General features: G+C 57.6%; 57 protein-coding genes, 1 tRNA gene and 1 pseudogene (2 of these 59 cut by a window edge). 25 read left to right on the top strand and 34 right to left on the bottom strand.

The window, feature by feature from the left end; genetic code table 11:
• Positions 1–632: the 5' portion of an FAD-dependent monooxygenase gene (locus tag V6L79_RS24770; protein ID WP_405046600.1), read on the bottom strand. It extends 184 nt beyond the left edge of the window; only the first 632 of its 816 coding nucleotides appear in the window; the start codon lies at positions 630–632; its stop codon lies beyond the left edge, outside the window.
• A 139-nt stretch (positions 633–771) separates the two neighbouring features.
• Between V6L79_RS24770 and V6L79_RS17945 the strand changes: the two genes are divergently transcribed.
• Positions 772–1,551, top strand: a complete 780-nt coding sequence (locus tag V6L79_RS17945) for a DNA-binding transcriptional regulator (protein ID WP_261738683.1) — start codon at positions 772–774, stop codon at positions 1,549–1,551.
• Positions 1,552–1,724: 173 nt separating this feature from the next.
• Here V6L79_RS17945 and V6L79_RS17940 read toward each other — a convergent pair whose 3' ends face one another.
• Complete coding sequence (locus V6L79_RS17940; protein ID WP_261738682.1) at positions 1,725–2,594, bottom strand: LysR family transcriptional regulator; 870 nt, start codon at positions 2,592–2,594, stop codon at positions 1,725–1,727.
• 165 nt (positions 2,595–2,759) lie between these two features.
• Between V6L79_RS17940 and V6L79_RS17935 the strand changes: the two genes are divergently transcribed.
• From V6L79_RS17935 to V6L79_RS17905, 7 genes are all read left to right on the top strand, one after another.
• Entirely contained in the window at positions 2,760–3,797 is a 1,038-nt protein-coding gene (locus V6L79_RS17935) for an amino acid ABC transporter substrate-binding protein (RefSeq protein ID WP_338579283.1), read from the top strand.
• A gap of 13 nt (positions 3,798–3,810) precedes the next feature.
• The gene (locus tag V6L79_RS17930; protein WP_261738680.1) at positions 3,811–4,965 is read left to right on the top strand and encodes an amino acid ABC transporter permease; all 1,155 of its coding nucleotides are present in this window, start codon (positions 3,811–3,813) and stop codon (positions 4,963–4,965) included.
• 2 nt (positions 4,966–4,967) lie between these two features.
• Complete coding sequence (locus V6L79_RS17925; RefSeq protein WP_261738679.1) at positions 4,968–6,065, top strand: amino acid ABC transporter permease; 1,098 nt, start codon at positions 4,968–4,970, stop codon at positions 6,063–6,065.
• Complete coding sequence (locus V6L79_RS17920; RefSeq protein WP_338579282.1) at positions 6,062–6,838, top strand: amino acid ABC transporter ATP-binding protein; 777 nt, start codon at positions 6,062–6,064, stop codon at positions 6,836–6,838. Before V6L79_RS17925 ends, V6L79_RS17920 begins: the two co-directional genes overlap by 4 nt.
• Entirely contained in the window at positions 6,835–7,794 is a 960-nt protein-coding gene (locus V6L79_RS17915) for an isoaspartyl peptidase/L-asparaginase (RefSeq protein WP_338579281.1), read from the top strand. Before V6L79_RS17920 ends, V6L79_RS17915 begins: the two co-directional genes overlap by 4 nt.
• Positions 7,795–7,859: 65 nt before the next feature.
• Positions 7,860–8,165 carry an NIPSNAP family protein gene (locus tag V6L79_RS17910; RefSeq protein WP_338579280.1) on the top strand — a complete coding sequence of 102 codons (306 nt, stop codon included), beginning with the start codon at positions 7,860–7,862 and terminating at the stop codon, positions 8,163–8,165.
• A 781-nt stretch (positions 8,166–8,946) separates the two neighbouring features.
• Positions 8,947–9,357, top strand: coding sequence for an SRPBCC family protein (locus tag V6L79_RS17905; protein WP_321833687.1), 411 nt, complete (start codon positions 8,947–8,949; stop codon positions 9,355–9,357).
• A 379-nt stretch (positions 9,358–9,736) separates the two neighbouring features.
• On the opposite strand, the gene V6L79_RS17900 is transcribed toward V6L79_RS17905, so the two are convergent.
• Positions 9,737–11,320: an aldehyde dehydrogenase (NADP(+)) gene (locus tag V6L79_RS17900; protein ID WP_338579279.1), complete on the bottom strand. Its 1,584-nt coding sequence runs from the start codon at positions 11,318–11,320 to the stop codon at positions 9,737–9,739.
• 45 nt (positions 11,321–11,365) lie between these two features.
• Positions 11,366–12,715 carry a glucarate dehydratase gene (gene gudD, locus V6L79_RS17895; RefSeq protein WP_338579278.1) on the bottom strand — a complete coding sequence of 450 codons (1,350 nt, stop codon included), beginning with the start codon at positions 12,713–12,715 and terminating at the stop codon, positions 11,366–11,368.
• 565 nt (positions 12,716–13,280) lie between these two features.
• Here gudD and V6L79_RS17890 point away from each other — a divergent pair.
• Together V6L79_RS17890 and V6L79_RS17885 are read left to right on the top strand one after the other, a co-directional pair.
• Complete coding sequence (locus V6L79_RS17890) at positions 13,281–13,634, top strand: hypothetical protein (protein ID WP_261738668.1); 354 nt, start codon at positions 13,281–13,283, stop codon at positions 13,632–13,634.
• Positions 13,635–13,664: 30 nt separating this feature from the next.
• Positions 13,665–16,028, top strand: coding sequence for a DNA polymerase II (locus tag V6L79_RS17885; protein WP_338579277.1), 2,364 nt, complete (start codon positions 13,665–13,667; stop codon positions 16,026–16,028).
• Here the strand turns inward: V6L79_RS17885 and V6L79_RS17880 are convergent.
• From V6L79_RS17880 to V6L79_RS17870, 3 genes and pseudogenes are all read right to left on the bottom strand, one after another.
• On the bottom strand, positions 16,025–16,303 hold the full coding sequence (locus V6L79_RS17880) for a hypothetical protein (RefSeq protein ID WP_261738666.1): 279 nt from the start codon (positions 16,301–16,303) through the stop codon (positions 16,025–16,027). The two genes, V6L79_RS17885 and V6L79_RS17880, sit on opposite strands and share 4 nt — an antisense overlap.
• A gap of 137 nt (positions 16,304–16,440) precedes the next feature.
• Positions 16,441–16,809 carry a transcriptional regulator gene (locus V6L79_RS17875; protein ID WP_338579276.1) on the bottom strand — a complete coding sequence of 123 codons (369 nt, stop codon included), beginning with the start codon at positions 16,807–16,809 and terminating at the stop codon, positions 16,441–16,443.
• A pseudogene (locus V6L79_RS17870) lies at positions 16,806–16,949 on the bottom strand (type II toxin-antitoxin system HigB family toxin); the annotation flags it as partial. The gene V6L79_RS17875 and the pseudogene V6L79_RS17870, both read right to left, overlap by 4 nt.
• A 215-nt stretch (positions 16,950–17,164) precedes the next feature.
• On the opposite strand from V6L79_RS17870, the gene crcB (V6L79_RS17865) reads away from it, so the two are divergent.
• Both crcB (V6L79_RS17865) and crcB (V6L79_RS17860) read left to right on the top strand, forming a co-directional pair.
• Positions 17,165–17,545, top strand: a complete 381-nt coding sequence (gene crcB / locus V6L79_RS17865) for a fluoride efflux transporter CrcB (protein ID WP_261738664.1) — start codon at positions 17,165–17,167, stop codon at positions 17,543–17,545.
• Positions 17,546–17,561: 16 nt separating this feature from the next.
• The gene (crcB, locus tag V6L79_RS17860) at positions 17,562–17,960 is read left to right on the top strand and encodes a fluoride efflux transporter CrcB (RefSeq protein WP_261738663.1); all 399 of its coding nucleotides are present in this window, start codon (positions 17,562–17,564) and stop codon (positions 17,958–17,960) included.
• A gap of 88 nt (positions 17,961–18,048) precedes the next feature.
• Here crcB (V6L79_RS17860) and kch read toward each other — a convergent pair whose 3' ends face one another.
• From kch to V6L79_RS17805, 11 genes are all read right to left on the bottom strand, one after another.
• On the bottom strand, positions 18,049–19,224 hold the full coding sequence (gene kch / locus V6L79_RS17855; protein ID WP_261738662.1) for a voltage-gated potassium channel protein: 1,176 nt from the start codon (positions 19,222–19,224) through the stop codon (positions 18,049–18,051).
• A 90-nt stretch (positions 19,225–19,314) separates the two neighbouring features.
• On the bottom strand, positions 19,315–20,373 hold the full coding sequence (locus V6L79_RS17850) for a HoxN/HupN/NixA family nickel/cobalt transporter (RefSeq protein ID WP_321833656.1): 1,059 nt from the start codon (positions 20,371–20,373) through the stop codon (positions 19,315–19,317).
• A gap of 28 nt (positions 20,374–20,401) precedes the next feature.
• Positions 20,402–21,382 (bottom strand): urea transporter, encoded by a 981-nt coding sequence (gene yut, locus V6L79_RS17845; protein WP_261738660.1) that lies wholly within the window; start codon positions 21,380–21,382, stop codon positions 20,402–20,404.
• 195 nt (positions 21,383–21,577) lie between these two features.
• A complete protein-coding gene (locus tag V6L79_RS17840) occupies positions 21,578–22,540 on the bottom strand; it encodes an urease accessory protein UreD (RefSeq protein ID WP_321836873.1) in 963 nt (320 codons plus the stop codon).
• On the bottom strand, positions 22,537–23,184 hold the full coding sequence (gene ureG, locus V6L79_RS17835) for an urease accessory protein UreG (RefSeq protein WP_048360971.1): 648 nt from the start codon (positions 23,182–23,184) through the stop codon (positions 22,537–22,539). The genes V6L79_RS17840 and ureG overlap by 4 nt, the downstream gene beginning before the upstream one ends.
• Positions 23,185–23,251: 67 nt before the next feature.
• The gene (locus tag V6L79_RS17830; RefSeq protein ID WP_261738658.1) at positions 23,252–23,938 is read right to left on the bottom strand and encodes an urease accessory protein UreF; all 687 of its coding nucleotides are present in this window, start codon (positions 23,936–23,938) and stop codon (positions 23,252–23,254) included.
• Between the two features lie 21 nt (positions 23,939–23,959).
• The gene (gene ureE / locus V6L79_RS17825; RefSeq protein ID WP_261738657.1) at positions 23,960–24,631 is read right to left on the bottom strand and encodes an urease accessory protein UreE; all 672 of its coding nucleotides are present in this window, start codon (positions 24,629–24,631) and stop codon (positions 23,960–23,962) included.
• Positions 24,632–24,714: 83 nt separating this feature from the next.
• Entirely contained in the window at positions 24,715–26,433 is a 1,719-nt protein-coding gene (locus V6L79_RS17820; RefSeq protein ID WP_261738656.1) for an urease subunit alpha, read from the bottom strand.
• 74 nt (positions 26,434–26,507) lie between these two features.
• Complete coding sequence (ureB, locus tag V6L79_RS17815; RefSeq protein WP_315968114.1) at positions 26,508–27,038, bottom strand: urease subunit beta; 531 nt, start codon at positions 27,036–27,038, stop codon at positions 26,508–26,510.
• A 54-nt stretch (positions 27,039–27,092) separates the two neighbouring features.
• A complete protein-coding gene (locus V6L79_RS17810; protein WP_261738655.1) occupies positions 27,093–27,395 on the bottom strand; it encodes an urease subunit gamma in 303 nt (100 codons plus the stop codon).
• A 501-nt stretch (positions 27,396–27,896) separates the two neighbouring features.
• Positions 27,897–28,997 carry an FUSC family protein gene (locus V6L79_RS17805; RefSeq protein ID WP_261738654.1) on the bottom strand — a complete coding sequence of 367 codons (1,101 nt, stop codon included), beginning with the start codon at positions 28,995–28,997 and terminating at the stop codon, positions 27,897–27,899.
• 305 nt (positions 28,998–29,302) lie between these two features.
• On the opposite strand from V6L79_RS17805, the gene V6L79_RS17800 reads away from it, so the two are divergent.
• The 5 genes from V6L79_RS17800 to V6L79_RS17780 all read left to right on the top strand — a co-directional run bounded on the left by V6L79_RS17800 (position 29,303) and on the right by V6L79_RS17780 (position 35,961).
• A complete protein-coding gene (locus tag V6L79_RS17800; protein WP_261742450.1) occupies positions 29,303–30,208 on the top strand; it encodes a LysR family transcriptional regulator in 906 nt (301 codons plus the stop codon).
• A gap of 207 nt (positions 30,209–30,415) precedes the next feature.
• Positions 30,416–31,957: an MFS transporter gene (locus V6L79_RS17795; RefSeq protein ID WP_261738653.1), complete on the top strand. Its 1,542-nt coding sequence runs from the start codon at positions 30,416–30,418 to the stop codon at positions 31,955–31,957.
• Positions 31,954–33,018, top strand: coding sequence for an HlyD family secretion protein (locus tag V6L79_RS17790; protein ID WP_261738652.1), 1,065 nt, complete (start codon positions 31,954–31,956; stop codon positions 33,016–33,018). The genes V6L79_RS17795 and V6L79_RS17790 overlap by 4 nt, the downstream gene beginning before the upstream one ends.
• On the top strand, positions 33,015–34,445 hold the full coding sequence (locus V6L79_RS17785; RefSeq protein WP_261738651.1) for an efflux transporter outer membrane subunit: 1,431 nt from the start codon (positions 33,015–33,017) through the stop codon (positions 34,443–34,445). Before V6L79_RS17790 ends, V6L79_RS17785 begins: the two co-directional genes overlap by 4 nt.
• A gap of 196 nt (positions 34,446–34,641) precedes the next feature.
• Positions 34,642–35,961, top strand: coding sequence for an MFS transporter (locus V6L79_RS17780; RefSeq protein WP_338579275.1), 1,320 nt, complete (start codon positions 34,642–34,644; stop codon positions 35,959–35,961).
• A gap of 77 nt (positions 35,962–36,038) precedes the next feature.
• Here V6L79_RS17780 and V6L79_RS17775 read toward each other — a convergent pair whose 3' ends face one another.
• Entirely contained in the window at positions 36,039–37,190 is a 1,152-nt protein-coding gene (locus tag V6L79_RS17775) for an MFS transporter (RefSeq protein WP_338579274.1), read from the bottom strand.
• A gap of 147 nt (positions 37,191–37,337) precedes the next feature.
• Between V6L79_RS17775 and V6L79_RS17770 the strand changes: the two genes are divergently transcribed.
• On the top strand, positions 37,338–37,760 hold the full coding sequence (locus tag V6L79_RS17770) for a RidA family protein (RefSeq protein ID WP_261738648.1): 423 nt from the start codon (positions 37,338–37,340) through the stop codon (positions 37,758–37,760).
• Between the two features lie 176 nt (positions 37,761–37,936).
• On the opposite strand, the gene uvrB is transcribed toward V6L79_RS17770, so the two are convergent.
• Positions 37,937–39,952: an excinuclease ABC subunit UvrB gene (uvrB, locus tag V6L79_RS17765; protein WP_261738647.1), complete on the bottom strand. Its 2,016-nt coding sequence runs from the start codon at positions 39,950–39,952 to the stop codon at positions 37,937–37,939.
• A gap of 323 nt (positions 39,953–40,275) precedes the next feature.
• Between uvrB and V6L79_RS17760 the strand changes: the two genes are divergently transcribed.
• The gene (locus V6L79_RS17760; protein WP_338579272.1) at positions 40,276–41,472 is read left to right on the top strand and encodes an amino acid aminotransferase; all 1,197 of its coding nucleotides are present in this window, start codon (positions 40,276–40,278) and stop codon (positions 41,470–41,472) included.
• A 65-nt stretch (positions 41,473–41,537) separates the two neighbouring features.
• Positions 41,538–41,613 (top strand) — tRNA-Asn (locus V6L79_RS17755).
• 148 nt (positions 41,614–41,761) lie between these two features.
• On the opposite strand, the gene V6L79_RS17750 is transcribed toward V6L79_RS17755, so the two are convergent.
• The 3 genes from V6L79_RS17750 to aroE form a co-directional block, all read right to left on the bottom strand.
• On the bottom strand, positions 41,762–42,136 hold the full coding sequence (locus tag V6L79_RS17750) for a DUF1640 domain-containing protein (RefSeq protein WP_321833628.1): 375 nt from the start codon (positions 42,134–42,136) through the stop codon (positions 41,762–41,764).
• 184 nt (positions 42,137–42,320) lie between these two features.
• Positions 42,321–43,763 carry an MFS transporter gene (locus tag V6L79_RS17745; RefSeq protein WP_261738644.1) on the bottom strand — a complete coding sequence of 481 codons (1,443 nt, stop codon included), beginning with the start codon at positions 43,761–43,763 and terminating at the stop codon, positions 42,321–42,323.
• Between the two features lie 60 nt (positions 43,764–43,823).
• On the bottom strand, positions 43,824–44,639 hold the full coding sequence (gene aroE / locus V6L79_RS17740) for a shikimate dehydrogenase (protein ID WP_338579271.1): 816 nt from the start codon (positions 44,637–44,639) through the stop codon (positions 43,824–43,826).
• On the opposite strand from aroE, the gene V6L79_RS17735 reads away from it, so the two are divergent.
• Entirely contained in the window at positions 44,638–44,829 is a 192-nt protein-coding gene (locus tag V6L79_RS17735) for a hypothetical protein (RefSeq protein ID WP_338579270.1), read from the top strand. The two genes, aroE and V6L79_RS17735, sit on opposite strands and share 2 nt — an antisense overlap.
• 27 nt (positions 44,830–44,856) lie before the next feature.
• A complete protein-coding gene (locus tag V6L79_RS17730; RefSeq protein WP_261738641.1) occupies positions 44,857–45,552 on the top strand; it encodes an HAD-IA family hydrolase in 696 nt (231 codons plus the stop codon).
• A gap of 93 nt (positions 45,553–45,645) precedes the next feature.
• Here the strand turns inward: V6L79_RS17730 and V6L79_RS17725 are convergent, their stop codons facing one another.
• Together V6L79_RS17725 and V6L79_RS17720 are read right to left on the bottom strand one after the other, a co-directional pair.
• The gene (locus tag V6L79_RS17725) at positions 45,646–46,527 is read right to left on the bottom strand and encodes a dihydrodipicolinate synthase family protein (RefSeq protein ID WP_338579269.1); all 882 of its coding nucleotides are present in this window, start codon (positions 46,525–46,527) and stop codon (positions 45,646–45,648) included.
• Between the two features lie 26 nt (positions 46,528–46,553).
• Complete coding sequence (locus tag V6L79_RS17720; protein WP_261738639.1) at positions 46,554–47,336, bottom strand: aldolase; 783 nt, start codon at positions 47,334–47,336, stop codon at positions 46,554–46,556.
• 160 nt (positions 47,337–47,496) lie between these two features.
• Between V6L79_RS17720 and V6L79_RS17715 the strand changes: the two genes are divergently transcribed.
• Complete coding sequence (locus V6L79_RS17715) at positions 47,497–48,039, top strand: helix-turn-helix domain-containing protein (RefSeq protein WP_261738638.1); 543 nt, start codon at positions 47,497–47,499, stop codon at positions 48,037–48,039.
• Positions 48,040–48,081: 42 nt separating this feature from the next.
• On the opposite strand, the gene V6L79_RS17710 is transcribed toward V6L79_RS17715, so the two are convergent.
• Positions 48,082–48,552, bottom strand: a complete 471-nt coding sequence (locus V6L79_RS17710) for an FAD/FMN-containing dehydrogenase (protein ID WP_261738637.1) — start codon at positions 48,550–48,552, stop codon at positions 48,082–48,084.
• Between the two features lie 150 nt (positions 48,553–48,702).
• On the opposite strand from V6L79_RS17710, the gene yghX reads away from it, so the two are divergent.
• On the top strand, positions 48,703–49,587 hold the full coding sequence (gene yghX / locus V6L79_RS17705) for a YghX family hydrolase (RefSeq protein ID WP_261738636.1): 885 nt from the start codon (positions 48,703–48,705) through the stop codon (positions 49,585–49,587).
• Between the two features lie 4 nt (positions 49,588–49,591).
• On the opposite strand, the gene V6L79_RS17700 is transcribed toward yghX, so the two are convergent.
• Both V6L79_RS17700 and V6L79_RS17695 read right to left on the bottom strand, forming a co-directional pair.
• A complete protein-coding gene (locus V6L79_RS17700; protein ID WP_261738635.1) occupies positions 49,592–49,774 on the bottom strand; it encodes a DUF1289 domain-containing protein in 183 nt (60 codons plus the stop codon).
• 3 nt (positions 49,775–49,777) lie between these two features.
• Complete coding sequence (locus V6L79_RS17695) at positions 49,778–50,149, bottom strand: hypothetical protein (RefSeq protein WP_261738634.1); 372 nt, start codon at positions 50,147–50,149, stop codon at positions 49,778–49,780.
• Between the two features lie 408 nt (positions 50,150–50,557).
• Between V6L79_RS17695 and mqo the strand changes: the two genes are divergently transcribed.
• On the top strand, positions 50,558–52,204 hold the full coding sequence (mqo, locus tag V6L79_RS17690) for a malate dehydrogenase (quinone) (protein WP_261738633.1): 1,647 nt from the start codon (positions 50,558–50,560) through the stop codon (positions 52,202–52,204).
• A gap of 80 nt (positions 52,205–52,284) precedes the next feature.
• Here the strand turns inward: mqo and V6L79_RS17685 are convergent, their stop codons facing one another.
• The 6 genes from V6L79_RS17685 to V6L79_RS17660 form a co-directional block, all read right to left on the bottom strand.
• Entirely contained in the window at positions 52,285–53,136 is an 852-nt protein-coding gene (locus V6L79_RS17685; protein WP_261738632.1) for a CAP domain-containing protein, read from the bottom strand.
• Positions 53,137–53,185: 49 nt separating this feature from the next.
• Positions 53,186–53,866, bottom strand: a complete 681-nt coding sequence (locus V6L79_RS17680; protein WP_261738631.1) for a GNAT family N-acetyltransferase — start codon at positions 53,864–53,866, stop codon at positions 53,186–53,188.
• 114 nt (positions 53,867–53,980) lie between these two features.
• On the bottom strand, positions 53,981–54,535 hold the full coding sequence (locus tag V6L79_RS17675) for a UPF0149 family protein (RefSeq protein ID WP_261738630.1): 555 nt from the start codon (positions 54,533–54,535) through the stop codon (positions 53,981–53,983).
• 34 nt (positions 54,536–54,569) lie between these two features.
• Positions 54,570–54,926 carry a hypothetical protein gene (locus V6L79_RS17670; RefSeq protein WP_261738629.1) on the bottom strand — a complete coding sequence of 119 codons (357 nt, stop codon included), beginning with the start codon at positions 54,924–54,926 and terminating at the stop codon, positions 54,570–54,572.
• A 124-nt stretch (positions 54,927–55,050) separates the two neighbouring features.
• On the bottom strand, positions 55,051–55,452 hold the full coding sequence (locus V6L79_RS17665) for a type II toxin-antitoxin system PrlF family antitoxin (protein WP_261738628.1): 402 nt from the start codon (positions 55,450–55,452) through the stop codon (positions 55,051–55,053).
• Between the two features lie 26 nt (positions 55,453–55,478).
• A protein-coding gene (locus V6L79_RS17660; RefSeq protein ID WP_321833605.1) for a GNAT family N-acetyltransferase crosses the window boundary here: on the bottom strand, positions 55,479–55,485 show its 3' end. It continues 449 nt past the right edge of the window; 7 of the gene's 456 nt are visible here — the last part of the coding sequence; its start codon lies beyond the right edge, outside the window — the gene reads right to left on this strand; its stop codon occupies positions 55,479–55,481.

Below are 55,485 nucleotides of genomic sequence, written 5' to 3'. Positions count from 1 at the left end.
TACACATGGGGCGTACTGAGCGGGTCGTTGGCGATATCCACCACGATCCACTGATTGGGCGCGGTCTTGCCTTCAAAACTGATATCCAGGCTGCGGCGTACCAGGCTGTTGCCGCCGTCGCAGCCGATCAGGTATTTGGCCTGCAAGCGCTCGCTGCGACCTTCGGTGTTTTTCAGGCTTAGTTGCACGCCGCTGTCGCTTTGCTCGAAGCCTTCGAGTTCGCGGCCGAACAGCACCTTGACGTTGTCAAAGCGGGCCAGGCCTTCGAACAGCACGCGGTCTGCCAACGGCTGGATAAAGGCATTACGGCGGGACCAGCCGAACTCATCGGTCTTGGGCTGGATATCGGCAAAGCAACGACCCTTGGGCGTCATAAAACGCATCGCATGCCAGGGCGTAGTGTGCGGCAGCACGTTATCGGCAAGGCCGACTGCCTGGAAGGTACGCAGGCTTTCGTCATCCAGGCCGATGGCGCGGGGGTAGTCGATCAGGCTGTCGAGTTTTTCCACCAGGGTGACGTTCACACCACATTGGCCCAGGTAGTTGGCGATCATCAGTCCGACCGGGCCGGCACCGACAATCGCGACATCGGTGCTCAGGTCCAGAGGTGAAGCAGTGTGAGCAGAACTCATGGGTATCTCCGTACAGCGCTTTTTTGGATTTCTTGTTGGGCGCAGTATGGAAATCACGAGGCTGGTGAACAACGACAACCCTTGCTAGTGTGCACACAGTGCACATCGTTGATTTACCTATAAAAATAATGGAAATGACATGAGCGAAACCGAATATAAGGCCGTGCGCGGCTTGATGCGCGGGCTGTTGCTGATCAACGGTCTCAACCGTTTCGATGGTGGTGCCAGCACCGCACAACTGGCTGAACACAGTGGCCTGCATCGCACCACAGTGCGTCGTTTGCTCGAAACTCTGCAGGCCGAAGGTTATGTGCGGCGCAGCGAGTCTGATGACAGCTACCGGCTGACGCTCAAGGTGCGCGAGCTCAGTGAAGGCTTTCGCGATGAACAGTGGATTTCTTCAATTGCCGCGCCCTTGTTGGGCCAGTTGCTCCAGCAAGTGGCCTGGCCTACCGACCTGTGCACCCTGGATGGCGATGCCATGGTGATACGCGAAACCACTCACCGATTCAGTCGCCTGTCATTTCATCGTTCGATGGTGGGGCGCCGCTTGCCGTTACTGATGACGGCGACCGGGCGAGCCTACTTCGCATTTTGTCCGCCTGCCGAGCGGGAGGAGTTGATCGAGCTGATGATCAGTCGTGACGACTCGCAATCGGCGCTGGCGGCGGATCGCCGATTTGTCGAACGGTTGGTGGAGCACACACGCAACAAGGGCTATGGGGAAAACAACTCGCACTGGGGTGAGGAGCGCAAAATCGCTGCGATAGCGATCCCGGTGATGTATCAGGAGCGGGTGATGGGTTGCCTGAATCTGGTGTATATCGCCAAGGCCATGCCGGTGGAGGAAGCTGCTCGCCGCTTTTTACCGGCGATGCAGGAGGTGGTGGGAAAGATTCAGGCGGGGTTGGTTCAATAGCCATCTCAGGCTCATATGATTTTCACGGTGTGAAGACACAGGGAGTGTGAACAGTGCAAAACCTGTGGGAGCTGGCTTACCTGCGATGCAGATGCCTCGGTGTGTCAGGCAAGCTACGGTGATGTCTTCGCGAGCAGGCTCGCTTCCACAAGGACTCGCGCATCAGGTTAAATTTACAACCGCTGCCAGAACGCCTCGGCCTGTGGGTTACGGTTGTCCCGCCAGCGCACCAAAATCACTTCCAGATGGTCGGACTCCATGTCTGGATACAGGCGCACCAATTCCTTTCGCTCAATCAACGGCGCCACCATGCTGTGGGGCATGCACGCCACGCCCTGGCCGCTGGCGACCATCGGTTTGAGCGCTTCTGACACGGTTGCCTCGAACACTTGCAGCAGGCGATGGGGCTGCGGATGGCGGTTGATCTGGGTGCGTGACAGTTCATGCAATTGCGCGCTGCGCGAGTAGCTGAGCAACGGGATCGGTTCGTCGGTCTGCGCGCAATGCGTGGCCAAGTCGGGGGTGGCGACCCAGTACAGTTCGTCATGGCCCAGGGATTTGACTTCGAATTCACTTTGCCGGGAGTAGGGCGCGCTCTTGGTGTCGCGGTAGAACAGGACGAAATCGCAACGCCCGGACATCAGCGCCATGTAGTAATCATCGGTGCTGCGATAGCCAGTATCGATCCGGGTGAACAGCGGCGTTTGCGGGCTGTTCAACTGGCTGATCCAGCCGGGGAAGAAGTTGCAGGCCAAAGTGTGCAGCGAGGCAAAGGTCAGTGGCCGGTTGAGCACTTTTACGCTCTGCTCGCAGTCGCGGGCCATGCGTACCAGTTCCACGGCATTGGGCAGCAAGGCTTCACCGGCGGCAGTCAGGCGTACCGGGTTGCGTTCGCGGTCGATCAGGTTGGCGCCCAGGTGCGCTTCGAGCAATTGAATGCGTCGGCTCAACGCCGATTGCGAAGAGCCACGCATGCTGGCCGCCGCGGTGAACTTGCCGGTATCGGCCAGGGCGAGGAAATCTTCATACCAGTCGATATTCATAGAGTTATTCCAATATTCGATAGCGCGTCCAGCATAGTGGATCAATAGTCGCTATCCGACCCATGCCTCTGTCTTTATTGTGCACCTTAACCGCCACCTGCCGCTTTACCGATCGTAAAAGTGTGGTTCACAGGCATAACAAGAAGAATTTCGAAGGGGCATGATATGCACAAATTGAATAGGGTGAAGCTTTTACTTGGGGCTCCGTTATTGGCCCTGCTGATGGTCAGTGGTCAGGCTGCCCAGGCAGGTGTGTTGGAAAAGGTCAAGGCACATGGCAGCGTGCGCTGTGGTGTAGCTGGTGATAAACCGGGTTTTTCGCTGATTGATGACAAGGGCCGCTGGACCGGCATGGACGTGGATTTGTGCCGCGCCGTCGCCGCTGCGGTGCTGGGTGATGCGGACAAGGTCGAGTACCTGACCACCACCGCGAAGAACCGCTTCACGGCCCTGGCCTCCGGTGAAATCGACATCCTGTCACGGGCCGCGTCCTGGACTGCTGAGCGGGTGGCCAATCTGGGGGTGGACTTCACGACGGTATGGTTTTACGACGGCCAGGGCTTCATGACCCATACGGCCGACGGCATCAAAAAACTCACCGATCTGGATGGCGCCACCTTTTGCCTGTCGCCCGGCACCACCTCCGAGCAGAACCTCGAAGACTATTTCGGCCGACGTGGCCTGACCTACAAAACCGTGGTCATCGAAAAAAGCCCCGAACTCTACGCTGCTTTCCAGCGCGGGCGCTGCAATGCCATTTCCAATGACTCTTCCGGTCTGGCTGCACGATTGGCGCTGATGAATAACCCCCAGGACTACGCGTTGCTGCCGGAAGTGATTTCCAAGGAGCCACTGGGTGCCTTCGTCGCTCAGGGTGACACCACCTGGCGCAATATCGTGACCTGGACCGCCTATGCCCTGATGACGGGCGAAGAGCTGGGTGTGACTTCGGACAACGTCGACGAACTGCGGGGCAATAAAACCGCATCGACCGATATCGCCCGTTTGCTCGGCACCGAAGGCACCATCGGCAAATCCTTTGGCCTGGACAGTGACTGGGCGTATCGCGCCATAAAGCAGGTCGGCAACTACGCGCAAATCTACGACCGTAACCTCGGCCAGCAGACAGCATTGAACATCCCGCGCGGGCTGAACCGCAGTTGGAAAGACCATGGCTTGATGTACGCACCGCCGATCCGTTAAGGGAATTACTGTCATGTCGACCCATCGTTCGCACAATCTGCGTCTGTCGAGTGTGTTGCAGCAAGGGCTGGTACTGGCTCTGGTTGCAGCGGTGTTTTATCTGCTCTCCAGCAACGCCGCGTTGAACCTCAAGAACCTCAATATTGCTTCCGGATTCGGCTTTTTATCTCAGCGCGCCGGCTACGACATCAGCTTCTCGCTGATTGATTACACCCCGGACGCGACCTATGCCAGGGCTTATCTGGTGGGCTTGCTCAACACCTTGCTGGTGTCGGTGCTGAGCATCGTGCTGGCCACCTTGCTGGGTGGTGCGTTGGGTATCGCCAGGGTCTCGGACAACTGGCTGATCAAGCGCCTGAGCGGCACCTGCATCGAATTTCTACGCAACGTGCCGTTGGTGGTGCATCTGGTCTGGTGGTACGGCCTGGTACTGGCATTGCCCGGGGTCAAGCATTCGGCGTCGTTGTTTGGCGTGGTGTTTTTGAACAACAACGGCCTGAACCTGCCCTGGCTTGCGCAAGGCAGTCAGGTCGGCTGGGGTGTGGCCCTGATGGTGCTGGGCATGTTGCTGGGTTATGGGTTTTGTCGTTTCAAGGAGGCCCGTACACCGTGGCGCGGTTTTGCCTCCAAGCGTTGGCCTGTGCTGTTGCTCGGGGCAGTGGTGCTGCCTTTGCTGGTGTACGCCGTGAGCGGTACCCAATTGCAATGGGAGGTGCCGGTGCAGCGCGGTTTTGGCTTTAAGGGCGGGATTACCCTGGTGCCGGAAATGCTTGCTCTGTGCCTGGCCCTGTCGTTCTACAGCGCCAGTTACATCGCAGAAATCTTTCGCGGTGCGATTGAGTCGGTGCATCGCGGTCAGTACGAAGCGGCCAGGGCGCTCGGCTTCAAATCGGGCGCCACCATGCGCCAGTTGATCGTCCCGCAGGCGATCTACCCGATGATTCCGCAAATCACCAATACCTACCTCAATATCGTCAAAAACTCCTCTTTGGGTGTGGTGATCGGCTTTATGGAGCTGGTGTCGTCTACCGGCGGCACCACCCTGAACCAGACGGGGCAGGCTATTGAATGCATCGCGTTGGTCATGGGCACTTATTGTGCGATCAGCCTGGTGATTTCTTTGGGGATGAATATCTACAACCACCGTATCGGCCAGAGGGGGCACTGAACATGACCGCAATGAATCAGGTACTGGCTGTCCCGCTGACGCCGCCGCGCTTGCCCTGGGTTCAGCGGGCTGTGGCCTGGAGCCGCAGCCAACTGTTTCCCAGTGTGGGGCACAGCCTGCTGACCCTCAGCGTGATTGCGCTGTTGTGTTGGTGCGTTCCCGCCGCACTCAACTGGCTGGTGTTCGACGCGACCTTCGTTGGCGACAGTGCCAAGGATTGCAACCCGGCAGGGGCGTGCTGGCTGCCGATTACCCAGCGCTGGAATCTGTTTGTGTATGGCTTTTATCCGCAGGCTGAGCAGTGGCGGGTGACGGTGTCGCTGGTGCTGGCCGGATCGGCGTTTGTCCTGCTGTTTTTCAAGCGTCTGGACCGGCGCCTGCTGCTGGCGTATCTGGCCTTGCTGCCGATCGTGATGTGGTGGCTGCTCAAGGGCGGAGCCGGGCTGCCCGAGGTGTCTTCGACCAAGTTCGCCGGGATGCTGGTGACGGTATTTCTGGGCACCGCGGGGATGATTTTCGCCTTGCCGCTGGGGATTTTGCTGGCCTTGGGCCGACGCTCCAAACTGCCGGTCATCCGCATGCTGTGCGTGCTCTACATCGAGCTGGTGCGTTCGGTGCCGGTGATCTCGCTGTTGTTTATGGCTTCGCTGATGATTCAGCTGTTTCTGCCACCGGACTCGGCGTTCGACATTCTGCTGCGGGTGCAGTTGGTGCTGATTCTGTTTACCGCCGCCTATATGGCCGAGACCTTGCGCGGCGGTTTGCAGAACCTGCCCAAGGGCCAGTACGAAGCGGCGATGGCGCTGGGTTTCGGCTACTGGAAAACCATGGGCCAGATCATCCTGCCGCAAGTGCTCAAGCAGTCCATTGCGCCCTTGCTAACGCAATTTATCGGCCTGTTCAAGGAAACCACGCTGGTGATGATAGTCGGCGTGCTGGACATCGTCGGTATCGCCATGAGCACTGCTGTCGCACCTGAATGGGTTGAGTACGGCCACGAAATTTACATCTTCCTGGCGATCTATTTCTTCGTCATCTGTTTTGCACTGTCGCGCTATGCCCGACACCTTGAACAACGTATGGAGCAAAGCCGCTCATGATCATCAAACCCAAGGCCGACGCTGACCTGATGGTGCGCATCGAACAATTGAACAAATGGTTCGGCAATGCCCACGTGCTGAAAAATATCTCGCTGAATGTCAAAGCCGGCGAGAAAGTGGTGATTTGCGGACCTTCCGGCTCCGGCAAGTCAACCCTGATCCGCTGCATCAATCAACTGGAGCAACACCAGCAGGGCGTGGTCGAGGTGCTGGGCGAGGAGCTCAATGGCAACCTCAAGGGCCTTGAGCGCATCCGCCGTCAGGTGGGCATGTGCTTCCAGCACTTCAATCTGTTTCCGCATCTCACAGTGCTGAAAAACTGCACGTTGCCACAGACTTCCAACCTGGGTGTGCCTGAGGCTGAAGCCATCGAACGTGCGCTGGGGCTGCTGGACAAGGTCAAGATGCGCGACCACGCCAACAAGTTTCCCTCGCAGTTGTCCGGCGGTCAGCAGCAACGAATCGCCATTGCCCGGGCGCTGTGCATGCAGCCCAAGGTCATGCTGTTCGACGAGCCAACCTCGGCCCTCGACCCGGAAATGATCGCCGAAGTGCTGGAGGTAATGACCAGCCTGGCCCAGGAAGGCATGACCATGATCTGTGTGACCCACGAAATGGGTTTTGCCCGTAAAGTCGCGGATCGAATTGTGTTTATGGATCAGGGCGAGATTGTCGAAGAAGCCCCGCCTGAACGGTTTTTCTCGGCCCCGGAATCACCGCGAACCCAACGCTTTTTGAGCCAGATAATCAATCACGGAGTGCATGTGCAATGACTCAATCCATAGCGATGGCCCTGCATGGCGGCGCTGGTGTACTGATGCCCGGCGTGCTGACGCAAGATGACGAACAGGCAATTCACGCGGCGTTATTGCAAGCGCTCAAGGCCGGTGTTGATGTGCTGGAGCGGGGTGGCAGCAGCCTGGACGCAGTACAGGCCAGCGTGATTGAACTCGAAGAGTGCCCCTGGTTCAACGCCGGGAAAGGCGCGGTATTTACCCATACCGGTGACCATGAACTGGACGCGGCGATCATGAGCGGCGCCAATCTCGAAGCCGGAGCCGTGGCCGGTGTGCATCACGTGCGTAACCCGATTTGCGGAGCGAGGGCGGTGCTGGAGCACAGCGAGCACGTGCTGCTGGCAGGGGCGGGGGCGGATCTGTTTCTGTCCGAGCAGCCCGGCCTGGAACACGTCAGCAACGATTGGTACGACACCCCCTTGCGTCGTCGCCAATGGGCAGCCCAGCAGCAGCAACCAGAGACGGTATTACTGGAGCCGGGAGGCGTGGAGAAAAAATTCGGCACCGTGGGCGCCGTGGCACTCGACCAGCACGGGCATGTCGCCGCCGCTACCTCCACAGGCGGGATTACCAACAAGCGCTATGGTCGCGTGGGCGACTCACCACTGATTGGTTCTGGCACCTGGGCCGATGACCGCAGCGCCGCGATCTCGGCCACTGGTCACGGTGAGTTCTTTATGCGCACCGTGGTTGCTCACAATATTGCGTCGCGCATTCGCCTGGTCGGCTCCAGCCTGCAAGATGCCTGCGACCAAGTGGTGCAGGGTGAACTCAAGGAACTGGGAGGCAACGGCGGGGTGGTTGCGGTGTCTCCGTCCGGCGAAACCGTACTGAGCTTCAACACCCCGGGTATGTACCGCGCCTGGCGCGATGCCGAGGGCGGTTTGCACACGGCGATCTATGCCGAGGATGATTGCCTGCATCCTGTGTGAGTTGATTGACCCGTGAGGCGGGAGGGGACTAGTCTCGATTTCCTTTTGCCTCATGGAATGAACCCATGATCACCTGCTACCTGCGTTACGTGATTGACCCGTACCAACTGGCTGAATTTGAAGCCTATGCGAAAGTGTGGATCCCGCTGGTAGCGAAGTTCGGTGGGCAGCACCACTGCTACTTCCTGCCCTCGGAAGGCGCCAACAACATCGCCTTGGCGATGTTTACCTTCCCCAGCCTCGCGGTTTATGAAGACTACCGCGAGCGCTCAAAAACCGATGCCGAGTGCATTGCCGCATTCAAACTGGCTGAAGACAACCGGTGCATCTTGAGTTACGAGCGAAGCTTCTTTCGGCCGGTTTTCGAGTAGCCGGGCGCAGTTTCATCCTCTGTGAAAGCTGTTTTCAGGCGCTGGACTTCCGGGTTTCTTGCAGTCGTTTATTAATGGGAATAAGTCTATGTCTGTGAAGGATATGTTGCTAGCCCTTTGCGTAGTTATTATATGAGGGTTGAATTTTGTAGTCATAAAGATTGGGCTTAATGGCATGCCTCCTTTTCTCTTGGCAGGTCTGAGATTCGCTCTTGTCGCTTTCTCGGCAGTTTTTTATAGGGTTACTTAAAATACCTGTGAGGTAGCTGTTGGCGTATGGCTTAACCATAAGTTTTGGGCAGTTTTCTTTTTTGTTTGTTGCGACCCTGCATATGCTATGCCGCCTGGGTATGTTTATTAGGTCACTATGAAACATGGCGAATTGCGCCATTATCTCTTCTGGTTTCTGTCGTAGGTATTGCAAGTGTGGAGCTATTCCTAGGTGGAGCGCTGTCTGGTGAGCAGTTTGTTGGTGTGGTCGTTATAGTTTTCGGGTTGTTTTTAAATATATTTGGAGGTTCTATTTTTTTGGTGCGCTGGAGGCGGGGTTAAACGTTAAAACTGTAGTAGTGGTGGTGTAATGCTCTAGTCGTTAGATAGTAATTTCTTTTTATATCTCGTAGCAGCCATAGGCATTACCCTTTGCGAAGCGAGGCCGCGCCCTAATTCGTAGATGTTACTGCAATTGTATACAGCCCAACCCTACTGCATGCTGTCGACCCATCCTGGTCGTCGCAAGCAGGGCGTTCCAATCCTATTTATTCTGAGAGACACACACCCCATGGCAGCAACATCCGCGTTTATCGATATTCCCGCTTCAACCGATCAGGTCTGGCAACTGATTGGCGGTTTTAACTCGCTGCCCGACTGGTTGTCGTTTATTGCCAAAAGCGAGCACGGTGAAGGCGGGCGTTTGCGCACGCTGCAGACCGTAGATGGCACGGTGATCGTCGAGCGGCTGCAAACGTTCGACAATGCGGGCAAAACCTATAGTTATTCCATCGTTCAGGCACCGTTTCCGGTGACCGACTATCTGGCGACTTTACGTGTCGAAGCACAAGGCGACGGTTCGCGTGTGACCTGGTCGGGGCAGTTTACGCCGCTGGGCATAAGCGTCGAGGCTGCGCAGGAATTGTTTGCCGGGGTTTACCAGGGTGGGTTGGCGGCGCTGCGTAGCCACTTTCCAGGGTAAACCACTGACACGCAGGCTTCACGCCACGCATATTATCCGGAGCTACCAACTTTCCGCCGAAAGCAAGGCGTGAGGTGGGTAGAAATCACCCAAAAACCGCAGAATGATGGCAATTTAAAATCAATGGATCCAAAAATAATGTGTCTATTTAATGACTTAGGTCAGTAACGATTTGAAAAAAATTGTTCAGAATCACTTGTTACTGATTGTTACAGTGGGGTAATATCGCCCTGCGTTCACCTACCACGGTTTATGCATTTTTAAGCCCCAAGTTTCCATCAGCTACTTGGGCTTTTTTTTGCCTGAAATTTGGTATCGGATCCAATTTTTCGGCAATAAAAAGGCGCCAAACGCGGCGCCTTCAGGCGGTGGTCAGGCCTTAATCAATCGCCTGGGAACTCCACTCGCCATTAACCAGACGCTGCAAGCCCTGCGGATTGCTGTTTTGCAACGCTTCCGGGAGCTGTGCATCGGGATAGTTCTGGTAGCAGACCGGACGCAGGAAACGGTCAATGGCCAGCGAGCCCACCGATGTGCCGCGTGAATCCGAAGTGGCCGGGTACGGGCCGCCGTGAACCATGGCGTCACATACCTCAACGCCAGTCGGGTAGCCGTTGACCAGAATCCGCCCGACCTTTTGCTCAAGGATCGGCACCAGCCATTGATAGTGCGCAAGGTCCGCCGGTTCGCCGATCAGGGTGGCGGTCAATTGGCCACGCAAGGCCAGCAAGGCGGCTTTTAACTGCGCGTCACTGTCGACTTCGATGATGATTGTGGTCGGACCGAACACTTCTTCCTGTAGTAGCGGGTCTTTTTCCAGCAACAGGCTTACATCAGCCTTGAACAGCTGAGGTTGCGCTTGCGATCCTGATTGAGTGTGGCCGGCCAGGTGGGTGATGCCAGCATGGCTGAGCAGGTGCTCCACGCCTTTGGCATAGTTGCGCAGGCCGCCTGCATTGAGCAGGGTGTGTGGCCCCTGTTCGGCCATTTGCACAGTCAGTTGCTCGACAAAGGCTGCGAACTCGGGGGAGCGCAGGCCGATCACCAGGCCTGGGTTGGTGCAGAACTGCCCGCCGCCTTGGGTGACTGAAGCCGCGAGTTCCTTGGCCACAGCCGCGCTGCGCGAAGCCAGGGCTTGAGGCAGCAGGATGACCGGGTTGATGCTCGACATTTCGGCGAACACCGGAATCGGTTGTTCGCGCTCGGCGGCCATTTTGCTCAGGGCGTTGCCACCATGCAGCGAGCCGGTAAAGCCCACTGCCTGAATCGCTGGGTGCTTGACCAACTGTTCACCGACGCCCGCGCCGAAGATCATGTTGAACACGCCATTGGGCATGCCGGTCTTTTGTGCGGCGCGAATAATTGCGCTACCGACCTGGTCGGCGGTTGCCATGTGCCCGCTGTGCGCCTTGAATACCACCGGGCAGCCCGCAGCAAAGGCGGCTGCGGTATCGCCACCGGCAGTGGAGAAGGCCAGCGGGAAGTTGCTGGCACCGAACACGGCGACCGGCCCGACGCCGATCCGGTACTGGCGTAAATCCGCCCGTGGCAGAGGCTTGCGATCCGGCAGGGCCAGATCGATCCGAGCCCCTAAATAATCACCGCGACGCAGTACCTTGGCGAACAGGCGCATTTGCCCGCTGGTACGGCCGCGTTCGCCTTGAATGCGCGCTGCAGGCAGGGCGGTCTCTCTGCACACCAGGGCGACAAAGTCGTCGCCCAGTTGATCAATTTCGTCACCAATGGCGTCGAGAAATTCGGCGCGGCGCTCAGGCGAAAGTTGGCGAAACGCCAAAAAGGCTTCGGCGGCGGCGTTGGCGGCGCGGTCCACTTCTTCAGGGGTCGCCTGATAAAAGCGCAGAGGCAAGGCCTCGCCGGTGCTGGCATCCAGGCTTTCAAGCGTGACGGTGCCTTCTGCGCTGCGGCTGCCGCCGATAAAATTGTGGCCTGTTTCGTTCGACATCGTTTCAATCCTCGCTAGATAGGCTTTAAGCGCGCACTGGAGTGTTCAGCGCACAAGGCATGGTTTTTTGTTGTCGTATTTCCAGCCGGGAACAAGGAACTGCATGGCGACGCTGTCGTCGCGAGCACCCAGGCCCATGCCTTTGTACAGTTCGTGAGCCTTGGTCGCGGCGTCCATGTCGATATCCACGCCCAGGCCGGATCTGGCCGGAACCTTGATATGACCGTCGACGATTTTCAGCGGCTCGCGGGTCAGGCGCTGGCCGTCCTGCCAGATCCAGTGGGTATCGATGGCGGTAATTTCGCCCGGTGCCGCCGCTGCGACCTGAGTGAACATGGCAAGGGAAATATCAAAATGGTTATTGGAGTGCGAACCCCAGGTCAGGCCCCACTCGTGACACATCTGCGCGACCCGTACCGAGCCCTGCATTGTCCAGAAATGCGGGTCGGCCAATGGAATGTCCACTGCTTGCGATTGAATCGCGTGCCCCATTTCGCGCCAGTCGGTGGCGATCATGTTGGTGGCGGTGGGCAGTCCGGTGGCGCGACGGAACTCAGCCATCACTTCACGCCCTGAATAGCCGTTTTCCGCGCCGCATGGGTCTTCGGCATACGCCAGCACGTGATGCTGATCACGGCACAGGGTAATGGCTTCCTTGAGTGACCAGGCGCCATTGGGGTCAAGGGTGATGCGTGCATTCGGGAAGCGTTCGGCTAGCGCCGTCACCGCTTCGATCTCTTCGGCACCGCGCAATACACCGCCCTTAAGCTTGAAGTCGTTAAAGCCGTATCTGGCTTGGGCGGCTTCTGCAAGGCGGACGATGGCTTGCGGGGTCAGTGCTTTTTCGTGGCGCAGGCGCAACCAGTCATCGCCATCGGCTTCACTGCGGTAGGCCAGGTCGGTCTGCTGGCGGTCGCCGATGTAAAACAGGTAGCCGAGCATCTTCACCGCATCGCGTTGCTGGCCTTCACCGAGCAAAGCCGCTACCGGAACCTCGAGGAACTGACCGAGCAAGTCGAGAAGGGCCGCTTCCATCGCCGTGACCGCGTGGATGGTGATGCGCAGGTCAAAGGTTTGCAGGCCGCGCCCCGCCGAGTCGCGGGCGGCGAATGTGCTACGCATGGCATTGAGGATGCTCTGGTAGTTGCCGATGGGTTGGCCCACCACCAGGTTGCGTGCGTCTTCGAGGGTTTCGCGGATGCGTTCGCCGCCCGGCACTTCACCTACGCCGATATTGCCGCTGCTGTCCTTGAGGATAACGATATTGCGGGTAAAGAAAGGGCCATGAGCGCCGCTGAGGTTGAGCAACATGCTGTCATGGCCCGCCACGGGGATAACCTGCAGGCTGGTGACGACCGGCGCTTTGCTGGCGTTGTGCTGATGTTCGGCGTTCATGGTCTGTTCCTTGAAAAGAGTCAGGGGTTGGCTGATCGATTAACGAGGCGGTTTGCAGGGCTATGGCAGCCGTGACCGGTGGGTGGGTCCTGGCAAAGCGTTAGCGCGTGCAGCAGACAGATTGCTGGCGTTATTCACAATTCGAAGCCCCACTGATTATTGTTATGCGGGTGATTTGCGCCGAAGGGTTTGCCCTTGGTTAACAGACATCATACGAGTTGGGTTTTGGTCCCGCAATGCTTTAAAGCCAGTCGATTAGTCACAAGTCGGTTTTTATACGTATTTTTATAGGTTTTATTGGGTTTATAGCAGTTTTGTGGTTTTCCCATAGCCGATTTTTCTGTTGGTCATCGTACCTGTTAGCTGCGCCGATGCGCCCGTGGCTTCTGTAGCCGCTGCCGAGGTACGAGGCTGCGATCGATTGCGAAGCGATCGCAAATCCTGAATGTGCGGTTTTTCTGCGAAGCTGCACAGCCTCGTGCCGTGACAACGACCACTGGTTATTTAGCCACCTCTTTGCACTGGCTGCGTGCTATCGTGTTCGCCTTATTTGAGGGGGAATCCAATGCGAATGCTGATCAGTGTTTTGAGCCTGGCCTTGCTGGCCGGCTGTGTTTCTCCTGCGATGGACACTGCCCGCAGTAAAAGCCCGACGCGGGTGCTGGCTTCGGCCAAGCCGACGCCGCTGGTGGCGGAGTGCATCAAATTTTCGTGGCAGGACGAAAGTGTCTTCGGGGTAGATGCCAGCGCTTATGTCAACACCGACAAGTCCGGCCAGCAGACGGTTTATACCCGTGGTGCCGAGTCTTTTGCCGATTTGCTGCCACAAGGCACGGGCACTGCGGTGAGCTATTACGCCAAGCAGCCTGATGATGCTGCGGCCATGCGCCGCCTGGCGATGTTGGCGACGTGTCTGTAACTCGCTCGATCGGCCTTTGAGGCTGCCACGGTGGAGTTGAGACAGGGCTTCGTCCTGACCCGGCACTGGCGCGATACACCGTCGGGGATCGAGGTCGAGTTGTGGCTGGCGACTGATGACGGGCCGCAGCACGTGCGCTTGCCTTACCAGACGTCTACTGCGTTTATCCCTACGGTGCAGTGTGCACAGGCACAGGCACTGTTGGGGGATGAGCGTGGGGTCGAGTTTCGTGAGTTGGCGCTGTGTGATTTTCAGTCGCGCCCGGTCATTGGGCTTTACTGCCAACAGCACGGTCAATTGATGGACATTGCCCAGCGGCTGCGTCGCGCCGGGGTGGATGTGTATGAGGCCGATGTACGTCCGCCGGAGCGCTTCCTGATGGAGCGCTTTATCACTGCGCCAGTCAGTTTCGGCGGCAGCGCTCAGGCCAACGGCCCGTTGTTGAACACCCAGATGAAACCCCATCCAGACTATCGGCCGCGCTTGAAGCTGGTGTCGCTGGATATCGAAACCAGCCCCCAGGGCGATCTGTATTCGATTGCCCTTGAGGGCTGCGGCCAGCGTCAGGTGTATATGCTGGGCAAGGCCACCGAGGCCGATACCCCAGTGAATTTCGACCTGGAATTCTGCGCCACCCGGGGCGATCTGCTGCTGCGTTTGAACCAGTGGCTGGCGCTGCATGATCCCGACGCGATCATTGGCTGGAACGTCGTGCAATTCGATCTGCGGGTGCTGCACGAGCATGCCCGGCGCCTGGGCATCCCGCTGTTGCTGGGACGTGCGGGCAGCGAAATGCAGTGGCGCGAACACGGCAGCCGCAAAAACCATTTTTTCGCCAGTGCGGCGGGGCGTTTGATCATCGACGGTATTGAGTCGTTGCGCTCGGCGACCTGGTCGTTCCCGTCCTTTAGCCTGGAAAATGTCGCCCAGACCCTGCTTGGCGAAGGCAAGGACATCAGCACCCCGTACCAGCGCATGGACGAAATCAACCGCATGTTTGCCGAGGACAAACCGGCGTTGGCGCGTTACAACCTCAAGGATTGCGAACTGGTGACGCGGATCTTCGCGAAAACCGAGTTGCTGACCTTTCTGCTTGAACGCGCATCGGTCACGGGCCTGGAGGCGGACCGCAGTGGTGGTTCGGTGGCGGCGTTTTACCATTTGTACATGCCGTTGATGCACCGCCAGGGCTTTGTCGCCCCCAATCTCGGTGACAAACCACCCCAGGCCAGCCCCGGCGGCTTTGTGATGGAGTCCCAGCCGGGGTTGTACGAATCGGTGCTGGTGCTCGATTACAAAAGCCTTTATCCGTCGATTATCCGCACCTTTTTGATTGATCCGCTGGGGTTGGTGGAAGGATTGCGCGAGCCCGGAGACGACACTTCGGTACCGGGCTTTCGCGGTGCGCGCTTTTCGCGCACCCGGCATTGTTTGCCCGCCATTATCGAGCGGGTGGCCAATGGGCGCGAAGTCGCCAAGCGGGAGAAAAACGCTCCGTTATCCCAAGCCCTGAAAATCATCATGAATGCGTTTTATGGGGTGTTGGGCTCCAGTGGCTGCCGTTTTTTCGACACCCGACTGGCGTCGTCGATCACCCTGCGCGGGCACGAAATCATGCTCAAGACCCGCGCGCTGATCGAGGCCCAGGGCTTTAGCGTGATCTATGGTGACACCGACTCTACCTTCGTCTGGCTGCGCAGTGAGCACAGTGAAGAGGACGCCGCGCGTATCGGCCGCGAGCTGGTGCAGCATGTCAACCAGTGGTGGCAGGCCCATGTGCACGACGAATACGGGCTGACCAGTGCGCTGGAACTACAGTTCGAAACCCACTACAGCCGGTTTTTGATGCCAACCATTCGCGGCGCCGAGGAGGGCAGCAAAAAGCGCTATGCGGGTTTGGTGGCGCACGCGGACGGGCGTCGGGAGATGGTCTACAAGGGGCTTGAAACCGTGCGCAGCGACTGGTCGCCGCTGGCCCAGCAGTTTCAGCAGGCGTTGTACCTGCGCATCTTCAATCGCCAGCCCTATCAGGACTACGTACGGGATTTTGTGCGCAGCACCCTGGCGGGTGAGCATGATGAACTGTTGATTTACCGCAAGCGCCTGCGTCGTCAGCTCAGTGATTACGAACGCAATGTGCCGCCCCATGTGCGAGCGGCGCGGCTGGCCGATGAGTACAACGACCTGCAAGGTCGTCCCCGGCAGTACCAGAACGGCGGCACCATCAGCTATGTGATCACCGTGGCCGGCCCCCAGCCGCTTGAGAATCGCACTGCAGAGGTGGATTACGACCACTACCTGACGCGTCAGCTACAACCGGTAGCGGACGCGATTCTGGTGTTTGTCGACGACGACTTCAGCGCACTGGTGGGCGGGCAACTGGGGTTGTTTTAAGCGTCGCTGGCCGGGGTTGTTGCTTTGGATTTGGCGCGGTCTTTGGCGGCCTTGGCTTCGGCGGCCAGGCACTCCAGGCAGAACTGTTCGGCGTAGCTCATGATGATCTCGGTGGTATCACCCTTGATCGTGCGTGAACCCGCGAGGATGTAGCGCATGCGTTTTTCGGTCACGCCGATGCGCAGGGCAATCCAGGCTGGGGTCTGACCGATACGGTCGACCAGTTTGTTGGCGTATTCGGTGGAGTGGTTGTAGCGTTCAGCGTTGGGAAACATAGGGGGTCCATGGTGGAGGGCGAAACCGGAGCGCATGGTACTCCTTTTCAGCCGCTGCCATGATTTTGCCTGCCGTCGAGTGTGTCACCGCCACATGAGTGGTAGCCACTGGCGAAGGCTGCGTAAAAATCAGACAGCTATGATTTCACGGGCCTGATCAGGCTCTCCGCGGGAATTCCAAACATCTCATGCAGCTTCCAAATCATTGGGAGCGTCAAGGCTCTCTTGCCATTTAGCACTTCATATACCCGATTCTGCCGACCAATAGCAGGCACAAGGTCAGCAGGTGATAGCCCGGATGGCTCCATCCTGAAGCGTATGGCATCGACCGGGTTGGGAAGGTCAATTGGGAAGTGCCTTGCTTCATAGGCTTCGATCAGGGTGATCACTACCTCAAGGTAGTCACCTTCTGGAGTATCTGGCTGTGGCTCATTGTCGAAAAATGGTGAAACGGACTTCAGTGCATCCTTGTAGTCCTGCTCGGTGCGGATTGGACGAATGTTCATGGTTCAACGGTGTTGGCATCAATGACGTCGTACTGGTTGTGAGTACCGACGAACTTGATATAAATGGCGCTGTAGCGATAGGCCACAGCTACAACCAGCCGATAGTCGTTACCTTAAATGTTGAATACGACCCTGCTGCTCAAATACCTCGCCAATCCCAAGAACACCGGTTTGAAAGCTTAAGCAAATATGAGCTTGCGAAGGTGTTTAGCCGTATGCGACCAGAGTCAATTTTTGTGTTGCACCGCAATTCGAGGCGACTGGGGCCAACACTTTCGTATTGGCTAAGATGCCCCTCGCGGATTTTATCAACTAGAGTTCCCTCGACTAACCAACAGGCACGAGAGGGATTTTCATGACTGCGCTGGATGTGTTTTGGGTTGGGCTGGGAGGCGGTTTGGGCTCGCTGTTGCGCTGGTGGGTCGGGTTGCGTGTCGGGCAGTTTTACAAGGGGGGCTTACCGCTGGGCACGTTTTTGATCAACGTTAGCGGTGCCTTTGTGATCGGCTATTTGAGCATTCTGTTTACCGTGGACTGGCGCGACCGCTATGGCGATTTTTTGAGCGCTGCGGTGCTCACCGGCATTCTGGGTGGCTACACCACGTTCAGCAGTATGCAGCTGGACGCTTCCAAGCTGGCCAAGGCCAAGGATCGGGCCTGGGCGGCAGGTTATTTGATCGTCTCGGTACTGCTCGGCCTGGCCGCCGCCGCATTCGGCGCCTGGCTGGCGCGCTGACACAGGAGTACACAAGATGCTGAATATGATCATTCTGGTGTTTGTCGGTGGCGCGTTTGGCGCCATGTGCCGCGAGTTTGTGATGCTGTCGGTGCCGCGTCTGGCCGATGGTTTTCCAATGGATATCTTTGTTGCCAATATCGTCGCGGCGTTCCTTCTGGGGGTGGCTACGTCACTGTTTAAAAGCAACCGGATCAATCAGTACGTACACGTGATGGTCGGCACAGGGATCATGGGCGGGCTGTCCACGTTTTCGAGCTTCGTATTCGGCGCGGTTGAAATGATGAAAGACCCAGCCGGTGTATTTGTCTCCATCTGCTATCTGGTGATCAGTCTGGTGATTGGCTTTGCAGCGGTTGAGCTGGGTTTGTTGGCCGGGGCCAGGGGCACGCCTGCCCCCGATACCTCGCAATAAAACATGATAAAGCCCTCAACTGTGGGAGCGAGCCTGCTCGCGAATGAACTTCGCGAGCAGGCTCGCTCCCACAGAACACCGCTCCTGTTTACGCCAGCGAAGTGCGCTTGCCGAAGAACATTTCGGTGATCAGGTCGTTGTTGATTTCATCTCCCTGAAGGGTACGCACCAGCAACTCACTGCCAAGCAACGGCAACGACAGCACCATGGTCGGGTTGACGCGTTTGACCTTGGGCATGTTTCGGGTTTCGTTGACCAAGGCGATGATTTGGGTATCGTCCCCGGCCACTTCCTTGGCTGCCAGAATGGTGAACACGTTTTCGGCGTCGCTGTCGCACAGGGTCACGATGTACTTGGCCTGCGCTGCGCCTGCCAGTGTCAGGGTCGAAGCTGCCGAGGGGTCACCTTCGATGATGTCTGCCTTTTCCGGCAGATCGTGCTGACTACCGGTGGCACACACCACGGTGACGTGCTCGCCACGATCAGTCAGGCCTTTGTAGACGTTTTGGGCAAGGGAGCCGACGCCAACGAGGATGTAGTGATTTTTACGGGCCATGTGGGTAATCCTGCCTTTAACGATTCGTTGGATGTTGTTGCTGATCAGCGGGCCGGCAATGGACGCCACCGAAATCGCGAAGATGGTGATGCCCAGGATGATCACCGTCAGGGTGAAAAACCGTGCATCGGTGCTATGCGGGACGATGTCGCCAAAGCCCACGGTCGACATCACCACTATGGCAAAGTAGAACGCTGACGGGAGGTCAGTTACTGGCGGTGCAAAGCCGTCACCGATGTAGAGCGTGCCCAGGGTGCTGTAGACAATTAGTGAGGCGATGCTGACCACCGCGAAGAAGCTGCCCGTGGCCAGGCTGTAGTGGTCGAATCGGCGCCAATAAAAGGCCAGAACGGCAATGGTGAACAGTGAGTAGAAGGTAACGCCGTCGGGTTTTTTAAGGATGAAAAAATCAACACAGACGGTGGCCACCAACAGCAGCAAGGCGAAGAACCAGCTGATGCGCGACCTGATCAATAGCCCCAGTGACATCAGCAGCAGGACAAACCCCACCACAAACCCGGGGATTTCCAGCAGGGCTAAAAAGCTTAATGCCTCCTTCCAGGTATCGAATGAGCCAGAGATAGAATTGGCGTGGGCGACGCCACGTTGCAACACCGGCAAAAATAATAAAAAGCCATTGATTGCCACCAACAAGGCGACCCCATAGGCAAAGGAGATCCGATTTCTTACGTCCTGTAATAAAGTCATGGCACCTACGACGCGTCTGTTAAGGGGTGATGGGAGTGTAGGTCAGGTTTTTTCGACTGCCAGATACGATCCCGCGTGCTTGAGCCTGCATCAGGTATTGGCGGCCAATTGGTCATAGCCGCGCAGGTAGTAGTTAACGGCAGAAATTAGCCAGCACAGCACAAACATGCCGATGATCCAGTAGCCAATTTCGCCGAAGTTTTCACTTATTGCGTTGATTGGCGTCCATATCCCGCCGGTTAGTTGAAGTTTGTCGGCAATCAACCCCAGCGCTTCGACGCCGCCGATAAACAGCGCGACCACTACCGAGGCGGCAGTGATGGTGATGTTGTAGTAAAGCTTGCGCACTGGCTTGGAGAAGGCCCAGCCGTAGGCGCCAATCATCACGAAGTTGTCCAGTGAATCGATCAGGGCCATGCCCACTGCGAACAGCACCGGGAACACCATGATCGACCACAGGCTGATGCCGTGCGAGGCGCTGGTGGCGCTGATGCCCAGCAGGCCGATTTCGGTGGCGGTGTCGAACCCCAGGCCGAACAGAAAACCCACCGGGTACATATGCCAGCTTTTATTGACCAGGTTGAACACTCGGCCAAAGATCCGTGCCATCAGGCCACCCTTGTTGGTGACGATCAGGTCCAGCTCTTCGGGGGCCAGGGTGTGTCCGGCCTTTACCTGTCTGAACTTCTTGTACACCGATATCAGGATTACCAGGTTGAGCAAGCCGAACAGCAGCAAGAACACCGATGACACCAGCGTACCAATCAGGCCGCCGGTTTCATGGAACCACTCCATATCGTCTTTGAAGGCCATCGCGGTGGCCGCAATTGCGAAAGACGCCAGCACCACAATGGTGGAGTGTCCCAAGGAGAACCAGGTGCCCACGGCAATCGGTCGTTTGCCCTGTTGCATCAACTTGCGCGTCACGTTGTCGATGGCCGCAATATGGTCCGCATCCACGGCGTGACGCAAGCCGAAGCTGTACGCCAGCAAAGCTGTGCCCATCAACACCGGATTACTGCCGAACTCGATAAAAGCCCAAGCCCAGGCGAGGAGGTTGGCCACGATCAAACCGGTCAATAGATAAATGGCACGCCGTGTGGTGTTCACCGGTTCGGCATTCGTCAGGGGGAGGGCAATCGCGCTCATGGAAGAACTCCGGCAAAAGGATCGAAAGTTATTGGCGGTGGGCCGGCATCACGTCTTTGTTGGGCACCAGGAACAGCCAGGAGGCCAGCACAAACGGCATGGTCAGGGTCGGGATTCCAACCGGGGCCAGTACTGTATTCAAGGCCCCCTGCACAAAGACAGTGAAAATCACCCCGATCAGGGTGTAGATCAGTACGCGCCAACTGGGCTTGTTGAAGGTTGAACCCAGGGCGATAGCGGTCAGCACGGCGCTGAATGCGTAGAGTCCATTGTTGATACTGGAGTGTTCTGCCTGCAACACTGTGGCCACAAGAATCGCCAACAGCGAACCGCAGAAGGCAAAAACCGCCGCCCACAACGATGACACCGCCAGTCCCGCCAGCAGCAACACGCTGCCGATCACACTGCTGAACAGAAACACTTCGGAGATGCCATAGAAGGTGCCATCGAGCCAATGAATGCCGTCGAACAGGTTGCTGTTATGCGCGATCAGGTCATGGGGCAGGTTGGGCACCGGCAAGGTGGTGATGTTCATGCCGCCGAAGGCGTAGCTGGCCAGGAACATGGTCCAGGTGACCAGTACGAAGGGGGCGGTCAGGGCGGCGACTTTCCAGGTTTTCAGAATGTCGGCGATGCAAATGGTGACGATCACCGAGACCACGCTGCCCAGAATGATGCACAGCCACAGAATTGGCGTGGCCTCGAGAAAGGTCGGCAAGGCGACACCGACCAGGCAGCCGTTATAGCCGTACAGACCGGCCTTCCAGGATTTGCGGTCCTTGAGGTGTATGCCGGTAAAGGTTGCCACCGCGGTGCCTAATACACTGCCGAAGGCTACGGCAGGAAGCCCCTCGGCAAAGGCTCCAACAAAGATCGCGGCAAAAAACAGCAGTCCGGTCAGAGGGTTGTTCTGGAACATGACTTGAGCGCAGCCGCGCAGGGTGACGTCGATAAACTCAAGGACGACGTTGCCATCCGCTATTTTTGACCATTTGGAAGCCGCTTGCATGATGACTCTCCCTTTTGTGTACTTTGCCGGAACCGCTTGTGTAGCAGCTGCCGAAGGAACGAGGCTGCGTTCGGCGGCGAAGCCGTCGTAAAGTCATGCAGCCCGGTCTTTCAGATACACCGCGTCCACCGGGTTTACGAGGACTCTGTCCTCGGACGCAGCCTCGTTCCTGCGACAGCTGCTACAGGTTTTCTGCTATCGCCAAAGAAACTGCGGTTGCAGCGTTATGCCCAGGATCTCTTCGCGTGCGACTTTCCAGAACTCGCGGATTTGCGCCTTGACCTCGCCACTGTCATTGCCCAGCACCTTGAAGATCAGGCCGCAATCGTTGGGCAGGCGAGTGACGCCGCTGGCCAAGCCTGCCGTCATGTCGAAGAGCGCCGGGATACGCGCCACAATCCTGTCGTGATGCTCCTTGGGTGTGAGCAACACCACGTTGCCAAACACGTCGAAGGTTTGCATCACGCCGACGGCGTCCAGGCTCTCCTTCTTCGGCTCAAGAATGTACTTCTCGACAAACAGCTCGCGGCCTTCAAGGTTCTCGGCGCTCACTCGTGAGGAGTACACGTCAAACCCGAAGCGCTCATCCACATGGTGGTACTTGCGCCCCGACATCAGAATTTCGCAGTAGATCGCTGTCGCCGTGGGGTGGATCTTTATCCGGGTGTCGGTGATGAATCGCGCATTGCGATGGGGGATCAGCGGGTCGGGCATAAACTCCAGATAGCCGTCTTCTTCGACCCGAAAGTGCTGGATTTGCGAGGCATAGTTGGCATTCATCGAATGCACTTTGGTCGCAGACTGGGTGGTGACATGCCCGCAGGCACCCACCCCCACATTCACGTCTGTGGCCAAGCGGTCGCCCTGCAACACGCAGCCCGAGGTTGAAATCATGGTGACGCAAGGCAGCTCGGGCATTTCTTCATCCCAATACAGTGCCCGCTGCACCAGCGACGGTACACGCCGCTCCATATCAGCCAGGATGCTGCGATTGCCGCGTTTCTCAAAACCCAGTCGCAGGTAGCCGCTTTTGCCCGCGGCACCGCTGTGCATTTGCGGCGGCTCGTCCTGGTACTGCGCCAGCTCCGGCGCAGCATTACCGAGTGAGTGAGCGCGAAGCCGTGACGGGTTGTTCACGATTTGGCTCAGCGCTGTCATGCAGTGACCTCGCTCTTGACTGCCGGTTTCTGGGCGAACAGGAACATGTGCTCGATCATGTCCACCAGCTCCTCGATGCCCTGGCCGGTCTTGCAGTTGGTGAGAATATACGGACGGTTGCCGCGCACCACTTTGGTGTCGCTTTCCATTACATCCAGGCTGGCGCCCACATAAGGTGCGAGGTCAATTTTGTTGATGATCAGAATATCTGCCTGCACCAGACCCGGGCCGTTCTTGCGCGGGATTTTTTCGCCTTCTGCCACGTCGATCACGTAGATATAGAAGTCAGCCAGGGCGGGGCTAAAGGTCAGGGTCAGGTTGTCGCCGCCACTTTCAATCATGATCAGGTCGCTGTCGGGGAACTTTTCTTCCATTTCCTCGACGGCTGCAATATTCATGCTCGGGTCTTCACGCACAGCAGTGTGCGGGCAAGCACCGGTCTCGACGCCGAGAATCTTGTCTTCGTCGAGAATCCCCTTGAGGGTGCGTTTGACTTGCTTGGCGTCTTCGGTGGTGACGATGTCGTTGGTGATGATCAGCGGCTTGTAGCCACGGTTGATAAGGATCGGGGTGATCACTTCGATGATCGCGGTTTTACCTGAACCGACCGGGCCGCCAATACCAATACGAGTAATCTTTTTCACGGTTTATTCCTTAACAAATAGGGGAGCTGATTGAGCGTCGACACAGGTCAACGCAGGCCATCGGGTGTCAGTTCATGAAGAGCCGCACATGCGCTTTCACGTGTACGGCGGCGAGCACATCGACGATCGGTACATAGGAGGACATCTGCTCGATATCGCCGATTTCGGCGATGTCGCAGAAGGCTTCAATGTCGTGATTGAGTTCGAACAGGATGTGCTGGGTGTCCAAGTGTGTGACCCGCATCAGGCGCATGGCAGCGCTAAGAATGGTCATGGCGACACCGTACTGGTGCATCACCACCACTTCGCGGGCGCCAATGCCCTGGGTCGACATCACTACTGCCTGGGTGACGGGGTAGGTGCCCGCAGCGTTACCCGCCTTGATCTGCTCCAGCCACCAGCGCACCAAGGGTTTTTCGACGACATGGATCGACATTTCGGCCAGTTTTTTGCCCATGCGCGTGGCCATCAAGCGGCTTTCTTCGTTGAGCTTGCGGTTATTGACCGCCCAGTCGGCGCGCAAAATACCGTCGCGATCATCGGCAACGGCGGCCCGGTGCGCCGCGACGACGCCCATGCCGTCACAACTGGCCGCTTGTTTTAGCGCGGTAAGAACAAAGCCTTTGAGGGTCGCGACATCGTGAACGATGCCTTTCTGAATGGCGGACTCCACGCCGTTCGAGAACGAAAAGGCACCCACTGGCAATACGGAATCGCCAAACTGCATGATGCGAATTAGATCTGATGCGTTCATCTATGCGCCTTCTTGCCGGGTTCAGTGCTTATGGCTGTGAAACGTATGGCCGTCATCGTGGCTATGACTGTGTGAGTCGTGGCTGTGCAGGCCTTGAATTTTCAGGGCCGCGGCCTCCAGCTTGTCTTGCGGGCTGGCCACGTGAACGTGGGTGTCGGTTTCTTCGGCACCGCCAAACAGCAGGCGCGCTTCGGAAGTGGTGAGCAGGGGCAGAATCTCAGCGCCGCCTATAAAGGCGTACGGCAGGTGTTGAAAACCGTGAGTGCGCATCACCGAATCCATCATTTTGGTTTCGACGGTAAGCGGGATGTAGACCTCATTGTGTTTGGTAACGGCTTTCCAGTGCTGGTTACCCAGGGCATGGCCCAGTTCAAAGCTGGTTTTGATCAGTACGTCCAGAGGCTGTTGTTTCAGTTCCTTGAGATCGATCACCATCACGTCTCTCAGGTTCAGTTGCACCACGACCGCGGTGTTGGTGGCTTCATCCCATAGCAGCACATCGCCGTCGGACAGCACGACATTGCGCTCCAGCGAGATACCCAGATCCAGCCCGCCGAGGCTGGTGCGTCGGCAGCGGCTTTTCTGCGCCTCACGCTGGTCCAGCACCAGCAGGTCGACGTTGGCGGCTTCCAGCTTTTGCTTCCAGTGCGGGTCTTTCTTGGCGTTGCCCAGAATGTGTTCAATCAAAATCACGTCGCAAACTCCTTCCCTGAATCATTTGCCGGGCGTTTGCCACCGGGGAACCAATGCCTCCACGGTGGCTGCCCGTTCAGGCCTTAGCCAAAGAAATAACGCTGGTTCATGGTCGCCACATCGATGGGCTTGCATGTGGCATGTACACCGTCGACTTTCACGGCAAAGGTTTCAGGGTCGACGTCGATATGCGGAGTCTGGTCGTTGCGCACCAGGTTCTTTTTAGAGACGGTACGGCAGCCGCGAACGGCTATCACCTGACGCTCCAGTCCGGCCTTTTCTTTCACGCCGTCGTCAAATGCCGCCTGGGACACGAAGGTCACGCACGTGTCTTGCAGGGTTTTGCCCAAGGCGCCAAACATCGGGCGGTAGAACACCGGCTGCGGGGTAGGCAGGGAAGCGTTGGGGTCACCCATGGCGGCCCAGTTGATCATGCCGCCCTTGATCACCATCTTCGGCTTGGCACCGAAGAAGCGCGGATCCCACAGCACCAGGTCGGCCATTTTGCCGACTTCGACCGAGCCCAGTACATGGCTGATACCCTGGGCCAGAGCCGGGTTGATGGTGATCTTGGCCACGTAGCGCAGGACTCGGAAGTTATCGTTGTCGGCACTGTCTTCCGGCAACTTGCCCCGCGAGGCTTTCATTGCGTGGGCGGTTTGCATCACCCGCAGCCAGTTTTCACCGACCCGGCCCATGGCCTGGGAGTCACTGGAGAACATGGAAATCACGCCCATGTCCTGCAGCACGTTTTCGGCGGCGATGGTTTCCGGGCGTACCCGGCTTTCGGCAAACGACACGTCGGCCGGCACGTTAGGGTTGAGGTTGTGACAGACCATGATCATGTCGAACAACTCGGCCTGGCTGTTGATGCCGTAGGGCAGGGTCGGGTTGGTCGAACTGGGCAGCACGTTGTTCTGGCTGGCCACCTTGATGATGTCGGGGGCATGACCGCCACCGGCGCCTTCAGTGTGGAAGGTATGAATAGTGCGACCCTCGAAGGCATCGATGGTGTCTTCGACATAACCGCATTCGTTCAGGCTGTCGGTGTGCACCGAGACCTGGACGTCGAACTCATCTGCCGTACGCAGCGAATGACGCAGTGCGTTGGAGGTGGCGCCCCAGTCCTCGTGAACCTTGAAGCCGGCCACACCGGCAATGAGCTGCTCGACCAACGGGTCGCGGCCAAAGGAGTTGCCCTTGCCGAGCATGCCGACGTTAATCGGCAGCCCTTCGAGAGAGCGCAGCATCTGGCGGATGTTCCACGGGCCTGGCGTTACGGTGGTGCCGTTGGTGCCGTCGGTTGGGCCAATGCCGCCGCCGAAGAAGGTGGTCACGCCGTTGGACAGCGCGTGATAGGCCTGTTGTGGAGAGATCAGGTGAACGTGGGTGTCGATCCCCGCAGCGGTCAGGATCAGGTGCTCGCCGGAGATGGCGTCGGTGCTCACACCGACCACCAGGCCCGGGGTCACACCATTCATGGTGCCTGGGTTGCCGCTTTTACCGATCCCGACAATTTTGCCGTCACGGATCCCGACGTCGGCTTTGATCACGCCCTGGATCGCGTCGATGATGGTGACGTTGGTGATCACCAGGTCCAGCACGCCGTTATCGCGGGTCAGTGTGTTGTCGGCCCCCATACCGTCGCGCAGTGACTTGCCGCCGCCGTATACGGATTCGTCGCCGTAACCGCGCAGGTCTTTTTCAATCTCGACAAACAGGTTGGTGTCACCCAGGCGGATTTTATCGCCTGTGGTTGGGCCGAACAGGCCTGCGTATTCTTTGCGTGAAATGGTTGGCATCGGTGGCTCCTTTCTAATGCCGCGCATGCGTCAATGGCTCGACGGCGCGTATGCAAAAAATGAGAATGCGGCGGTTACTTGTCGTTGACGGGCTTGGACGGCGCGGAGAACTTGAAGCCGTGATCGCGCGCGCGCTGGATGGCTTGCAGTTTTTCCGGGCGCTCATGGTTGCTGGTGAGCTTGTCCGGTGCCCAGCCATCGACCAGGTTGTTGAAGCCGTAAAGGGTTTGCTTGCCACCGAAGGGAACCAGCGGCACTTCAATTTCATCGCCCGGCTCGAAGCGGATAGCCGTGGTGGACGAGATGTTCAGACGCTTGCCAAAGGCAGCAGCACGGTCGAACTCCAGGGCACGGTTGACTTCGAAAAAGTGGAAATGAGAGCCGATCTGAATCGGGCGGTCACCGGTGTTGCGCACTTTGACTTTGGTGACAGGACGGTCTTCGTTGAACGTGATCGGCGTGCTGGCGTAGATGGTGCCGCCCAGGGGCACATCGGCTTCATTGCCCTTGTGTACGCCCCCGGGGTTTTTGGCGTGAGGGATGCTGTGGTTGGGGTGAGTATCCTGGTGCGGGCCTGCTGCTTCTTTGGTTTCTTTGGTGCTCATGACTGACTCCTCAAAACGTGTCTGTTTTGCGTTAACCGGGTGTATGGCAGACCGTTATTTGATCGGGTCGTGAACCGTGACCAAGCGGCTGCCGTCGGTGAAAATCGCTTCAACCTGTACGTTGGGAATCAAGTCGCTGACGCCTTCCATCACGTCATCTTTGGTCAGCACCTTGCTGGCCTCAGTCATTACGTCCTCAACCGACTTGCCGTCCCGTGCGCCTTCCATCGCGGTCACGGTGATAATTGAAACGGCTTCTGGATAGTTCAATTTCAAGCCGCGAGCCTTTCGCCGGAATGCCACGTCCGACAAGGTGTAAATCATCAGCTTTTCGACTTCTCTGGGGGTGAGCTGCATAAGCCCTCCTATCTACAGTGCGATAAAATTAAAATTCTGGAGTGCCGGTCCGGCGTTCGCGCATGCAAACCACCCCGCACGTTGAGTACGTGCGAAGGCTCGGTGAGATTTGGGTGTGCTTGTTAAAGCAGGCTGTCGTTTCATTGGCTCATCCGTTCAAATCCATTAATACGGGTGCGAGCAGAGCCTAGACCATAATTCTCGGCAGGCCAGGTGAGGCAGGAGGGGCGTAAAGAGGTTGTTGACAGAAATGAGAAGATGGTACTTTTTATAAAAATTTATATTAAACAATAAGTTATGTTGTTTTTTATGGCGGCTTTATCATCGTTTATGACTTGTTGATACGTCGTTTTTGATAGATAAATCTTCATCTATAGTGCGATAAGTCATCAAAATACTTAGGAAATAACCTGTATATAGCCGCAACTCATACAAGAGCCTGTGATTTGAAAGGGGCTCGTGAGCCCCCGCAAGCACACCGCTAAAGTTGAGGGTTAAAGGTTATTTCTCATCCGGAAGCTTGCCGTTTTTGAACAAGTGTCTGTGGTTATTGTGGTAGAGCGCAGCATGCAATTGATCGTTGAGCTCGGTCAGTTGCCTGAGCATTTCCAGGCTCAGCCAGACATAGGCATAAAAGGGTGTTTCGTTAATTTTGCCTTCAAGACTCTTGAGTACAAGCTCCTGCAGATCCTGGGTTTTCTGGCGTAGCTCGCCACTGATCTGGTTGTTCGAAATTCCCATGCACAGCTTGTTCTGCAAGGACTCCAGTGCTTGCGGGATCAAGTTATGAAGGTCGTTCAGGGATGGCTCGCTTTCAATCAGCAGATGACTTTCACGCGAAGACCAGTACGCATCAATCATCAGGCTCATGGTTGCCAGTAGATTGCGGTGCAGGGTTTGCAATGACCCGAACACTTGCGGCTTCAGGTTGCTCTCGTTGCTGGCAGGCACCATGTAGTTGCGCAACTTCACAATTGTGTCCAGTTCGTCCTTCAGTTGATCATCCAGGTCCGGCCGCTCGGGGACCCGGGGCGAGAAGTACGCCGAGTACAGGCTGTTGATTTTGCCCAGGCTTTCGCTGAATTTGATCCGCAGGTCGGTATAGGCCCGTTGCGGGTAAATACTGGTATAGAGCATGGCCAGTAACGAACCCGCCAATACATAAAGGCTGCGCGTTATGGCTGACTCCATGTCATTGGGCGGAGCGCAACTGACCACCGCCAGTGTGGCCCCGATCAGCAGGGCCATATAGGGGTGTTTGCCCAAGGTCAGGTAACCGGCGACAAACATCATGACCGCGCACCACAACAGCATCAAAGGAAACGAATACATTTCCAGGTACAACGACACCAGGCCGGATAGCGCGCCCAGAACTGTGCCGCCGGTTCGTTGCAGTGCCCGGGAAAATACATTGCCCCAATATGGTTGCGGGCCCATGACGATCAACATGGTGATCAGGGCGTAGGAGGCACCGTCAAGCTTGAAATAGCGAATGACGATAAAGGTAATCAGGAACGCCAGGCTGATACGAGTTGCATGAATCCAGCGATAGTACTTGCAGGCCAGTCGTTCCAGATTCGAAATCTTTTTGCCTAGCTGCATAGAGTCCCCAATCGCTGTAATGGATTGGGCTGCCAGCGTAGTTCAGGTTGAGCGGGTCCACCACGTGGTATGGCTCTATGGTGGTGGGGGAGGAGCAATGGAGGGCGTAAAAAAGGCCATTACCATCATGGGGATCCGGTAATGGCCAAAAATCTCAACCAAAGAGAGCGTCAGGCACAAACCTGACGAGCGGCAATGTATCAATGGCACACTTAGTTAGCTAGCTAAGTGTGAGCGAAACTGTTTTACCTCATGCGCAACAATGGTGCATGACGAGTTCTCTACTTAGCGATAACCTTTGGCCTATGCAAATACCTGACTTGAATCTGCTGGTTGCCTTGAACATCTTGCTTGAAGAAGGCTCGGTGGTAGGCGCTGCCCGGCGCATGAACCTTAGCGCTCCGGCCATGAGCCGTACCCTGACCCGGATCCGCGAAGCCTTGAATGACCCTATTCTGGTGCGGTCCGGACGCGGGCTGGTTCCCACACCCAGAGCACTGGAGTTGCGTGAGCAGGTACGCGGAGCGGTGGAGTTGGCGCACGGGGTCTTCACCCAAAGCCAGGCCACCGATTTGCGTGAACTTGAGCGCACGTTCAGCATTCGTGCCAATGACGTGTTCTTTGGTGTTTATGGCGCAGCTTTACGCCAGCAAATGGCCCTGGAAATGCCCAAGGCTACTTTGCGGGTCGTGCCTGAAGGTTTTACCGATGATCAAGCGCTGAACGAAGGGCGCATTGACCTGACCATTTGCGCAACCAACCGTTTCAGTTCGGATATCAAGGTACAACGGCTGTTTACCTGCCCCTTTGTGGGGCTGGCCCGCGAGGGGCACCCGATTTTCGACCAGCCGATTACGCCGCAGATATTTGCCGGTTTTGACCACATCAGCGTTTCGCGCCGGGGCCATGCCCGTGGGCCGATTGATACGCTGCTGGCCGAGCAGGGGCTGGAGCGTCGAGTATTGTTTACCACGCCGACTTTTTACTCGGCGATCTTTGCCCTGGCCGGAGCCGATCTGATCTTGCCGCTGATGCCGCAAGTGCTGCTCAAAACCCTGGAGCCTTTGGGGTTGAAACTGCGTGCGTTCGAGTTGCCGATCACCTTGCAACCGGTAGAAATCGTCCAGGCCTGGCACCCGCGCCTGGACAACGACCATGCCCACCGCTGGCTGCGTCGCACCCTGAAAACCTTCTGTGATAACGCGGTTTAGCCGCCAGACCGCGCCGTCTGCATCGCGCGCAAGCTCACTTCCACAGTCCAGGTTGATTGTTGCGTCTGGCGCACTCCAAGGTTAGCTATTTATCAATTTTTATAGCAATGCGAGCTGATTAAACTTTCTGTCATCTATTTAGACGAGGAAGTCAGCTATGTATTGGCGGTTTGAGCATGGAACAAATTTGGCCTCAGGGGGCCGAGTGTGACGTCTCTGGTAGCGAGTACAGCGGGCAACGCCAGCTCGGCACCGGTCATTAGTACAGCCTTTGGCCTGCGGATTTTTACCGGACTGCTTGGGGTATTGCTTGCGGTGCTGGTCTCGGGTTTTAACGAGAATGTGACCAAGGTGGCCATGCCCGACATTCGCGGGGCGATGGGCATCGGTTATGACGAAAGTACCTGGCTGCTGGCGGTGTACTCGGCCACGTCGATCAGTGCCATGGCCTTCGCGCCCTGGTGTGCGGCCACCTTCTCTTTGCGTCGCTTTACCCTATGTGCCATCGGCGCTTTTTTGCTGCTGGGCATCCTTTGTCCGTTTGCCCCTAATGTCGATGTGTTGCTGTTGCTGCGCACCTTGCAGGGCTTTGCCGGTGGAGCATTGCCGCCGATGCTGATGTCCGTGGCGCTGCGCTTTTTACCGCCGGGCATTCGTCTGTACGGGTTGGGCAGTTATGCGCTGACCGCCACCTTTGGCCCCAGCTTTGGTACGCCGCTGTCCGCCTGGTGGGTGGAGTACGCCGGTTGGCAATGGGCGTTCTGGCAGATCATCCCGTTGGGTTTGCTGTCGATGGCCTGCGTGGCCTGGGGCTTGCCGCAGGATCCCTTGCGTCTGGAACGCTTCAAACAGTTTGACTGGCGCGGCCTGCTACTTGGCTTGCCGGGGTTGATCATGCTGGTGTTGGCACTGGAGTTGGGCCAGCGGTTGAACTGGTTCGAGTCGCCGATGATCAGTTTTTTTATTGTCGGCGGTACGGCCCTGATGGTGCTGTTTTTTATTAATGAGTGGTCGCACCCGCTGCCATTTTTCAAGCTGCAACTGCTGAAAATTCGCAACCTTGCGCATGCCTTGCTGACCCTGGGCGGGGTGCTGTTTGTATTGCTGGCAGTGATCAAGATTCCGTCGGGCTATCTGGCCCAGGTGCAGGGTTATCGTCCGCTTGAAACCGCTCCAGTGATGTTGCTGGTGGCCTTGCCACAATTGATTGCACTGCCGTTGGTGGTTGCGCTGTGCAACCTGCGCTGGGTCGATTGCCGTTGGGTGTTGGCCATTGGTCTGGCGTTGTTGGCGTTGGCATGCGGCATCGGTTCGCAGGTCACGTCGATATGGAATCGCGAGAATTTTTACGGCGTGCAGGCGATTCAAATCATTGCTCAGCCAATGGCGGTGATCCCACTGCTGATGCTCGCCACGGGTGGCCTGAACCCTGCTGACGGGCCGTTCGCATCGGCCTGGTTCAATACCGTCAAAGGCTTTTCGGCGGTTGCTGCGAGCAGCGTGCTGGGGGTGCTGACCCTCAATCGCGAGCACTTCCATTCAACAATGCTGCTCGACCGTCTAGGCAACTCACCGCTGGTCAGTACCGGCACCGATCTAGCGCGCCGGGTTCATCAGCAGGCGGTGGTGCTGACCTCGGCTGATCTTTATCTGTACATGGCCGCCCTGGCGCTTTTGTTGATTGTGTTAATCCCTTTTGGCCCCACGCGGATCTACGCGCCGGGCACACCTGTTGGAGCAGTGAAATGAGTACAACAAACGGGCGCAAGCCTTTGGTCATGGCCGGTGCGGGTGCGCTGGTAGCTATCGTACTGTACGGAGTATGGCGGCTGGTTTTCGTCACGGGCACAGTGCAGACCACTAATGATGCGTTTGTCAGCGCCGATTACACCTTGATAGCGCCGAAAGTCGCTGGGTTTATCGACGAAGTACTGGTGCAGGACAATCAGCCGGTCAAGGCCGGGCAGTTGCTGGCGCGAATCGATCCACTGGACTACCAGGCCGCCGTGCAAGCGGCACAAGCCAGCGTTGCCACTGCCCAGGCACAACGGGCCAATGCGTTGGCGATGCTGGAGCGTCAGCGCTCGCTGATTGAACAGGCCAAGGCAACGGTTGATGCCGATTTAGCGCAGGTCGAGTTTGCCGAGCATGAGTTGCAGCGCTATCAGCATCTGGCGGGGCAGGGAGCAGGCACGCTGCAAAACTCCCAGCAGGCGAAAAACCGCTCGCAGACTGCGCGGGCAGAGTTGGCCCAGCACAAGGCTGCCCTGGAAGCCGCTCGCCAGCAAACCCGGGTGCTGGCAGCTCAAGCCACCGCCGCACAAGCCTCGGTGCACTATGCCGAGGCTTTGCAGGCGAGGGCAGAGTTGGATTTGTCGCACACCCAACTGGTAGCACCCTTCGACGGTGTCGTAGGTCGGCGCAGCTTGCGTCTTGGCGCTTACGTCAAGCCCGGCGATACGGTGCTGGCGGTGGTGCCGCTGGCCAGCGCATACGTGGTGGCCAACTTTCTAGAGCACCAGCTGACGAGTATGCAGGCGGGGCAGCGCGTGACGATACGGGTCGACAGTTTTCCCGGCGAGACTCTGCAAGGCACGGTCGACAGCATCGCCCCGGCCACCGGTGTGACGTTCTCGGCAATTGCCCCGGATAATGCAACGGGGAACTTCACCAAGGTCGCGCAGCGAATTGCGGTGAAAGTCACTCTTGATCAAGGGCAGTTACTGGCCAGTCAATTACGCCTCGGGATGTCGGTAGATGCGTCCATCGACACTGCCTCTGTGCTCGATCAGCAGGTCAGCGCCCGATGAAAAACAATCTGTTGGCCTGTGCCATGGCCTGTTACAGCGTACTGGGCCTGAGTGGTTGCGTGGTGGGTCCGGATTTTCAGGCGCCCGTGCCCAAGCTGGCAGCCAATTGGGCGCCGGTGCCCACTGAAACGGGGCATAGCCGGGCCGTCGAGTCGGCGGTAGATCCGCGTTGGTGGGACAGTTTTGGCGACCGGCAATTATCGGCTCTGGTGCGCGAGGCGCAACAGAGCAACTTTGATCTGCAAATGGCGACCAGTCGCCTGGAGCAAAGCCTTGCGATACGCCGTCAGATAAACGCCGATACCTTGCCCGAAGTGGACGGGACGGCCAGTTACAATCGCAGCCGTAACAGTCAGCAGGGTTTGAACGATCCTTCGGGAAACGGCGGCAAGCAGGCGTTCAATCTGTGGAATGGAGGCTTGGGATTCAGTTGGGAGGCTGACCTCTGGGGCCGGGTCAAACGCTCGGTCGAGGCCGCCGATGCATCGGTGCAAGTGGCAGCAGAGGACCGGCACGGGGTGCAGTTGCTGGTGCTCGTGCAGACGGCGCAGCACTATATTCAGTTGCGTGGTACGCAACAGTCCCTGGCGGTGGTGGAGCAAAACCTGCAAATCGCCCGGCGTAGCCTGGAGTTGACCCGCTTGCAGGTCCAGGAAGGGGTAGCCACTGACTTGCAGGTGTCGGAAGCCGCTGCTCAGGTAGCCGAAATCGAAGCGCGCCTGGCACCGCTGCAACAGCGTAGCGCGCAATTGATCAATGCCCTGAGCATGCTCCTGGCCCGCGAACCTCGAGCATTGCAGGAGCAATTAAGCGTTGCAGCACCTGTGCCGGCCTATGGCGCTAGTGTGCCGATCGGTCTGCCGAGCGAGTTGGCTCAGCGACGTCCCGATATCCGCCGTGCCGAGGCGCAATTGCATGCAGCGACGGCCGCCATCGGTATGGCCAAAGCAGATTTTTATCCGCGAATTACCTTGTCAGGCAGTCTGGGCTTGCAGGCCATGCAACTGTCGGATCTGGGCAGTTGGGGCGCACGCAGCTTTGCGTTTGGCCCAGGCTTGAGCGTGCCGGTGTTTGAGGGGGGGCGTTTGCAGGGGGCCTTGCAATTGCAGGAGGGGCACCAGCAAGAGGCGGGTATTGCCTATCAAAAAACCGTATTGCGCGCTTGGCACGAGGTGGACGATGCGCTGGTGGCGTACCAGGCCAGCCAGCGTCGGCGTGACAGCCTGCAGCAGGCGGTGGTGCACAGCCAGCGGGCGCTGGATAGCGTTCACCAGCAGTACGCTCAGGGTACGGTGGATTTTCTGAACGTATTGACCGTACAAAACGCCCTGCTGGCCAACGAAGCGGCGCTGGTGGACAGCACTGCACAGGTGTCGCTGTCGCTGGTTGAGCTATACGGTTCATTGGGTGGTGGGTGGCAAGGCTAGTTGCTTGTTGAGGCTTTGTGGGAACGGGCTTGCTCGCGATTCAGGCGCTGCGGCAGTGCTGTAAAACTGCGTCGCTGCGATCGCGAGCAAGCTCGCTCCCACAGGTTTTACCAGTCGTTTCTGCAAGATTTGCTATGCTCGCGCCCTCGACCGCAAGCGCCAACATAGGCGTGTCCAGTTCATATTGAGCCTATTTATGTCTGCCGATACTCAAGCCACAACGGTGCGTTTTTCCCGTTCCGACTATAAAACCTTGGGCCTTGCAGCCTTGGGCGGGGCGCTGGAGATCTACGATTTCATCATTTTCGTGTTCTTTGCCCTGACCCTCAGTCAGCTGTTTTTTCCACCGGATATGCCCGAATGGCTGCGCTTGCTGCAAAGCTTCGGCATTTTCGTGACCGGTTATCTGGCGCGACCTCTGGGCGGGATTCTGATGGCGCATTTTGCCGATCACCTAGGGCGAAAACGGGTGTTCAGTCTGAGCATCCTGATGATGGCACTGCCGTGTCTGCTGATCGGCATCATGCCCACTTATGCCGATATCGGTTACTTCGCGCCGTTGATCCTGTTGGCGCTACGTATTCTTCAGGGCGCAGCGGTCGGGGGGGAGGTGCCCAGTGCCTGGGTGTTTGTGGCCGAGCACGCACCGGCCGGTCGCAGAGGCTTTGCCCTGGGCTTTTTGCAAGCCGGGCTGACCTTTGGCTACTTGATTGGCGCCTTGACCGCGACGCTGCTGGCACAGCTGTTTACTCCGGCGGAAATCCTCGACTACGCCTGGCGCTTTCCGTTCCTGCTCGGCGGAGTGTTCGGTGTGATTGGCGTATGGTTGCGCCGCTGGCTCAGCGAAACTCCGGTGTTTCTGGCCTTGCGCGAGCGCAAGGAAGGCCGGGCCGAGTTCCCGCTGCGCACCGTGTTGCGCGATCACCGTGCTTCATTGTTGCCGGCTGCGTTGCTGACCTGCGTACTTACCAGTGCCGTGGTGGTGTTTGTGGTCATTACCCCGACCGTGATGCAGCAGCGCTTTGGCATGACCGCCAGCCATACTTTCGCCTTGAGCAGTCTGGGTATCGTATTTTTGAATATCGGCTGCGTGTTGGCCGGGTTGATCGTCGACCGTATAGGTGTGTGGCGTAGCATCATGTTGTACAGCGTGCTACTGCCATTGGGCATCGGCCTGTTGTACGCCAGCCTGGTCGGAGAATGGGCATTGCCCGGTCTGGCTTATGCCTTCGCGGGTCTGACCTGCGGGATTGTCGGGGTGGTGCCGTCGGTAATGGTTGGCCTGTTTCCGGCACCCATCCGCGTCTCTGGCATTTCGTTCACCTACAACATCGCCTACGCCCTCTGGGCCAGTACCACGCCGTTGTTGCTGATTGCGCTGATGCCTTGGAGCCCGTGGGTGTGCGTCATGTTTTGCGCGGTGATGGGGCTGGTCGGCTTACTGACCGCCCGACGCTATGGTGTGAGCGGAGCCACTCAGGTTGAGAAACGGTTATTGGCCAAGGCCGAGATGTAGTGGATTGACCTGCGGGGCTCTTAGAGTGGCACTGTGGGAGCGAGCAGGCTCGCTCCCACATGTTGCTAAAATGGTGCCTAAACCCGCAAGATCCGCCCGCTGATGGCTACTGCCACCAGCATGGCGGCGATCAGCAAAAAGGCCATGCTCAGGCTGCTGGCATGGGCGATAAAGCCAATGGCCGCAGGCCCCGCGAGAATCCCCGCATAACCCAAAGTCGTAATAGCTGGCACGGCGATGTGCTCGGGCATTACGGTCTGCTTGCCGACGGCGGTATACAGCACCGGCACAATGTTTGAGCAACCCATACCGACCAGTGCATAACCGAGCAGCGAGACTTCCCAACTCGGTGCCAGGGTCGCCAGGGCCATGCCAGCGGCGGCAAATATCCCTCCCACTACAATCACCCGTCGGGCACCCAGCCGTTTGACAATGGTGTCGCCCGTCAATCGACCTGCGGTCATGGTCAAGGCGAACGCGGCATAGCCAAGTCCGGCATAGGCTTCGCCGATATTTTTTTCGGTGGTCAAGAACACTGCGCTCCAGTCGAGCATCGCGCCTTCGGCCAGGAATACGGTAAAGCACAGCAAACCGATAAACAGCACCACGCCGTGGGGCACGGCAAACGCCGGGCCGCTGCTTTCACTGCCATACGGCAACAGGTGCGGGGCTGCCTTGAGCAGTGCGGCGAGGGTTAACACAATGACCACCACAATCGCCCACAGCGGCGACAGGCCCAACGCCAAGAGCGCGCTGACGCCAGCTGCGCCAGCAATCCCGCCGACACTGAACAACCCATGAAAGCCCGACATCATATTGCGTCCGCTGGCGCGCTCAACGATCACGGCTTGCAGGTTGACGGTGGAGTCGACACACCCCAGGCCTGCACCAAACACGAACAGTGTTGCAACCAGCAGCGGCATCGAACTGGCAGTCGCGAGCAGCGGCAGCGCGAGGCAGATCAGTAGCGTTCCACCGATCAATACCCGTCGGCAACCAAAGCGTGTCGCCAGAATCCCGGCTACGGGCATCGCCAGGATAGAGCCTGCGCCCAGGCACAGCAGTAACAGACCCAAGGTCGCTTCATCGAGCCCGGCCCGTGCTTTAGCGTAGGGCACCAGTGGGGCCCAGGCCGCAAGGGTGAAGCCAGCGATAAAAAACGCAATGCGGGTCGACATTTGCTCAAGACGCCCCGGGATAAGGGGCATTTGGGTGTTGATGGCAGTCATGGACATCCTTGAAAGCGGGATTTTTATGCAGTGCAGCGCGACATCCTTGCATATTTTTGGCATGTGTCGCGAGGTTGCTGGCACAGGTATTAGCTGGAGTGGTTGAATAGCGCGCTTGTTTATTCAACTGCCCAAGGTGCGTACTTTATGGATAAAAATTCTAACCCCGCAGTGCAATTGCTTAACCCGGTCGGCTTGTATGACCCGGCACCCAATGGCTATTCCCATGTCGCCCGCTTGGCGCCCAATGTGCGTTTGGTGTACACCGCTGGCCAAGGCGGTGAAAACGCCAACAGCGAGCTGTCGCCGGACTTCGCCGAACAGGTGCGTCAGGCATTTTCCAATCTGCAGATTGCGTTGGCCGCGGCAGATGCGCAGATCAAGGACGTAGCCAAGATCACCGTGCTGATCGTTGATCACAGCATGGAGCGCTTGCACATTTTGGGCGCTGAAGTGGCACGGGTGTGGGGTGCGCTGCCTGCGCCGGCCTGCACATTGATCCCCGTACCGCGATTGGCGCTGGATGAAATGTTGTTTGAGGTTGAGGCGGTGGCGGCAGTAGCAGTCTGAGCATGTTGTAGCAGCTGCCGAAGGGACGAGGCTGCGTTCGGCGGCGAAGCCGTCGTAAATCCTGAGCGCCGGGTTTAACTGGCACACCGTAGTGGCTGACTTTGCGACGACTACGTCGCCGAACGCAGCCTCGTCCCTTCGGCAGCTGCTACGGGTTTTTCGTGACTCGACGCTATCTACACCTGCAACAACCGCTCCCTTAGCTTGCCGATTTCGTCGCGCATTTGCGCAGCGGCCTCGAACTCCAGGTCGCGGGCCAAGGCGTACATTTTCTCTTCCAGTTGGCGAATGCGTTTGCTGATTTCGCTCGGCGAACGCAATTCGTTTTCGTACTTGGCGTTTTCTTCCGCAGCCTTGGCCATGCCTTTGCGCTTTTTGCTGCGCGAACCCGGCACTACCGCACCTTCCATGATATCCGCCACGTCCTTGAATACGCCTTTGGGGGTGATACCGTTGGCGAGGTTGAAGGCGATCTGTTTTTCGCGACGACGCTCGGTTTCGCCAATCGCCCGTTCCATCGACCCGGTGATCCGGTCCGCGTACAAAATCGCCCGACCATTGAGGTTACGCGCAGCACGGCCAATGGTCTGGATCAGCGAGCGCTCCGAACGCAGGAAACCTTCTTTGTCCGCATCGAGAATCGCCACCAGCGACACCTCGGGCATGTCCAGGCCTTCACGCAGCAAGTTGATGCCCACCAGCACGTCGAATACACCAAGGCGCAGGTCGCGAATGATTTCGACCCGTTCCACGGTGTCGATGTCCGAGTGCAGATAGCGTACGCGCACGCCGTGGTCGGCGAGGTAGTCGGTGAGGTCTTCGGACATGCGCTTGGTCAGTGTGGTGACCAGCACGCGCTCTTCCAGCGCTACGCGCTTGGCGATCTCGGACAGCAAGTCGTCGACCTGGGTCAGCGCTGGGCGAACTTCGATCTGCGGGTCGACCAGACCGGTCGGGCGCACCACTTGCTCGATTACCCGGCCCGCATGCTCGGCTTCGTAATTACCGGGCGTTGCCGAGACAAAAATCGTTTGTGGGCTGATGCGCTCCCATTCGTCAAAGCGCATCGGCCGGTTATCCAGGGCCGAAGGCAGGCGGAAACCGTACTCCACCAGGGTCTCTTTGCGAGAACGGTCGCCTTTGTACATGGCGCCTACCTGCGGCACGCTGACGTGGGACTCATCGATCACCAGCAAGGCGTCGGCCGGCAGGTAGTCGAACAGGGTCGGTGGCGGTGCGCCGGACTCGCGGCCCGAGAGGTAGCGCGAGTAGTTTTCGATACCGTTGCAGTAACCCAGCTCCATGATCATTTCCAGATCGAAGCGGGTGCGTTGCTCCAGGCGCTGGGCCTCGACCAGTTTGTTATTGGCGCGCAGATACTCAAGACGCTCCTTGAGCTCTTCCTTGATCCCTTCAACGGCGTCGAGCAAGGTCTCGCGCGGAGTCACATAGTGGCTCTTGGGGTAGAAAGTAAAACGCGGCATCTTGCGTATGACTTCGCCGGTCAGCGGGTCAAAGGCGCTGATGCTTTCGACTTCGTCATCGAACAGCTCAATACGCACGGCTTCAAGATCGGATTCGGCCGGGTAGATGTCGATCACATCGCCACGCACTCGAAACGTCGAGCGGGAAAAGTCCATATCGTTGCGGGTGTATTGCAGGTCTGCCAGGCGGCGCAGCAGTTCGCGCTGGTCGAGCCGGTCACCGCGATCGACGTGCAACACCATCTTCAAATAGGTTTCCGGGCTGCCCAAGCCATAGATGCACGACACCGTGGTGACGATAATCGCGTCCTTGCGTTCCAGCAGCGCTTTGGTTGCGGACAGGCGCATCTGCTCGATATGGTCGTTGATCGAGGCGTCTTTCTCGATAAAGGTATCGGAGGAGGGCACGTAGGCTTCGGGCTGGTAGTAGTCGTAGTACGAAACGAAGTACTCCACTGCGTTATTGGGGAAGAACGACTTGAATTCGCCGTACAACTGCGCCGCCAGGGTTTTGTTTGGCGCGAGCACCAGGGTCGGGCGATTTACATGGGCGATCACGTTGGCAATGCTGAAGGTTTTACCCGAACCCGTTACCCCGAGAAGGGTCTGGTGCGACAGACCGGCTTCGATGCCTTCGATCATCTGGCGAATGGCTTCGGGTTGATCGCCCGCAGGCTCGAAGCGGGTAACAAGTTGGAAATCGGGCATGACGGACCTCTGGGTTTGCTTCTATAAAGGCATCAGCCTTTATAAGTGCATGCGACTCAGGCCGCAGGAAAAAACAGGATACGGCTAAACATGGAGGTGATGCCCGACTGTTTCAAGAGCATGGCTCTGACACAGCCGTCCTGGCAAAGATTGAAATTGGACCAGTGGCCTGAAAATAAACTGAAATACTTGGTCAAAACAGGGATTAGCCTGTTGCCCCAATCCTGATCGGCCTTATACTTGCTCCCCGTTTGTGCACCGCTCTAGTGCAATCGGCTGGAGCGTTGTTCCCCCTCCATTTTCCATTCAGAGCCGCCGTAATAATGAGCCTGTTCTCCGCTGTCGAAATGGCACCACGCGATCCTATCCTGGGCCTCAACGAAGCATTTAACGCCGATACTCGTACCAGCAAAGTGAATCTGGGGGTCGGTGTTTACTGCAACGAGGAGGGACGAATTCCGCTCTTGCGTGCCGTTGTCGAAGCCGAAACGATTCGGGTTGCTCAGCATGCGTCGCGCGGCTACTTGCCGATCGATGGTATTGCTGCCTACGACCAAGCTGTGCAGAAACTGCTGTTCGGTGCCGAGTCGCCATTGCTGGCTGCTGGCCGAGTGATCACCACTCAAGCCGTTGGCGGTACTGGCGCGCTGAAAATCGGTGCTGACTTCCTCAAGCAACTGCAGCCAAATGCTGTTGTGGCTATCAGCGATCCAAGCTGGGAAAACCACCGCGCGCTGTTCGAAACCGCGGGTTTCCCGGTGCAGAACTACCGCTACTACGACGCTGCCAGCCATGACGTAAACCGTGCCGGTATGCTCGAAGACCTCAATGCCTTGCCAGCCGGTTCCATCGTGGTTCTGCACGCATGCTGCCATAACCCGACCGGTGTCGACCTGACTCCGGCTGACTGGCAGAACGTGCTGGACGTGGTCCGGGCCAAGGGCCTGATCCCGTTCCTCGACATGGCCTACCAGGGTTTTGGCGACGGTATCGCTGAAGACGCCGCTGCAGTGCGCCTGTTCGCTGATTCGGGCCTGAACTTCTTTGTTTCCAGCTCGTTCTCCAAGTCGTTCTCGCTGTATGGCGAGCGCGTTGGTGCACTGTCGATCATCACCGAGTCCAAGGAAGAGAGCGCGCGCGTTCTGTCCCAGGTCAAACGTGTGATCCGTACCAACTACTCCAACCCGCCGACCCACGGTGCAACCATTGCCGCTGCTGTGCTCAACAGCCCGGAATTGCGCGCAATGTGGGAAGAAGAACTGGCAGAAATGCGCCTGCGTATTCGTGGCATGCGCCTGCAAATGGTTGAGCTGTTGTCGAAAAAAGCGCCTGGGCATGATTTCAGCTTTGTGGCGCGTCAGCGCGGCATGTTCTCGTACTCCGGCCTGACCGTTGAACAAGTGACGCGCCTGCGCACCGAGTTCGGAATCTACGCCCTCGACACCGGCCGAATCTGCGTTGCTTCCTTGAATCAGCGCAACATTGAAGCGGTAACCGATGCCATTGTTCAGGTGATCTGAATAATGCACTGAGAAGTCATCGAAAGTGTTGACTTCTCTTTTTATATCAGTAAGATAGACGCCATTCCGCGATAGCTCAGTTGGTAGAGCAAATGACTGTTAATCATTGGGTCCCTGGTTCGAGTCCAGGTCGTGGAGCCAGATAGTAAAAAAGCCGCTAGCGATAGCGGCTTTTTTTTGCTTGAAATTTGGCGAGTGATTGCCATTGGCTGCTTCCTGGCCGCCATGCAAGATGGCTTCGCCCGAGTTTTTATGCGCAAGTCGTTTGAGATTTGAGGGTCAAAGCCCATTAGGCCAGGAACGCCTGACTCAGATACTCATATGCCAGTTTGATTGCAGGCACACTGATACAAATAAAGATGATCCCGAATTGCCAGTGAACAATTTTATTCTGGGCTTCAAGCGCAGAAATGGACGACCTTGATTCAGCGCCTTGGTCCTTGATAGAGGATCGAAGTTCAGCGCTCTGCTCCCTGATCAGAACACGTAGTTCAGCGCCTAACTCTGAAATGGAGGCTTTGAGGTGCTGCTCTGTTTGCAGCAGATCAGACTTTGATGCGAGCTTTTCCACATCTATCTCCCAGGCATCAACAACGGCCTTGGCTTTGTTCGAGGGCATGCTGATCGATGTCAGCGCGTCATATAAGGTGATCGACAGTTTCATTTCGCCTCCTGCGATTGGTAACTGATGCAAGGCCTCCAGATGATGGTAGGGGCTGGTCCAGATCGGATGCTCGACTAAAACTCAAGACAATACAGTCAGCCGTTTCTTGTAGTTATGTCAGTCTTCGGTGAGTTCCAATAAAAAGCCGCTGGCAATAGCAGCTTTTTTACAGGCGGTTCGAGTCTTACCTTGGCAACGATTGCCCAACCGGCTGCGGCGCCACGCTCTGTGCACTATGAGCGGGCATCATTTCCCAGGCATCGCGAGGCTCGTCCAGGTCGCGGTTGAGGGTTTCCGGGGTTTTGAAGGTGGTGTACAGGGTGATCAGCGTCAGTAGCGACAGGTAGCAGGCAATCGGCAGCCAGGCACCAATCCCGGCGCTGGCGTCGCCATCGTGGTTGGCCACGACCAGCGCAATCAGCCCGGCGCCAATCAGCGGTGCAATGCCTCCGGCGATTACGGCCGAGGCTTCCCGGGCGATGGACACGCCCATGTAGCGGTGACGCGAGCCAAACAGTTCAGGCATCAGCGCCGCTTGGGTGCCGAACATGCCCCAGGTGCCTATGCCCAGAGCGATGGAGATGGCAATGATGCTCGCAACCACATTGCCCTGGCTCAATACCCACCACACCGGGAAGGCCAGTGCCAGTTGCAGGAAGGCGAAGGCGCGGTAGACCACCACACGACCAAAGCGGTCGCTGAGTTTGCCGGCAATCGGCACGGTCAACGCGCCCAGGCTGGCGGCGCAGATCAGGGTCAGTACGCCCACGGGTCCTTGCAAGCCAACCACGCCAACGATGTAGCTCACCGCCAGGGCTTGGTAAATTGAAGAGCCGCCGTTTTCTCCCAGACGCAGGCCGATGCCGAGCAGCAAGGTTGGTTTGGAGTGTTTCATTGCGCTTTTGAGGGGGTTTTCGCAGACGCGCTTGAGCGCCTTCAGGCGGATAAAGGTCGGCGATTCCTTGAGTGACAAACGCATGTACAGGCCCAGCGCAACGATGACCACGCTGCTGAAAAACGGTATCCGCCACAGTCCGCTCTCCAGCACGTTGTCACTGCTGCTGATCACCATGAAGTACACCAGTGCTGCGAGGATGGTGCCCAGTTGAATACCAAGGAACGGCAGGGCTGCGTAGAAGCCGCGTCGGCCCTCGGGGGCGTATTCAGTCATCATCACTGCCGCACCGGCCTGTTCGGCACCTGCGCCCAGCCCTTGAAGCAGGCGCAGAACCACCAGCAGTACCGGGGCCAGATAACCCACCTGATTGAAGGTGGGCAGGGCGCCGATCAGGGTGCTGGAAATACCCATCAGCAGCACCGTGGATGTCAGCACGAATTTGCGCCCCACACGGTCACCGATCATGCCGAACAGCACACCGCCGAGCGGGCGTATGGCAAAGCCCAGGAAGTAAGTGCCGAAGCTGGCAATCAGGCTCATGGTGCGGGTCTGTTCCGGGAAGAACAGCGGCCCGAAGATCAGTGCCGCGGCCAGGGTGTAGAGGGCGAAATCGTAGTATTCCAGAGCACTGCCCAGGGAGCAGGCCCAGGCGGCGCGGTGCAGGTCTTTCTTGTGTTCTTGCGTTTCGGGGACCAGGTCAATATCAGATGGAGAATGATCGTGAGTCATGTTGGTACCTTCTGGTAGGTGCCTTTACGGCATCTTGTTATTGATAGGCAGCAGGGTTACTTACAATTTCAGCCTCTGGATTTCCTGGAGCATGGCTTGCTCCATGATGTCGATGGGCGCGTCCTTGCCGGTGTACAACTCGATTTGCCGACATGCCTGATGCACCAGCATGCGTGTGCCTGAAACGGTGCGGCAGCCTAGTGCGGCGGCTTGCAGCAGCAGGGCGGTGTGTGCCGGCATGAACGCCACATCCATGACAATCAAGTGGCTGGCCAGCAGGCCGTCCAGCGGGTTGCTGTCGGGTTGCTTGAAACCCACGGAGGTGGCGTTGATTACGATGTCAAAATCCTGGGCCGAGAATGCCTCAATGCTACCGCCCCATTGCGCGCCCAGATCCGCGGTCAGCGCCTTGCCTCGTTCGCTGCTGCGGTTGAATACCGTGACCCGGGCAGCCGCTTGCAGGCAGCCGTAGACCACGGCTCGAGCCGCGCCACCAGCACCGATCACGGCAATCCGTTGGTTGTTCAGTTCAGTGATTTCCTGCAGGGCGCGCACCGCACCCAGGTAGTCGGTGTTGTAGCCGGTCAGCACGCCGTCAATATTATTGATGGTGTTGACCGCACCAATCACCAGGGCGGATTCGTCGATCGCATCCAGATGTTCCATCACTGCCGTCTTGTAGGGCATGGACACGTTCATGCCGCGTACGCCCAGCGCCCTGATGGCCGCCACGGCTGCTCCTGGGTCTTCGACGCCAAAACATACAAAGGTGTAATCCAGGCCCAGGGCGGAGTAGGCCGCGTTATGGATTTTTGCGGAGAGGGAAAATGGCGAGCCCATGATTGAACCGCACAGGGTTGGCAGGGATTGGGGCATGCGTGCCTCCTGGTTTTGGATTTATGAGTGGGGCAATAACCCCACTTTCAACCCCTACCGGGCATACGCGCCAATCGTATATGGTGATCCCGTGATCACGGATATTGATCACCCTCGCGTGGAAGGCGATTTTGCGAATGCAGTGCTGATGTGGCTGGCATTCATGCATGCCGGGCCGTTATTGTGCTGAATCCTTCCTGCCAACGGATCTGTTGAGATGAGTGCACCGCGTGTTGCTGTCGGCCCGATCAAGGCCGTGATTTTTGATATGGATGGGTTGCTGCTGGATACAGAAGGCATTTACACCGAAGTCACGAAGATCATCGCCGAGCGTTATGGCCGCGTATATGACTGGAGTATCAAGCAACACATCATTGGCCGTGGCGCTTTGGACCTTGCCGAGTTTCTGGTTAAAGCCCTGGATTTGCCGATCACCGCGCAAGAGTTTCTGATCGTTCGTGAGCCGCTGCTGAGTGAGCGTTTCCCCAAGGCCGCAGGCATGCCGGGCGCCGAAGCGCTGGTGCGGCATTTGAAGGCACACAACATCCCGATTGCCGTGGGCACCAGTTCGTCGCTGCATTCCTTTGCCCATAAGACCACCTTGCACGGCGAGTGGTTTGACCTGTTCGACACCATCGTCACCGCTGACGACCCTGAAGTCGGTGCCGCTAAACCCGCGCCGGATATCTTCCTGACGGCAGCGCGGCGTCTGGGGGTGGCGCCGCAGGAGTGCCTGGTATTCGAGGATTCGCCCTTTGGTGTGACTGCCGCAAAAGCTGCAAATATGACCGCCATTGCCGTACCTGACGAAGCTATGGCCGACAGTAAGTACCACCATGCCGATCAGATCATTCGCCAGCTGGCCGACTTTGATCTGGCGGCATACGGCTTGCCGTCGATAAACAAACGGTAGTGGCTGGTGTAGGAACGAGTCTGCAATCGACTGCGCAGCAGTCAAGTGTTTCAAGCGGTCTTACGATTGCAGCCTCGCTCCGCTTCTCAGCGGTTACGCGCCGATCATGGCTCGCAACTGTCTGCTGGCGGCGTCACTCAACGGTGAAACCGGCAAGCGCGGGTTGCCGACATCCAGCCCGATGCTGCGCAAACCGGCCTTGATGGTTGCTGGCAAGCCACCCTTGAGGATGAAATCCAGCAGCGGCAACTGGCGATAGAACAGCACCCGGGCCCGCTCCAGATCATTGGCCAAAATGGCGGCATACAACTCCAGGTTAAGCGTTGCAATCAAGTTAGGGGCAGCGGTACACCAGCCCTTGGCGCCTGCGGCAAAGGCTTCCAGTGCCATCGGATTGCAGCCATTGAAGAACGGCACCTGGCCTTCACTCAGCTGTTGCAGGCGGTGCATGCGCTGGATATCGCCGGTGCTCTCCTTGACCATGGTGACGTTTTCCACGGCATTGAAAATTCGCAGGATCAGCTCTGGCGACATGTCGGTGCCGCTGGTGGCCGGGTTGTTATAAACCATGATCGGCAAATCGATGCTGTCGCCGATAGCCTGGTAATGGGCCAGGATTTCAGCTTCGCTGAGCTTCCAGTAGGACGTGGGCAACACCATGACCGCATCGGCGCCCCTATCCTGGGCAAAGCGCGCACGGCGGATGGCTTTTGCCGTGGTCAGATCTGAAACGCTGACGATGGTCGGGATGCGTTTGGCCACGTGCTGGGTGCTGAACTCGCACACCTGGTCCCATTCGTAGTCACTCAGATAGGCGCCTTCGCCCGTGCTGCCCAATGGCGCGATGGCATGTATGCCGCTGTCGATCAGGCGGTCGATGGAGTGCCCAAGGGTATCCAGGTCCAGTTGTTCGCCGTCAGTGGAAAAAGGGGTGATGGTGTAGCCGATGATGCCGTGGATATCAGGGGTCAACATATCAATGTCCTTGGGCGAAAGTGAGGTCAGTTCAGGCAGTCGGCATGACGACGAAGGTTTTGCCGTGCGTAGTAATTGAATGCGGCAGTGTGACGCTTGGGTCTGGCAATCCAGTCATGGGCTTCGCGGCCCAGTTCGGGCTGGATCGGCTTGATTTCACCTGCAGCCATGGCCAGTAACTGCAACCTGGCAGCCCGCTCTATCAGTTGCGCGATCACGCAGGCTTCTTCAATGCTGGCGCCGGTCGACAATTGGCCGTGATGGGAAAGCAGCACCGCCCGTTTGTTACCCAGCGCACCGGCAATCAGCTCGCCTTCCTCATTACCCACTGGTACGCCCGGCCAGCCTTCGAGGAACGCGCAGTCGTCATACAGCGGGCACAGGTCCATGTGCGAAATCTGCAGTGGAACTTCCAGCATCGACAGCGCGCTGACGTGGGTCGGATGGGTATGAATGATGCAGTTCACGTCAGGGCGGGCCCGGTACACCCAGCTGTGAAAGCGGTTGGCCGGATTGGGCATGCCGTGGCCTTCAAGCACTTCCAGATCTTCATTGACCAGCAGCAAATTACCCGCACTGATTTCATCGAAACCCAGGCCCAATTGCTGGGTGTAGTAGGTGCCGGGGTGCGGGCCGCGGGCAGTGATTTGCCCGGCAAGGCCGGAATCGTGACCGTTCTCGAACAAAATTCGGCAGGTAAGTGCCAGCTTTTGCCGGTCGGTCCACGTATTATCCGCCAGGGTCTGCTGCATCTGATTCAGCGCTTGCTTGACCAACAGGTCCTTGGGGAGTGTTAGTGTCTTGCCCATATTTGGTGTCCTCTGATGCGTTCAATAAGCGTCGAGTACGCGGTTCACTCATTTCCGGGGAGGGCGTGGGTGAACGCAAATGACACGAAAGATCCTATATGACACTTTGTGTCATTGGCAAGTGTGCGTCGTTTCCTTTTTTGTGAGTTAGCTGTTCTTTATGTCTATCCGATTGAAATTATTGAGAAAAAAACTCGGAATGAGCCTAGAGGCTTTGGCTGAAAAATCCGGGATGACCAAGAGTTATCTGTCAAAAGTCGAGCGCGGGTTGAATACGCCGTCGATTGCGGCGGCTCTCAAGCTGGCCAAAGCGCTGAACGTGAAGGTCGAAGAATTGTTCAGCGAAGACAACGCACAACTCGATAGCTACAGCCTGGTTCGCAGCGATGAGCGTCAATCGTTGGCGGCCAATGACCAGAGCCTGGGTTATGCCGTGCTGGCCCGTCAGGTGGGGGAGCGCAGCATGCTGCCGTTCATGATCTACCCGCCGGCCGAGTTCATCGACAAGGCCTTCAAGGAGCACATGGGCGAAGAGTTCTTGTTTGTGCACGAAGGGCAGGTCGAAGTGGATTTCATGACTGAGCGCGTGCTGCTCAATCGTGGCGATGCATTGCACTTCAATGCGCAAAAGCCGCATCGCATTCGTTCGGTGGGCGAGCAGCAAGCGCAATTGCTGGTGGTGGTACACAGCGCGCAAGAATGAGGCGGGGAGGGGCTCAGTGACGTGATCACTGAGCCCAAGAGGTTATTGAGCCGGCAGTTTCTCCAGCGCTGCGCGCAATGCGTCAGCCGTGGCAAATTCCTGCTGTGAAACCAGCGTGCCATTGTCCAGTTGCAGCCACAGTACCTTGTCTTCTGCGCCCGGGTAGTTGGCGGCCACTTTACCGTCGCGGTCGAGTACCACGCGGTAGTTGTAGTCACGCATGGCCGGGATCGCGATGAACTTGCCGATCAGAGAAGGCATGCGCTGCACGTCGGCCAAAAAAACCACGTTGCGTGCTTCCAGATAGCCTTTGGCCTGGTTTTCCAGTGCAGCCTTGAGCAGTTTGGAGCCGTCCATGTTGCGCGCCACCAGCAGGACCTGGGTTTTTTCGTCCAGGGTGTAAGGCTGGTCGTGTTGATCCTGCAGGGTCCAGGGTGTCAGGCGTTCGCCGATATTCGCCGCCTGGGCCAGCATGGAACACGCGCTCAACAGCAGCACAAGTGCAATTCTCACCGTTTGATACCCCTTCAGTTAACAGTTCTGGCCTGACAGGTTTCAGGCATGACGTGCATGGTATCCCACGGCGTGAGGTAAAAGTTCTGAGACGCATTTAGCTACAAATTGCTCTATGGTTAAACGCAACCGGCCAAAGGAAATGCACTGATGACTCGTCTTACAGCGAAAGATTTTGCCCCTGAGCTGCTTGAACTTTACGACTACTATGCCCACGGCAAGATCAATCGCCGCGAGTTTCTTGATCGCGCCGCCCTGTTCACGCTGGGTGGTACGGCGCTTTCGGTGCTGACAGCACTAAGCCCCGATTACGCACTCGCCGAGCAAGTCTCTTTCACAGATCCGGACATCGTTGCCGAGTACGTCATGTATCCCTCGCCCAAGGGCAACGGTCAGGTGCGCGGTTATCTGGTGCGTCCCGCCAAGGCGGCAGCCAAGTTGCCGGCTGTGGTAGTGGTGCATGAAAATCGTGGGCTTAACCCGTATATCGAAGATGTCGCCCGGCGGCTGGGCAAGGCGGGGTTTATTGCCTTGGCGCCCGATGGCCTGACGTCTGTGGGCGGTTATCCCGGCAATGATGAGCAAGGCCTGGCATTGCAACAAAAGGTCGATCCGACAAAACTGATGAATGACTTTTTCGCGGCCGTGGAATGGTTGATGCAACACGACGCAAGCACCGGCAAAGTTGGCATTACCGGCTTTTGCTACGGCGGCGGAGTGGCCAATGCGGCAGCTGTGGCTTACCCGGAGCTGGGGGCAGCGGTGTCGTTTTACGGACGTCAGCCCGGTGCTGACGAGGTCAGCCGGATTCAGGCGCCGCTGATGTTGCACTACGCCGGGCTGGATACGCGGATCAATGAGGGCTGGCCGGCCTTTGAACAGGCGCTGAAGGCCAATGGCAAGGTATATGAAGCGCATATCTACCCAGGGGTAAACCACGGCTTTCATAACGATTCAACGCCTCGCTACGATGAAGCAGCGGCGACGTTGGCCTGGGACCGCACCTTGAGGTGGTTTGGCAAGTATCTGGCGTAAGGGCTTAGCCGTTCTTTTTACGCAGGCTCTTGAGTCGTGCACTGGCGCGCTGCACGGCGGCCATTTTTTCCGGGCGTTTCATGCTCCGCCACTTGCGGATGTCCTCTTTGGTACGACCGCAACTCACGCACAAGTCGCCACTTAACTGGCAAACCGCAATGCACGGGTTTTCAATGTCTTTTGCCACGGCTCAGCTGCGCCCCGACTGCTTCTGCGCCAGACGTTTTGGCCAGTTGCCGCCACAACTGCGCTGGCACTCTTCTTCGGAGTCGAAGTACACGTGGGCCGATGCATTACGCACCTTCACCTGCGCCTCAGCAAATGCCTGGGCTGTCAGCTCACCCATAAAGCGGGCCTCGCCATCAGCCAGGGCGAAATCCTTGCTGGCCTGCGTGTCGAAGATCCACACCACCTTCAGGCTGGCCGGGAAGGCCTCGTAGTCGACCATGTGCGTCAACCAGAGAAACCCCGGGATCTGCGTTTTGGCCGTTTCACAGGCTTCGGTCAGGGTAGTGATCAGGCGACGTTCAATCTGCGCCTGGGTGCGCTTGCTTAAAGACATGGGTGAATCCTGTTGATAGGCGGGGCAAAAGCGTGATTATACCTGACCTCGGGACGCCTGCTGCTTCGCCCAAAGTGCCACCTGAGGTAGAATGTCGCGGTTAGTCGGCTGGCCGCCCTGGATCGTCGTGTCCGCGCAAGTTCCCCGGAAGGAGCTGCGAGCTGGCTGGGCATCAAGGGAGTCGCATCTGCTGTACCAAAAATGTTACCCAAGCAGCTGAAGCCAAAACCAACAAGAGATCAGCGCCCAAGGTACATAAAGTGAGGTCTGTAACGTGCACAGGCCTTATATATCTGCCCGTTCAAGGTTTGAGGGTTGGCTCGATTGCAGGCGACAAGCCTGTGGTGAGTCGAGGGACTTCATGCTCTGCGTGCCGGGAAGATGGCGTTTTATCTTAGGTACTACAACATGTTTAAAAAAGTGAACAAGGGGCTTCTGGGCCTGGCGCTGACCATGGGGATTACCTCCGTGCACGCTGCCGAGCCTAAACACGTCGATGTGCTGCTGATTGGCGGCGGCATCATGAGCGCTACCCTGGGTGTCTGGCTCAATGAGCTGGAACCTGGTATGTCCATGGAGATGATTGAACGTCTCGATGGCGTTGCCCTGGAAAGCTCCAACGGCTGGAACAACGCCGGTACGGGCCACTCGGCTCTGGCCGAGTTGAACTACACGCCGGAAGACAAGAACGGCAACGTTGAAATCCCGAAGGCCATTGAGATCAATGAAGCTTTCCAGGTGTCGCGCCAGTTCTGGTCGTGGCAGGTCAAGAACGGCGTTCTGAAAGACCCGCGTTCGTTCATCAACTCCACTCCGCACATGAGCTTTGTGTGGGGCGATGACAACATCAAGTTCTTGAAGAAGCGCTACGAAGCCCTGCAGGCCAGCCCTCTGTTCGCAGGCATGCAGTACTCCGAAGACCCGGTGCAGATCAAGAAGTGGGTTCCGCTGATGATGGAAGGGCGTGACCCGAACCAGAAAGTCGCGGCGACCTGGTCTCCGATCGGTACTGACGTGAACTTCGGCGAAATCACGCGCCAGTTCGCGACCTACCTGCAGACCAAACCTAACTTCTCGCTGAAACTGTCGAGCGAAGTTGAAGACATCAAGCGCAATGAAGATGGTTCATGGCGTGTGGTCTACAAAAACCTGAAAGACGGCACCAAAACCGAAACCGACGCCAAGTTCGTGTTTATCGGCGCAGGCGGCGGTGCATTGCATCTGCTGCAGAAGTCCGGCATTCCGGAAGCCAAGGAATACGCTGGCTTCCCGGTTGGCGGCTCGTTCCTGGTAACCGATAACCCGACCATCGCCCAGCAGCACTTGGCCAAGGCCTACGGCAAGGCTTCGGTTGGCGCACCACCGATGTCGGTTCCGCACCTGGACACCCGCGTGCTGGATGGCAAGCGCGTTATCCTGTTTGGCCCGTTCGCGACCTTCTCCACCAAGTTTCTGAAAGAAGGCTCGTACTTCGACCTGCTGACCAGCACCACGACCCACAACATCTGGCCAATGACCAAAGTAGGTATCGAACAGTACCCACTGGTTGAATACCTGGCCGGTCAACTGATGCTGTCGGACGAAGATCGCTTCAACGCACTGAAAGAGTACTTCCCGAACGCCAAGTCTGAAGACTGGCGCCTGTGGCAGGCCGGTCAGCGTGTGCAGATCATCAAGCGTGACGAAGAGAAAGGCGGCGTGCTGAAACTCGGTACCGAGATCGTCAGCGCCAAAGATGGCAGCATCGCCGGTCTGCTGGGGGCATCCCCTGGTGCATCTACTGCTGCGCCAATCATGCTGACCGTGCTCGAAACCGTGTTCAAGGACAAGGTTGCGACCCCTGAGTGGCAAGCCAAGCTGCACCAGATCGTGCCGAGCTATGGCACCAAGCTCAACGGTGATCCTGATCGCGTTGCACAAGAGTGGGCCTACACTGCTGAAGTCCTGCAATTGACTCCGCCACCGGCGATCCCGGCTGCAACACACACTGCAACTCCTGCTGCTGCGCCGGCCAAGCCTGCGCCAAGCAACCCAGCGGCTGACATGGCGCTGTAAAAAAATAGCCCCACTCAACGCTGGTTGGGTGGGGCTACTTTTCTCGCATTATCTCCCTCGTATATCCCTCGCGTAACCCCTCACTGCGTCCCGAACAGGGCCGTCCAGTAAATCCCCGCGTCACTTTTAGGGTCTACCGCATAGGCTGCGCCCAACTCGCGAAACTCAGGGTTCATCACGTTGGCGCAATGGCCAGGACTGGCCAGCCAGCCATCGACCAGTTTGCGTGTGGTGTCTTGCCCGGCCGCGATATTTTCGCCGACCTGTTGCGCGTTATAGCCCGCCAACTCAACGCGATCTCCAGGGGTACTGCCATCGCGGCCCTTGTGATCGAAATAGTTGTTATTGGCCATATCTCGCGAATGGATTTCGGCGGCGGTTGCCAGTGTGGTATTCCATGCCAGCGGTGTGGTGGGGGCAAAGGTCCGGGTGCCGCATTGGCGAGGTTGGGTGCGGGCGCTGTTGAGCAGTTCAAGGACTTTCTGGCCCTCGGCCTGCCAGTCGCCCAAGCGAGCCGCAAGCAGCGGACGGGCCAGCACGATGCGCCAGTCGCGCTGGTCATGGCTGACGCCGATGTCGATGAATTGCGGGTCCAGCACCACGCGACAGAAGCTTTCCTGCACGGCTTTCATGGCGGCCTGAGCATCACGCGGCCCCGACAGGTTGATCGCCTGCACGTTGACCATCGGGTAGGCGGCCCGGCCCAGGGCTTCCTGCAAGTCACCGAAACTGCTGGCTGGCAGCACCAACCGGGTGTCCGCCGACAGTGGCGGCAACTCTTGCGAAGCCTGGCCCGCGCACAGCTGAATTTGGCTGCGGTAGGCGTTGATTGACTCAATCAGTTGCGACTCTTCGCTGGCCAGAGCGCAAGAGCTGAGCGCCAGTCCCAGGGTCAAGGCGCCGAGATGGGCCAGGGTAAAGTGAACACGCATATAGGTTCCCTCTAAGCGGAGTGTGCCCATGATGCGTTATTTCAGCTTTTTAGTCTTTTACCTGCGCCACAAAGGCTTTGGCCTTGGCCGTCAGTTGATCGATCTGGCGGTCGCGTTTTTTCTCGGCGTCGAGCATGGCCTTCTTGCCGTTGCGTTGCAGCAGGTAGGTATGGATCTGCCGCACTTCAGTGGAGTTATAGATCGGCGCAACATCGAGAATGCCCATCAGGCCATCGGTGCTGTGGTCACGGGTGTTCATCAGTACTTGCGGGCCGCGTGTGCCGATCACTTGCAGGCCCATGGCTTCAAACGCCGCGACTTTAGCCACGGAGCACGTCAGTTCGGTATGGGGGTAGCGGCGCACCACTTCCTGCACCATTGCCCGGATCACACCCAGGTGGCGATGGCTGGCCAGCTCTGCCATATAGGCGATGCCGCAGGCTTGCGGATCGTCCTTTACCGGCAAGTAGAGGGCGAAGCCGGTCACTTTTTGCGGGTCTTGCGCGTCAGTTGCAACGATCAGCTCAACCGCAATCCCCTTGGCCCCGCCGAGGGCTTGCAGGTACAGGTGCACTTCAAAGCCAATGGCATATTGATAAATGCTGTAGAGCAGATTGCTCGGCGCAATCTCCATCGCACTGATGTCGGTGAGATGGTCGACGACGAGCTGCATGATCTGGCTGTTGATCGGCTCGCTGACCGGGGTATCGAAATGGGTGAGGGTGGTCATGGGAGTCAAATCTCTGTAGCCGCTGTTGAGGAACGAAGGCTGCGTGCTTTTAAAGATCAAAAACTCGCAGCCCTCGTTCCTTGGCAACGGCTACATGGGTTGAATAGGTAATGGTTAACGCTGGCTCGACCAGAAGTCATGCAGTGCACGCGCCGCCGGTGCAATGGCTGCAACGCTTTGCTGATGAGCTGCCACGTCCAGATCTTCGGGCAGTTCAAAGTTGTCCTGCTCGGCGCAGTCTGCAATTGCTTGCAGAAGCAATGCTTGCGGTACGGGCAGTGCTGGCCAGTTGCAGATGGCTACCGCGCGGGTGTACCCAAAGCACCACTCTTCAGCCAGCGTCACCTGCTGGCCCAGATGCTCGGTCTGTTCGAAACGCGGCACGAATGCGTCGCTGTCTTCGGCCAGTTGCCGGGCGAGGGTGTTGATGTGGCGCACGCTCAACTCGATGAACTGCTTGGCCTCATCAGGGGTTTGCCAGGCCGGGTTCTGACCGCCCCAGATTGCCGGGAACCAGTCGGCAATATCCACCCGCGTCGGGCTCGAAACCAGAGCAGTGAAATAGCCGTCAAGTTCTGAAGGGTTGAGGACAGAGTGATCGTCGCCGTATTTGAGTAGCGTGTTTTCGATCGCTTCAAAGTCGCTGGCGTTCAGGGGTTGCGATTGCATGTTCGGGCTCCTTGGATGGGGCGGCAGTGCGAAGTCAGTCCACCGAAACGATAGACTCAAGCTCAAAATATTTGAACCCGGCCTTGGCCAGGGCTTTTTTGGCTTCTTGCTCTGCGTTGAATCGGCTCAGATCTTTGGAGTCATGCACAAACCGGGTTTCATCGCCGTCAAATACCTTGGTCACCCGCATGGTGACGCGAAGGATCGGCCCACTGCGTTTTTTCGCGACAGGTGACGATGCCTTGTCAGGTGCGGGAGCTTTCTTGGGAGCAGGCTTGGGGGCTGGCGTGATTTTAGCTGGAGCAGGTTCAATTTCAGGTTGAACAGGGGCAGCAGGCAGATCAAGGCCGAGCGCTCTGCGCATGTCGTCCTCGGTGAATCCGGCACTCATTGATAAGACTCTAATAATTTAAAAGACGCGCTTATAGGACAGCGCTTCGGGTTATGGCAAGAGAATTTATTGATATGCAGCAAAATATGACCTTTTTAGGGCTAAAGCCCTTGTTAGAGCGGATTCAGGTGTCGCGCAACAAGTCGTGGCCATCCAGCAATTTGTAGGCGATTTCAGGGCGTTTCTCCAAGGCCCGGCGGATGGCAGCCGGGATGGTCTGACGGGTTTTTCGGCACAGCCCCGGTTGCTCGGCAAGGCGGATGGTTATGCCGCGCATGGTGCGAACTTCAGTGATACCCGGGTCAATCAGCACTTCGATGCCCAATTGCTCATGCATGCGGCGCTGCATGTGTTCCAGATCGCTGAGGCTTTGAATATTTTCCAGGCGCTCCAGCAGTACCTTTTCGGCCTGACGCGTGAGGTTGAAAATGCGCAGGTCAGTATCGGGTGTCGCCAACAGCCGTTCCCGCTCGCAGATGCAGGCGCCGGGCGGGCAGGGTGAGCGGATCGCCACAGAAGGAGTCATGGAACTCAGCATAGCCGTGCCAGGATTCAGGCG

Source organism: Pseudomonas sp. ML2-2023-6, from assembly GCF_037055265.1.
Classification (GTDB): Bacteria; Pseudomonadota; Gammaproteobacteria; order Pseudomonadales; family Pseudomonadaceae; genus Aquipseudomonas; species Aquipseudomonas kulmbachensis.
Note: the sequence above shows the minus strand (reverse complement) of the source record. Positions and strands in the feature narration are given on the sequence as shown.

Excerpts from the sequence above, each read along its gene's own strand:
- V6L79_RS17945 (WP_261738683.1), top strand. The coding sequence starts at position 772 with ATGAGCGAAACCGAATATAAGGCCGTGCGCGGCTTGATGCGCGGGCTG.
- V6L79_RS17940 (WP_261738682.1), bottom strand. The coding sequence starts at position 2,594 with ATGAATATCGACTGGTATGAAGATTTCCTCGCCCTGGCCGATACCGGC.
- V6L79_RS17935 (WP_338579283.1), top strand. The coding sequence starts at position 2,760 with ATGCACAAATTGAATAGGGTGAAGCTTTTACTTGGGGCTCCGTTATTG.
- V6L79_RS17930 (WP_261738680.1), top strand. The coding sequence starts at position 3,811 with ATGTCGACCCATCGTTCGCACAATCTGCGTCTGTCGAGTGTGTTGCAG.
- V6L79_RS17925 (WP_261738679.1), top strand. The coding sequence starts at position 4,968 with ATGACCGCAATGAATCAGGTACTGGCTGTCCCGCTGACGCCGCCGCGC.
- V6L79_RS17920 (WP_338579282.1), top strand. The coding sequence starts at position 6,062 with ATGATCATCAAACCCAAGGCCGACGCTGACCTGATGGTGCGCATCGAA.
- V6L79_RS17915 (WP_338579281.1), top strand. The coding sequence starts at position 6,835 with ATGACTCAATCCATAGCGATGGCCCTGCATGGCGGCGCTGGTGTACTG.
- V6L79_RS17910 (WP_338579280.1), top strand. The coding sequence starts at position 7,860 with ATGATCACCTGCTACCTGCGTTACGTGATTGACCCGTACCAACTGGCT.
- V6L79_RS17905 (WP_321833687.1), top strand. The coding sequence starts at position 8,947 with ATGGCAGCAACATCCGCGTTTATCGATATTCCCGCTTCAACCGATCAG.
- V6L79_RS17900 (WP_338579279.1), bottom strand. The coding sequence starts at position 11,320 with ATGTCGAACGAAACAGGCCACAATTTTATCGGCGGCAGCCGCAGCGCA.
- gudD (WP_338579278.1), bottom strand. The coding sequence starts at position 12,715 with ATGAACGCCGAACATCAGCACAACGCCAGCAAAGCGCCGGTCGTCACC.
- V6L79_RS17890 (WP_261738668.1), top strand. The coding sequence starts at position 13,281 with ATGCGAATGCTGATCAGTGTTTTGAGCCTGGCCTTGCTGGCCGGCTGT.
- V6L79_RS17880 (WP_261738666.1), bottom strand. The coding sequence starts at position 16,303 with ATGTTTCCCAACGCTGAACGCTACAACCACTCCACCGAATACGCCAAC.
- V6L79_RS17875 (WP_338579276.1), bottom strand. The coding sequence starts at position 16,809 with ATGAACATTCGTCCAATCCGCACCGAGCAGGACTACAAGGATGCACTG.
- crcB (WP_261738664.1), top strand. The coding sequence starts at position 17,165 with ATGACTGCGCTGGATGTGTTTTGGGTTGGGCTGGGAGGCGGTTTGGGC.
- crcB (WP_261738663.1), top strand. The coding sequence starts at position 17,562 with ATGCTGAATATGATCATTCTGGTGTTTGTCGGTGGCGCGTTTGGCGCC.
- kch (WP_261738662.1), bottom strand. The coding sequence starts at position 19,224 with ATGACTTTATTACAGGACGTAAGAAATCGGATCTCCTTTGCCTATGGG.
- V6L79_RS17850 (WP_321833656.1), bottom strand. The coding sequence starts at position 20,373 with ATGAGCGCGATTGCCCTCCCCCTGACGAATGCCGAACCGGTGAACACC.
- yut (WP_261738660.1), bottom strand. The coding sequence starts at position 21,382 with ATGCAAGCGGCTTCCAAATGGTCAAAAATAGCGGATGGCAACGTCGTC.
- V6L79_RS17840 (WP_321836873.1), bottom strand. The coding sequence starts at position 22,540 with ATGACAGCGCTGAGCCAAATCGTGAACAACCCGTCACGGCTTCGCGCT.
- V6L79_RS17830 (WP_261738658.1), bottom strand. The coding sequence starts at position 23,938 with ATGAACGCATCAGATCTAATTCGCATCATGCAGTTTGGCGATTCCGTA.
- V6L79_RS17820 (WP_261738656.1), bottom strand. The coding sequence starts at position 26,433 with ATGCCAACCATTTCACGCAAAGAATACGCAGGCCTGTTCGGCCCAACC.
- ureB (WP_315968114.1), bottom strand. The coding sequence starts at position 27,038 with ATGAGCACCAAAGAAACCAAAGAAGCAGCAGGCCCGCACCAGGATACT.
- V6L79_RS17810 (WP_261738655.1), bottom strand. The coding sequence starts at position 27,395 with ATGCAGCTCACCCCCAGAGAAGTCGAAAAGCTGATGATTTACACCTTG.
- V6L79_RS17805 (WP_261738654.1), bottom strand. The coding sequence starts at position 28,997 with ATGCAGCTAGGCAAAAAGATTTCGAATCTGGAACGACTGGCCTGCAAG.
- V6L79_RS17800 (WP_261742450.1), top strand. The coding sequence starts at position 29,303 with ATGCAAATACCTGACTTGAATCTGCTGGTTGCCTTGAACATCTTGCTT.
- V6L79_RS17790 (WP_261738652.1), top strand. The coding sequence starts at position 31,954 with ATGAGTACAACAAACGGGCGCAAGCCTTTGGTCATGGCCGGTGCGGGT.
- V6L79_RS17785 (WP_261738651.1), top strand. The coding sequence starts at position 33,015 with ATGAAAAACAATCTGTTGGCCTGTGCCATGGCCTGTTACAGCGTACTG.
- V6L79_RS17780 (WP_338579275.1), top strand. The coding sequence starts at position 34,642 with ATGTCTGCCGATACTCAAGCCACAACGGTGCGTTTTTCCCGTTCCGAC.
- V6L79_RS17775 (WP_338579274.1), bottom strand. The coding sequence starts at position 37,190 with ATGACTGCCATCAACACCCAAATGCCCCTTATCCCGGGGCGTCTTGAG.
- V6L79_RS17770 (WP_261738648.1), top strand. The coding sequence starts at position 37,338 with ATGGATAAAAATTCTAACCCCGCAGTGCAATTGCTTAACCCGGTCGGC.
- uvrB (WP_261738647.1), bottom strand. The coding sequence starts at position 39,952 with ATGCCCGATTTCCAACTTGTTACCCGCTTCGAGCCTGCGGGCGATCAA.
- V6L79_RS17760 (WP_338579272.1), top strand. The coding sequence starts at position 40,276 with ATGAGCCTGTTCTCCGCTGTCGAAATGGCACCACGCGATCCTATCCTG.
- V6L79_RS17750 (WP_321833628.1), bottom strand. The coding sequence starts at position 42,136 with ATGAAACTGTCGATCACCTTATATGACGCGCTGACATCGATCAGCATG.
- V6L79_RS17745 (WP_261738644.1), bottom strand. The coding sequence starts at position 43,763 with ATGACTCACGATCATTCTCCATCTGATATTGACCTGGTCCCCGAAACG.
- V6L79_RS17735 (WP_338579270.1), top strand. The coding sequence starts at position 44,638 with ATGCGTGCCTCCTGGTTTTGGATTTATGAGTGGGGCAATAACCCCACT.
- aroE (WP_338579271.1), bottom strand. The coding sequence starts at position 44,639 with ATGCCCCAATCCCTGCCAACCCTGTGCGGTTCAATCATGGGCTCGCCA.
- V6L79_RS17730 (WP_261738641.1), top strand. The coding sequence starts at position 44,857 with ATGAGTGCACCGCGTGTTGCTGTCGGCCCGATCAAGGCCGTGATTTTT.
- V6L79_RS17725 (WP_338579269.1), bottom strand. The coding sequence starts at position 46,527 with ATGTTGACCCCTGATATCCACGGCATCATCGGCTACACCATCACCCCT.
- V6L79_RS17720 (WP_261738639.1), bottom strand. The coding sequence starts at position 47,336 with ATGGGCAAGACACTAACACTCCCCAAGGACCTGTTGGTCAAGCAAGCG.
- V6L79_RS17715 (WP_261738638.1), top strand. The coding sequence starts at position 47,497 with ATGTCTATCCGATTGAAATTATTGAGAAAAAAACTCGGAATGAGCCTA.
- yghX (WP_261738636.1), top strand. The coding sequence starts at position 48,703 with ATGACTCGTCTTACAGCGAAAGATTTTGCCCCTGAGCTGCTTGAACTT.
- V6L79_RS17695 (WP_261738634.1), bottom strand. The coding sequence starts at position 50,149 with ATGTCTTTAAGCAAGCGCACCCAGGCGCAGATTGAACGTCGCCTGATC.
- mqo (WP_261738633.1), top strand. The coding sequence starts at position 50,558 with ATGTTTAAAAAAGTGAACAAGGGGCTTCTGGGCCTGGCGCTGACCATG.
- V6L79_RS17685 (WP_261738632.1), bottom strand. The coding sequence starts at position 53,136 with ATGCGTGTTCACTTTACCCTGGCCCATCTCGGCGCCTTGACCCTGGGA.
- V6L79_RS17680 (WP_261738631.1), bottom strand. The coding sequence starts at position 53,866 with ATGACCACCCTCACCCATTTCGATACCCCGGTCAGCGAGCCGATCAAC.
- V6L79_RS17675 (WP_261738630.1), bottom strand. The coding sequence starts at position 54,535 with ATGCAATCGCAACCCCTGAACGCCAGCGACTTTGAAGCGATCGAAAAC.
- V6L79_RS17670 (WP_261738629.1), bottom strand. The coding sequence starts at position 54,926 with ATGAGTGCCGGATTCACCGAGGACGACATGCGCAGAGCGCTCGGCCTT.
- V6L79_RS17665 (WP_261738628.1), bottom strand. The coding sequence starts at position 55,452 with ATGACTCCTTCTGTGGCGATCCGCTCACCCTGCCCGCCCGGCGCCTGC.